At 72.5% G+C, this 56,708-nt stretch carries 49 protein-coding genes (1 of these 49 running past the window's edge); 23 read left to right on the forward strand and 26 right to left on the reverse strand.

Features of this window, described 5'->3' with window-relative positions; translation table 11 throughout:
* Positions 1–387: 387 nt before the first annotated feature.
* Entirely contained in the window at positions 388–1,395 is a 1,008-nt protein-coding gene (locus tag PV364_RS20645; protein WP_319661599.1) for a stage II sporulation protein M, read from the reverse strand.
* Between the two features lie 171 nt (positions 1,396–1,566).
* Between PV364_RS20645 and PV364_RS20650 the strand changes: the two genes are divergently transcribed.
* Positions 1,567–2,532: an RDD family protein gene (locus PV364_RS20650; protein WP_319661600.1), complete on the forward strand. Its 966-nt coding sequence runs from the start codon at positions 1,567–1,569 to the stop codon at positions 2,530–2,532.
* 4 nt (positions 2,533–2,536) lie between these two features.
* Here the strand turns inward: PV364_RS20650 and PV364_RS20655 are convergent, their stop codons facing one another.
* The 8 genes from PV364_RS20655 to PV364_RS20690 form a co-directional block, all read right to left on the reverse strand.
* Positions 2,537–3,160, reverse strand: a complete 624-nt coding sequence (locus PV364_RS20655; RefSeq protein WP_319661601.1) for a hypothetical protein — start codon at positions 3,158–3,160, stop codon at positions 2,537–2,539.
* A 120-nt stretch (positions 3,161–3,280) separates the two neighbouring features.
* Positions 3,281–4,732, reverse strand: a complete 1,452-nt coding sequence (gene ahcY, locus PV364_RS20660) for an adenosylhomocysteinase (protein ID WP_319661602.1) — start codon at positions 4,730–4,732, stop codon at positions 3,281–3,283.
* A 238-nt stretch (positions 4,733–4,970) separates the two neighbouring features.
* Positions 4,971–5,924 (reverse strand): cation diffusion facilitator family transporter, encoded by a 954-nt coding sequence (locus PV364_RS20665; protein WP_319661603.1) that lies wholly within the window; start codon positions 5,922–5,924, stop codon positions 4,971–4,973.
* 96 nt (positions 5,925–6,020) lie between these two features.
* The gene (gene manA, locus PV364_RS20670; protein WP_319661604.1) at positions 6,021–7,235 is read right to left on the reverse strand and encodes a mannose-6-phosphate isomerase, class I; all 1,215 of its coding nucleotides are present in this window, start codon (positions 7,233–7,235) and stop codon (positions 6,021–6,023) included.
* 4 nt (positions 7,236–7,239) lie between these two features.
* Entirely contained in the window at positions 7,240–8,391 is a 1,152-nt protein-coding gene (locus PV364_RS20675) for an SIS domain-containing protein (protein ID WP_319661605.1), read from the reverse strand.
* Between the two features lie 39 nt (positions 8,392–8,430).
* On the reverse strand, positions 8,431–8,610 hold the full coding sequence (locus tag PV364_RS20680; RefSeq protein ID WP_319661606.1) for a Trm112 family protein: 180 nt from the start codon (positions 8,608–8,610) through the stop codon (positions 8,431–8,433).
* A gap of 253 nt (positions 8,611–8,863) precedes the next feature.
* Entirely contained in the window at positions 8,864–10,222 is a 1,359-nt protein-coding gene (locus PV364_RS20685; protein ID WP_319661607.1) for a phosphomannomutase/phosphoglucomutase, read from the reverse strand.
* Positions 10,223–10,348: 126 nt separating this feature from the next.
* Positions 10,349–10,723, reverse strand: coding sequence for a DUF3499 domain-containing protein (locus PV364_RS20690; protein ID WP_319661608.1), 375 nt, complete (start codon positions 10,721–10,723; stop codon positions 10,349–10,351).
* 350 nt (positions 10,724–11,073) lie between these two features.
* On the opposite strand from PV364_RS20690, the gene PV364_RS20695 reads away from it, so the two are divergent.
* Complete coding sequence (locus PV364_RS20695; RefSeq protein ID WP_319661609.1) at positions 11,074–11,532, forward strand: metallopeptidase family protein; 459 nt, start codon at positions 11,074–11,076, stop codon at positions 11,530–11,532.
* Positions 11,533–11,628: 96 nt separating this feature from the next.
* Here PV364_RS20695 and PV364_RS20700 read toward each other — a convergent pair whose 3' ends face one another.
* From PV364_RS20700 to PV364_RS20710, 3 genes are all read right to left on the reverse strand, one after another.
* Entirely contained in the window at positions 11,629–13,110 is a 1,482-nt protein-coding gene (locus tag PV364_RS20700; RefSeq protein WP_319661611.1) for a DUF5719 family protein, read from the reverse strand.
* Positions 13,107–16,910 carry a glycosyltransferase family 2 protein gene (locus PV364_RS20705; protein ID WP_319661612.1) on the reverse strand — a complete coding sequence of 1,268 codons (3,804 nt, stop codon included), beginning with the start codon at positions 16,908–16,910 and terminating at the stop codon, positions 13,107–13,109. Before PV364_RS20705 ends, PV364_RS20700 begins: the two co-directional genes overlap by 4 nt.
* Before the next feature lie 140 nt (positions 16,911–17,050).
* Positions 17,051–17,314, reverse strand: a complete 264-nt coding sequence (locus PV364_RS20710) for a WhiB family transcriptional regulator (RefSeq protein WP_018559705.1) — start codon at positions 17,312–17,314, stop codon at positions 17,051–17,053.
* Positions 17,315–17,908: 594 nt separating this feature from the next.
* Between PV364_RS20710 and PV364_RS20715 the strand changes: the two genes are divergently transcribed.
* From PV364_RS20715 to PV364_RS20730, 4 genes are all read left to right on the forward strand, one after another.
* Positions 17,909–18,418, forward strand: coding sequence for a cysteine dioxygenase family protein (locus tag PV364_RS20715; protein ID WP_319661613.1), 510 nt, complete (start codon positions 17,909–17,911; stop codon positions 18,416–18,418).
* A gap of 25 nt (positions 18,419–18,443) precedes the next feature.
* The gene (cofD, locus tag PV364_RS20720) at positions 18,444–19,409 is read left to right on the forward strand and encodes a 2-phospho-L-lactate transferase (protein WP_319661614.1); all 966 of its coding nucleotides are present in this window, start codon (positions 18,444–18,446) and stop codon (positions 19,407–19,409) included.
* Entirely contained in the window at positions 19,406–20,716 is a 1,311-nt protein-coding gene (locus tag PV364_RS20725; RefSeq protein WP_319661615.1) for a coenzyme F420-0:L-glutamate ligase, read from the forward strand. Before cofD ends, PV364_RS20725 begins: the two co-directional genes overlap by 4 nt.
* A 444-nt stretch (positions 20,717–21,160) precedes the next feature.
* A complete protein-coding gene (locus tag PV364_RS20730; protein ID WP_319661616.1) occupies positions 21,161–21,817 on the forward strand; it encodes a GNAT family protein in 657 nt (218 codons plus the stop codon).
* A gap of 116 nt (positions 21,818–21,933) precedes the next feature.
* Here the strand turns inward: PV364_RS20730 and PV364_RS20735 are convergent, their stop codons facing one another.
* Positions 21,934–22,380, reverse strand: a complete 447-nt coding sequence (locus tag PV364_RS20735) for an ATP-binding protein (RefSeq protein ID WP_415924580.1) — start codon at positions 22,378–22,380, stop codon at positions 21,934–21,936.
* 114 nt (positions 22,381–22,494) lie between these two features.
* Here PV364_RS20735 and PV364_RS20740 point away from each other — a divergent pair, with 114 nt between their 5' ends.
* Both PV364_RS20740 and PV364_RS20745 read left to right on the forward strand, forming a co-directional pair.
* Complete coding sequence (locus tag PV364_RS20740; protein WP_319661617.1) at positions 22,495–23,361, forward strand: helix-turn-helix transcriptional regulator; 867 nt, start codon at positions 22,495–22,497, stop codon at positions 23,359–23,361.
* The gene (locus PV364_RS20745; RefSeq protein ID WP_319661618.1) at positions 23,358–23,543 is read left to right on the forward strand and encodes a DUF397 domain-containing protein; all 186 of its coding nucleotides are present in this window, start codon (positions 23,358–23,360) and stop codon (positions 23,541–23,543) included. The genes PV364_RS20740 and PV364_RS20745 overlap by 4 nt, the downstream gene beginning before the upstream one ends.
* 33 nt (positions 23,544–23,576) lie before the next feature.
* On the opposite strand, the gene PV364_RS20750 is transcribed toward PV364_RS20745, so the two are convergent.
* From PV364_RS20750 to PV364_RS20765, 4 genes are all read right to left on the reverse strand, one after another.
* The gene (locus PV364_RS20750; protein ID WP_319661619.1) at positions 23,577–24,203 is read right to left on the reverse strand and encodes a hypothetical protein; all 627 of its coding nucleotides are present in this window, start codon (positions 24,201–24,203) and stop codon (positions 23,577–23,579) included.
* Positions 24,204–24,262: 59 nt separating this feature from the next.
* Complete coding sequence (locus PV364_RS20755; protein WP_319661804.1) at positions 24,263–25,195, reverse strand: DNA-3-methyladenine glycosylase 2 family protein; 933 nt, start codon at positions 25,193–25,195, stop codon at positions 24,263–24,265.
* Between the two features lie 74 nt (positions 25,196–25,269).
* The gene (locus PV364_RS20760; RefSeq protein WP_319661620.1) at positions 25,270–26,352 is read right to left on the reverse strand and encodes an NDP-sugar synthase; all 1,083 of its coding nucleotides are present in this window, start codon (positions 26,350–26,352) and stop codon (positions 25,270–25,272) included.
* 75 nt (positions 26,353–26,427) lie between these two features.
* Complete coding sequence (locus tag PV364_RS20765) at positions 26,428–27,900, reverse strand: N-acetylmuramoyl-L-alanine amidase (protein WP_319661621.1); 1,473 nt, start codon at positions 27,898–27,900, stop codon at positions 26,428–26,430.
* 167 nt (positions 27,901–28,067) lie between these two features.
* Between PV364_RS20765 and PV364_RS20770 the strand changes: the two genes are divergently transcribed.
* From PV364_RS20770 to PV364_RS20790, 5 genes are all read left to right on the forward strand, one after another.
* Entirely contained in the window at positions 28,068–28,820 is a 753-nt protein-coding gene (locus tag PV364_RS20770; protein WP_319661622.1) for a TIGR03089 family protein, read from the forward strand.
* 160 nt (positions 28,821–28,980) lie between these two features.
* Positions 28,981–30,204, forward strand: coding sequence for an LCP family protein (locus PV364_RS20775; protein WP_319661624.1), 1,224 nt, complete (start codon positions 28,981–28,983; stop codon positions 30,202–30,204).
* A gap of 119 nt (positions 30,205–30,323) precedes the next feature.
* On the forward strand, positions 30,324–32,096 hold the full coding sequence (locus PV364_RS20780) for an LCP family protein (protein WP_319661625.1): 1,773 nt from the start codon (positions 30,324–30,326) through the stop codon (positions 32,094–32,096).
* A gap of 72 nt (positions 32,097–32,168) precedes the next feature.
* Entirely contained in the window at positions 32,169–33,806 is a 1,638-nt protein-coding gene (locus PV364_RS20785; protein WP_319661626.1) for an LCP family protein, read from the forward strand.
* Positions 33,807–34,030: 224 nt separating this feature from the next.
* On the forward strand, positions 34,031–35,890 hold the full coding sequence (locus PV364_RS20790) for an LCP family protein (protein ID WP_319661627.1): 1,860 nt from the start codon (positions 34,031–34,033) through the stop codon (positions 35,888–35,890).
* Positions 35,891–35,929: 39 nt separating this feature from the next.
* Here the strand turns inward: PV364_RS20790 and PV364_RS20795 are convergent, their stop codons facing one another.
* Positions 35,930–36,970: a glycosyltransferase family 2 protein gene (locus PV364_RS20795; RefSeq protein ID WP_319661628.1), complete on the reverse strand. Its 1,041-nt coding sequence runs from the start codon at positions 36,968–36,970 to the stop codon at positions 35,930–35,932.
* 92 nt (positions 36,971–37,062) lie between these two features.
* Between PV364_RS20795 and PV364_RS20800 the strand changes: the two genes are divergently transcribed.
* Complete coding sequence (locus PV364_RS20800; protein ID WP_319661629.1) at positions 37,063–38,502, forward strand: LCP family protein; 1,440 nt, start codon at positions 37,063–37,065, stop codon at positions 38,500–38,502.
* Positions 38,503–38,508: 6 nt separating this feature from the next.
* On the opposite strand, the gene PV364_RS20805 is transcribed toward PV364_RS20800, so the two are convergent.
* Entirely contained in the window at positions 38,509–39,051 is a 543-nt protein-coding gene (locus PV364_RS20805) for an acyl-CoA thioesterase (RefSeq protein ID WP_319661630.1), read from the reverse strand.
* A 136-nt stretch (positions 39,052–39,187) separates the two neighbouring features.
* Here PV364_RS20805 and PV364_RS20810 point away from each other — a divergent pair, with 136 nt between their 5' ends.
* Both PV364_RS20810 and PV364_RS20815 read left to right on the forward strand, forming a co-directional pair.
* Positions 39,188–39,451 (forward strand): DUF1876 domain-containing protein, encoded by a 264-nt coding sequence (locus PV364_RS20810; protein ID WP_319661631.1) that lies wholly within the window; start codon positions 39,188–39,190, stop codon positions 39,449–39,451.
* A gap of 118 nt (positions 39,452–39,569) precedes the next feature.
* The gene (locus tag PV364_RS20815; protein WP_319661632.1) at positions 39,570–40,817 is read left to right on the forward strand and encodes an LCP family protein; all 1,248 of its coding nucleotides are present in this window, start codon (positions 39,570–39,572) and stop codon (positions 40,815–40,817) included.
* A 46-nt stretch (positions 40,818–40,863) separates the two neighbouring features.
* Here the strand turns inward: PV364_RS20815 and PV364_RS20820 are convergent, their stop codons facing one another.
* Positions 40,864–41,916 carry an LCP family protein gene (locus PV364_RS20820; RefSeq protein WP_319661633.1) on the reverse strand — a complete coding sequence of 351 codons (1,053 nt, stop codon included), beginning with the start codon at positions 41,914–41,916 and terminating at the stop codon, positions 40,864–40,866.
* Between the two features lie 213 nt (positions 41,917–42,129).
* Between PV364_RS20820 and PV364_RS20825 the strand changes: the two genes are divergently transcribed.
* Positions 42,130–43,473, forward strand: coding sequence for a UDP-glucose/GDP-mannose dehydrogenase family protein (locus PV364_RS20825; RefSeq protein ID WP_319661634.1), 1,344 nt, complete (start codon positions 42,130–42,132; stop codon positions 43,471–43,473).
* Positions 43,474–43,873: 400 nt separating this feature from the next.
* Here the strand turns inward: PV364_RS20825 and PV364_RS20830 are convergent, their stop codons facing one another.
* Entirely contained in the window at positions 43,874–45,373 is a 1,500-nt protein-coding gene (locus PV364_RS20830) for an oligopeptide:H+ symporter (RefSeq protein WP_319661635.1), read from the reverse strand.
* A gap of 346 nt (positions 45,374–45,719) precedes the next feature.
* Here PV364_RS20830 and PV364_RS20835 point away from each other — a divergent pair, with 346 nt between their 5' ends.
* Positions 45,720–46,394, forward strand: coding sequence for a response regulator transcription factor (locus PV364_RS20835; protein ID WP_018559726.1), 675 nt, complete (start codon positions 45,720–45,722; stop codon positions 46,392–46,394).
* Between the two features lie 22 nt (positions 46,395–46,416).
* Entirely contained in the window at positions 46,417–47,658 is a 1,242-nt protein-coding gene (locus PV364_RS20840; protein WP_319661636.1) for an ATP-binding protein, read from the forward strand.
* Positions 47,659–47,673: 15 nt separating this feature from the next.
* Here PV364_RS20840 and PV364_RS20845 read toward each other — a convergent pair whose 3' ends face one another.
* A complete protein-coding gene (locus PV364_RS20845) occupies positions 47,674–48,225 on the reverse strand; it encodes a GtrA family protein (RefSeq protein ID WP_401978003.1) in 552 nt (183 codons plus the stop codon).
* Between the two features lie 107 nt (positions 48,226–48,332).
* Between PV364_RS20845 and PV364_RS20850 the strand changes: the two genes are divergently transcribed.
* Genes PV364_RS20850 through PV364_RS20860 form a run of 3 tightly spaced genes read left to right on the forward strand, consistent with a single transcriptional unit; the run spans position 48,333 to position 51,224 of the window.
* Positions 48,333–49,472, forward strand: a complete 1,140-nt coding sequence (locus PV364_RS20850) for a 5-(carboxyamino)imidazole ribonucleotide synthase (RefSeq protein ID WP_319661638.1) — start codon at positions 48,333–48,335, stop codon at positions 49,470–49,472.
* Positions 49,469–49,996 (forward strand): 5-(carboxyamino)imidazole ribonucleotide mutase, encoded by a 528-nt coding sequence (gene purE, locus PV364_RS20855; protein ID WP_319661639.1) that lies wholly within the window; start codon positions 49,469–49,471, stop codon positions 49,994–49,996. The genes PV364_RS20850 and purE overlap by 4 nt, the downstream gene beginning before the upstream one ends.
* 4 nt (positions 49,997–50,000) lie before the next feature.
* A complete protein-coding gene (locus PV364_RS20860; protein ID WP_319661640.1) occupies positions 50,001–51,224 on the forward strand; it encodes a dipeptidase in 1,224 nt (407 codons plus the stop codon).
* A gap of 81 nt (positions 51,225–51,305) precedes the next feature.
* On the opposite strand, the gene PV364_RS20865 is transcribed toward PV364_RS20860, so the two are convergent.
* Positions 51,306–51,794 carry an ATP-binding protein gene (locus PV364_RS20865; protein WP_319661641.1) on the reverse strand — a complete coding sequence of 163 codons (489 nt, stop codon included), beginning with the start codon at positions 51,792–51,794 and terminating at the stop codon, positions 51,306–51,308.
* Positions 51,795–51,936: 142 nt separating this feature from the next.
* Positions 51,937–52,305, reverse strand: a complete 369-nt coding sequence (locus PV364_RS20870; RefSeq protein ID WP_319661642.1) for an STAS domain-containing protein — start codon at positions 52,303–52,305, stop codon at positions 51,937–51,939.
* A gap of 207 nt (positions 52,306–52,512) precedes the next feature.
* Here PV364_RS20870 and PV364_RS20875 point away from each other — a divergent pair, with 207 nt between their 5' ends.
* Positions 52,513–53,397, forward strand: a complete 885-nt coding sequence (locus PV364_RS20875) for an RNA polymerase sigma factor SigF (protein WP_319661643.1) — start codon at positions 52,513–52,515, stop codon at positions 53,395–53,397.
* Between the two features lie 807 nt (positions 53,398–54,204).
* On the opposite strand, the gene hutI is transcribed toward PV364_RS20875, so the two are convergent.
* Positions 54,205–55,380, reverse strand: a complete 1,176-nt coding sequence (gene hutI / locus PV364_RS20880; protein WP_319661644.1) for an imidazolonepropionase — start codon at positions 55,378–55,380, stop codon at positions 54,205–54,207.
* A protein-coding gene (locus PV364_RS20885; protein WP_319661645.1) for a formimidoylglutamate deiminase crosses the window boundary here: on the reverse strand, positions 55,377–56,708 show its 3' portion. Its footprint extends 51 nt past the window's final position; only the last 1,332 of its 1,383 coding nucleotides appear in the window; its start codon lies beyond the right edge, outside the window; the stop codon is at positions 55,377–55,379. The genes hutI and PV364_RS20885 overlap by 4 nt, the downstream gene beginning before the upstream one ends.

The raw sequence follows: 56,708 nt of genomic DNA on the forward strand, positions 1-56,708 counted from the left end.
TATCTGGCGTTGACTTTTGGCACGCTGTTGAGTTCTCAAGGAACGGAAGCTTCCTTCGAGACCGTTTCACCGGCCCCTCCGGGCTTTCCCTTCGTTGTCACCAGCTTATCAGACTCTTTCGGGCCCGATTCCCGCCGGCGGGGGGATTTGCTTTTCGAATAACGACGCACGAAAAACACTCGGGATTTTCATCCTGGGAGATTTCGCTGCGATCGATAATCTTCGAAGCGGTCTAGATTCTAGCCGCTGGCCTCGAACCTGTCCAGTTCGTGGCAACTTCTCGAATCTACCTCCCCAGTCTACCCGTGTCAACAGGTTTCTTGGGGCGAAGAGGAGACTAGCAGGTCAGGAAGGCCGGATGCACATCCATGCCGTGCGCCATCCGGGTCATGCTGCCGTGGGGAGGACATCGCTGCGGTCGAGGCGCTCGAGATCACCGGTCTCACCGGCGCGGGCGGCACGGCGTCCTGGCACGTAGACGTAGGTGAGGAAAGCCAGCTCCGCGGCGACGCCGATGGCGATGCGGGCCCAGGTGGGGAGGCCGGAGGGGGTCACGAAGGCTTCGATCACGCCCGATACGAGGAGCACGACGGCCAGCCCGATGGCCATGCCGATGACGGCGCGTCCTTCTTCGGCGAGCGCGGTCCGACGGGGGCGCGGGCCGGGGTCGATGACGGTCCAACCGAGGCGCAGACCCGTGCCGGCGGCGACGAACACGGCGGTGAGTTCGAGGAGTCCGTGCGGGAGGAGCAGGCCGAGGAAGGTGTCGAGTCGGCCGGCGGAGCCCATGAGGCCCAGGCCGACACCCAGGTTGAGCACGTTCTGGAAGAGGACGTACAGCACGGGGAGCCCGAGGAACACTCCGAGGACCAGGCACCAGCCGGCGGCCATGGCGTTGTTCGTCCAGACCTGGGCCGCGAAGGAGGCGGCGGGGTGGCTGGAGTAGTAGGACTCGTACTCGCCGCCGGGCCGGGTGAGGGTCCGCAGTTCGTCGGGAGCCGCGATGGCGGCCTGGACGTGCGGGTGCGTGGCGACCCACCAGCCGATGAGCGCGGCAAGTGCCGTGGAGAGCAGGGCGGTGGGCACCCACCAGTGCCGCGATCGGTAGACGGCGGCGGGGAAGGCCGCCGTGAAGAAGTGGGCCGCGTCGCGCCAGCCGGGAGTGCGGGCGCCCGTGACGGCGCTGCGGGCCCGGGCGACGAGGGTCGTGAGGCGTCCGACGAGCGCGGGGTCGGGTGCGCTGGACTGGACGAGGGAGAGATGGGTGGCGGCCCGTTGGTAGAGGGTGACGAGTTCGTCGGCCTCTTCGCCGGTGAGGCGCCGGCCGCGGTGCAGCAGGGCGTCCAGCCGGTCCCACTCGTGGCGGTGGGCGGCTGCGAAGACGTCGAGGTCCATGGTCGCTGCTCCTGGCTGGCCGGGAGGTCCCAGCTTGGCAGACGGGGCAGACTGGTCGGGCCGGGTTCCGGGGTGGGGGTCGAGGAGGGTGCCCGTATGAGCGGTGCGATCGGTAGGAGCGGTGCGACGGGCGGCGACGCGCCTTACGAAGCGGGGGCTACCGGCCGCCTGGTGACAGGCGAGGCAGTGGAGTTGGGGCTGCAGCCGGCGCGGCTGCCGAGCCGGGCGCTGGCGGCGGCGCTGGATGCCGTCGTCTATTTCGGCGGGTACATGGTCGTCTCGCTGGGGCTGCTCGCGGCGACGTCGTCGCTGGACGATGCCGCGCTGGCCGCGGTGTACGTGGCGTCGCTGGTGCTCGTGCTGTTCGGGGTGCCGATCGCGGTGGAGACGCTGTCGCGTGGCCGTTCGCTGGGGAAGCTGGCGTGCGGGCTGCGGGTGGTCCGGGACGACGGCGGGCCGATCCGGTTCCGGCACGCGCTGGTGCGGGGGGCGGTGGGAGTGGTCGAGATCCAGGCGTTCCTCGGGGTGATCGCCTGTGTCGCCTCGCTGGTCTCGGCACGGGGGCGGCGGGTCGGGGACGTGTTCGCGGGGACGCTGGTGGTGCGGGAGCGGATCCCGGTGCCGCGGGCCCCGCAGGCGATGCCGCCCGCGCCGCCGTGGCTGGCGGATCGGGTGGCCGGTGCGGATCTCTCGGCGGTGCCCGAGGGGCTGTGGCTTGCGGTGCGGCAGTACCTGGCGCGGATGCACCAGTTGGATCCGCAGGTGGGGTGGTCGATGGCGGGGCGGCTGGCGGCGGACGTGGCGGCGTGCACGGGGACGCCGGTGCCGCAGGGGACGCCCGCGGTGGCGTATCTGGCGGCGGTGGTGGGCGAACGGCAGGCGCGGGAGGCGCGGAGGGTCTTCGGCGCGGCGGGGTTCGCGCACGCGGGTCCTCCGGCGCAGGGCTGGGGGGCGCCCGGGGAAGAAGTGGCGGCGGTGCCGTTGACGCCGGCGGCAGGTTCGCCGGGTTCCCCTGTCCGCCCTGTTCCTCCCTCCGCTCCCCCGGCCCCTGCCGCCTCTCCCGTTCCGCCCGCTCCGCCCGTTCTGCCGGTCCCACCGTCCACCGGGCAGTCGACCGGGTTCGCGCCGCCGGCCTGAACGGTCAGTCCGTCGCGGGGAATTGCGACGGGGGTGATGCGAGGTCCTCGAGTTCGATGCCGGGGGCCGCGAGGACGACGTCGCCGGCGATGTGCACGGTGTGCTGCTCGCCGGTGTCGAGGGCGCTGACCTGGTATTCGTCCACGGTCAGGGGTCCGTTGTCAGTGGGGTGTGCTTCGCTCTTCACCAAGGCCCACGACTGGTCGAGGGTACGGGGAGCGAGCACGGGGGGCTGGAATGCGACGAGTCGGACGCGGGTGGCCGGGGCGCCGGGACGCAGGCGCAGCAGGCGCGCCGTCGCGATGTAGAAGGCAGGGGATACGCCGCTGAAGGCGTGTGCCCGGACGTTTCCCTCCTGGGCGTGTTCGCCGGAGGGGTCGGTGCGTACCCAGGTGACGCCTTCGAGGGCGGCGCCGCGGACCTGCCAGCTCGCGGCGTTGAGTTCCAGGCGGATGGGGCGGCCGAGTTCGTCGACGGTGAGGTCGATGGAGCCCGCGTGGCTGCCGTCGGCGTGCGTGGTCTGCGCGGTGTAGCGCCAGCCGGAGGGGCCGGTGGCGCAGTGGAAGTGTTCTTCGCCGAGGGGGGTGTGGTCGTGCGTGTCGTGGAAGGAGTAGCGGCCTCGGGGCATGGATCGACCTTACGGGGGCGGTGCCGGTGGTACGGGGCAGGCCCCCGCCGGGGGCGGGGGCCTGCGGGCCGGCTGAGGTGGTGCCGGGGCGCCGCGGTGTTCGCGGCGTCGGCGGTGGCCTCAGTAGCGGTAGTGGTCCGGCTTGTACGGGCCCTCCACCGGGACGCCGATGTAGGAGGCCTGCTCGGGGCGCAGGGTGGTGAGCTTGACCCCGAGGGCGTCGAGGTGGAGCCGGGCGACCTTCTCGTCGAGCTGCTTGGGCAGGACGTAGACGCCGATCGGGTACTCCTCGGGCTTGGTGAACAGCTCGATCTGGGCCAGGGTCTGGTCCGAGAAGGAGTTGGACATCACGAACGAGGGGTGACCGGTGGCGTTGCCCAGGTTCAGCAGGCGGCCTTCGGACAGCACGATGAGGACCCGGCCGTCGGGGAAGGTCCAGGTGTGCACCTGCGGCTTGACCTCGTCCTTGACGATGCCGGGGATCTTGGCGAGGCCGGCCATGTCGATCTCGTTGTCGAAGTGGCCGATGTTGCCGACGATCGCCTGGTGCTTCATGCGCTGCATGTGCTCGGCGAGGATGATGTCGCGGTTGCCGGTGGTGGTGACGAAGATGTCGGCGGTCTCGACGACGTCCTCGAGCACGGTGACCTGGTAGCCGTCCATCGCGGCCTGGAGGGCGTTGATGGGGTCGATCTCGGTGACGATGACGCGGGCGCCCTGGCCGCGGAGGGACTCGGCGCAGCCCTTGCCGACGTCGCCGTAGCCGCAGACGACGGCCACCTTGCCGCCGATGAGGACGTCGGTGGCGCGGTTGATGCCGTCGATGAGGGAGTGGCGGCAGCCGTACTTGTTGTCGAACTTCGACTTGGTGACGGCGTCGTTGACGTTGATCGCCGGGAAGAGCAGGGTGCCGTCGCGCTGCATCTCGTACAGGCGGTGGACGCCGGTGGTGGTCTCCTCGGTGACACCGCGGATCTCGGAGGCGAGCTGGGTCCACTTCTGCGGGTTCTCGCCGAGGGTGCGGTTGAGCAGCGTGAGGATCTCGCGGTACTCGTCGCTGTCGGCGGTCGCGGGGTCCGGCGCCGCGCCGGCCTTCTCGAACTCGACGCCCTTGTGGACCAGGAGGGTGGCGTCGCCGCCGTCGTCCAGGATCATGTTCGGGCCGCCGGTGGGGGCGTCGGCCCAGGTGAGCGCCTGCTCGGTGCACCACCAGTACTCGGAGAGGGTCTCGCCCTTCCAGGCGAAGACCGGGATGCCCCGGGGGTTGTCGGGGGTGCCGTCGGGGCCGACGGCGATGGCCGCGGCGGCGTGGTCCTGCGTGGAGAAGATGTTGCAGGAGGCCCAGCGCACCTGCGCCCCGAGGGCGGCCAGGGTCTCGATGAGGACGGCGGTCTGCACGGTCATGTGCAGGGAGCCGGTGATGCGGGCGCCGGCGAGGGGCTGGGTGGCGGCGTACTCCGCGCGGATCGCCATCAGGCCGGGCATCTCGTGCTCGGCGAGGGTGATCTCCTTGCGGCCGAACTCGGCCAGCGAGAGGTCGGCGACCTTGAAGTCGTTGTTGACGGGGGACATGCAGTCTCCTCGTGGGGTGGTTCGAGAGCGGACATCGGCTTTTCCGCTGCGGGGCGTGGGAGGCATGCGGACATACGTCTCCCTCGACCGCAGCTCAGCCCGTCGGAGGCCCTCTCTCCCTCGGACGGTCCGGTGTGCGGACCGCCCGACCGCCATCAGCAGCGACGTCTGGCTACCCACGAATCTACACCGAGTGCCCGACCGGAACCGGGCCCTCGGTGGAGGTGGCGTGGAGGGATCAGGCCGTTTCCGGGGCGGCCGGCGCCTCGGGGGCCGCCTTCTGCTCACGGTAGATGTCGGGTTCCAGGTAGATCACCCGGGCGATGGGGACGGCCACGCGGATGCGGGCCTCGGCGGCGTCGATGGCGCGGGCGACCTCGGTGGCCGTGTCGTCGTGCTGGACGGCGATCTTGGCGGCGACGAGGAGTTCGTCGGGGCCGAGGTGGAGAGTGCGCATGTGGATCACGCCGGTGACGGTGTCGCCGTCGACGATGGCCTCGCGGATGCGGGTGACGGTCTCCGGGCCGGCGGATTCGCCGAGCAGCAGCGACTTGGTCTCCGAGGCGAGGACGAGGGCGATGACGACGAGTAGGGCGCCGATGCAGAGGGTGCCGACGCCGTCCCAGACGCCGTTGCCGGTGAGCAGGGACACGCCGACGCCCGCGAGGGCGAGCACGAGGCCGACGAGGGCGCCGAAGTCCTCCAGCAGGACGACGGGCAGTTCGGGGGCCTTGGCGGTGCGGATGAACTGAGCCCAGCTCTGCCGGCCGCGCAGTTCGTTGGACTCCTGGATGGCGGTGCGGAAGGAGAAGCCCTCGGCCACGATCGCGAAGAGGAGGACACCGATGGGCCAGTACCAGTGCTCGATCTCGTGCGGGTGCTGGACCTTCTCGTAGCCCTCGTACAGAGCGAAGACGCCACCGATGGTGAACAGGACGATGGAGACGAGGAATCCGTAGATGTACCGCTCACGCCCGTAGCCGAAGGGGTGTTCCTCGGTGGCGGCCTTCTTGGCCTTCTTGCCGCCCAGCAGGAGCAGCGCCTGGTTGCCCGAGTCGGCGACCGAGTGGACGCCTTCGGCGAGCATGGAGGACGAGCCGCTGAAGGCGAACGCCACGAACTTGCTCACCGCGATGGCAAGGTTGGCCCCCAATGCGGCGACGATCGCCTTGGTTCCGCCTGACGCGCTCATAGGTGCTGGGTATCCCTTCCGTCGGCCACCGGTCTTTGCCCGGTCTTTACGGCGCTACGGCGGGACATTCTTGCAGGCCGCGATTGCGTGGGTGCGTCAGGCCACCACGGTGGCACGGAAGACCGTTCCCTCGCCGAGGAGTTGGACCTGTTCGCCCGCGGGTACGTAGGCGGACTGGCCGGGGGCCAGGGCGAGTTCCCGCTGCGGCTCGCCGGCGGTGCCGGCGGCGCGGACGGTGGCCGTGCCTTCGGTGCAGAGCAGGATCTGCGCGGTGCTGTCGTCGAGCGCGCGCGGGGCGCCGCCGGCGGCGAGGGCGTAGCGGGAGAGCCGGAACTCCTCGATGGGGGTGGTGTAGAGCTCCTCGCCGTTCGGGGAGGCCTCGGGGCGCAGGACGCCGGGGTCGGCCGACTCGAAGCGGACGATGCGCAAAAGCTCGGGGACGTCGACGTGCTTGGGGGTGAGGCCGCAGCGCAGGACGTTGTCGGAGTTGGCCATGATCTCGACGCCGAGGCCGCTGAGGTAGGCGTGCGGGATGCCGGCGCCGAGGAAGAGGGCCTCGCCGGGCTGGAGGCGTATGTGGTTGAGCAGCATGGCGGCGATGACGCCGGGGTCGCCCGGGTAGGTGTGGGCGATGGACGCGTACGCGGCGTAGGCGTCAGCGTGCGGGCCGCCCTCGGCGGCGCGGCGGGCGGCTGCCTCGGCGGCCTCGTTGACGGTGCCGGCCATCGCGTGCCGCTCGGCGCCGAGCACGGCGGTGAGGACTTCGCGCAGGGCGGCGGCCTCGGGGTGCGCGTGCAGGATGTCGACGTAGGGCTTGAGGGAGTCGACGCCGAGTCCGGAGAGGAGGTCGGCGGTCTCCTGGGGGTGCCGGAAGCCGCACAGGCCCTCGAAGGGCGTGAGCGCGACGATCATCTCCGGCTTGTGGTTGGCGTCCTTGTAGTTGCGGTGCGGGGCGTCCACGGGGATGCCGCGGGCCTCCTCGTCGGCGAAGCCGGCGGCGGCCTGTGCGAGGTCGGGGTGGACCTGCAGGGACAGCGGCGAACCGGCGGCCAGCACCTTGAGCAGGAACGGCAGCCGGGGGCCGAAGCGCTCGACGGCCGCGGGGCCCAGTTCGGCGCGCGGGTCGGCGGCGATGACCTGGTCGAGCGGGACCGGACCGCCCCCGCGGTCGACGCGTGAGGGGGCGCCGGGGTGGGCGCCCATCCACATCTCGGCCTGCGGCTCGCCTGTGGGGCTGGTGCCCAGGAGCTCCGGGATGGCGGTCGTGGAGCCCCACGCGTACGGGCGAATGGTGTTGGTCAGCCGGTCCATGGGCTCATGATCTCCCAGCGGAGGTGACAGCAAGGTAAACGGAGGCGAAATCCGTGACGGCGAGGAGTTCGACGGCGGCTTCCAGCGGGGTGCTGTCGGGGGCGGCGGCGAGTTCGCTGAGCGGGGTGTCGTGGGTGGTGGTGAACTCCCGCGCCACGGCGGCGGAGCTGCTGGCGGGGGCCTGGTCGCCGTTGCCGGGGCGGTGCAGGAGGACGACGCGCAGGCGCAGGTCCTCGGGCTCCTCGACGCGGTCGCGGAAGAAGTCGTCGGGGTCCAGGGCGCCGGCGAGCGCGCCGGCGAGCAGCGCGCCGTGGGTGTCGACGGCCTCGGGGAGCTCGCCGTGCAGGGCGGGGCGTCCGGCGCGGGAGGCGATGGTCGCGGCGAAGCGCCGGGCGGCGACGGCGGACACGGGGCCCTCGCTCCACAGCACCGGCAGGGACTCGGCGAGTTCGGAGGCGAGTGCCTTGGCGGGGTTGCTGTAGGTGGCGATGGCGGGGCCGCAGCGGGCGGCGACCTCGTCGAGGCGGTCGGCGACGCTCTCGATGGCGTCGGCGGGTGCGGGCAGCAGCCCGATCCGGTCGCCGAGGGCGAGCAGCGGGGTGAGCAGGGCCCAGAAGGCGCCCAGGTCCTCGTCGGGGTCGGCGGCGTCGGACGCACCGGGCTCGGGGGCGGCGGCGTACGGGAGGACCAGGCCGCGTACTTGGGCGATGGCCTCGGCGATGGGCGACCCGTCGGGCACGACGGCGGCGGCGGTGCAGCCGCGGCGGTAGGCCTGCTCGATGAGGTCGGCCAGGCCGGCTTCGGTGCCCATGGGACTGGCGATGAGCAGCAGGTCGAGCGGTCCGGCCCAGCCGGGCAGGGTCCAGTGCAGGTCGTACGGGGCCGGGCCGGTGGGGCGCAGCGGCAGGACGGGGGCGCTGCCGCTGCCGAGGGCCGCCAGGAGTTCGGCGACGGTGGCGGCGGTGGCCGCGCCGGGGCCCGCGACGAGGACGCTGCGGGGGCGGCCGTCCGGCTTCAGTTCCCCTATGCCGGCCTCCTGCGCCAGCCGGGCGGCGGTGCGCACGCGGGCCCCGGCGGCGGCGACGCCCAGGAGCAGGCCCCGGGTGTCGGCGCGGGCGAGGCCCTCGGGGTCGTCGAGCAGCGTCTCGTCGAGCATTGTGGCGTGACCTCCCGGTCCTGGTGTGTCGGTGCGGGGTTACGCCGGGCGGCGGGCCTCGTCGACCAGCAGGACGGGGATGTCGTCGCGGACGGGGTAGGCCAGGCCGCAGTCGCCGGAGGTGCAGGCGAGTTCGCGGGCGTCGACGTCCTCGCGCAGGGGGGCGTGGCAGGCGGGGCAGGCGAGGATTTCCAGGAGGCTGGCTTCGACGAGCGGCATGGTGTCGCGACTTCCTTCGGGTCGGTGCCCGTGGTGTCCGGGCGGGCCGTGCGGGTGCAAAGCGATGCGGTGCGTTGCGATGCGGTGCAGTCCGTGCGGGCGCTTCCCGGCCGTCGGGCCGGTTGGCCGTTTCAGCGTATCGCCGGGGCGTTCGCGGCGTGGGGATCACGTCCCGCTCGGGGTGCGCGCATTCCCGGCCCCCGTCGGGGCGCCGGGAACGCGCGGACGCGCGGGGCGCCTGACGCCCGGCGCCTCAGGCGCGGACGATGGCCAGCACCTCGTCGCGGACCTCGGCGACGAGGTCGGCGGTGCGGGCCTCGACGTTGAGGCGCAGCAGCGGCTCGGTGTTGGACGGGCGGAGGTTGAACCACCAGTCGCCGGAGGTGACGGTGAGGCCGTCCAGTTCGTCGATCGTGACGCCCGGGCGGTCGGCGTAGGCCGCGCGGACGGCGGCGGTGCGGCCGGCCTGGTCGTCGACGGCGGTGTTGATCTCGCCGGAGGCGGCGTACCGGTCGTACTCGGCGACGAGCGCGGACAGCGTTCCGTCCTGGCCGCCGAGGGCGGCGAGGACGTGGAGGGCGGCGAGCATGCCCGTGTCGGCGTTCCAGAAGTCCCGGAAGTAGTAGTGCGCGGAGTGCTCGCCGCCGAACACGGCGCCGGTGCGGGCCATTTCCTGCTTGATGAAGGAGTGGCCGACGCGGGTCCGCACGGGGGTGCCGCCGTGCTCCTTGACGACCTCGGGCACGGACCACGAGGTGATCAGGTTGTGGATGACGGCGGAGCCGGGGTGCTTGGCCAGCTCGCGCGCGGCGACCAGGGCGGTGATCGCGGAGGGCGGGACGGGCTCGCCGCGCTCGTCCACGACGAAGCAGCGGTCGGCGTCGCCGTCGAAGGCGATGCCGATGTCGGCGCCGGTCTCCCGGACCTTCTCCTGCAGGTCGACGATGTTCTTCGGGTCGAGCGGGTTCGCCTCGTGGTTGGGGAAGGTGCCGTCGAGCTCGAAGTACATCGGGACGAGGTCGAGGGGCAGCCCGTCGAAGACGGTCGGGACGGTGTGGCCGCCCATGCCGTTGCCGGCGTCCACGACGACCTTCAGCGGCCGGATCGCGGTGAGGTCGACGAGGGTGCGCAGGTGCGTGGCGTAGTCGCTCAGCAGGTCCTGCTGGGTGATCCCGCCGGGGGTGGCGTCGCTCGCCGGCAGGCCGGTCTCGGACCACTGCTCGACGAGTTCGCGGATCTCGGCGAGACCGGTCTCCTGGCCGACCGGCGCGGCGCCCGCGCGGCACATCTTGATGCCGTTGTACCGGGCGGGGTTGTGGCTGGCGGTGAACATCGCGCCGGGCAGGCCGAGCTTGCCGCTGGCGAAGTAGAGCTGGTCGGTCGAGCAGAGCCCGATCTCGGTGACCGACGCGCCGCGGGAGGCGGCGCCGCGGGCGAAGGCCCGGGACAGGCCGGGCGAGGAGGGCCGCATGTCGTGGCCGGTGACGATCGCGTCGGCTCCGGTCACGGTGACGAAGGCCGCGCCGAAGAGTTCGGCGAGCGGCTCGCCCCATTGGTCGGGGACGACTCCACGGACGTCGTACGCCTTCACGAGCTGGGAGAGGTCGGTCACCGCATGTGCTCCACTCTGTCCGGTTGCCGGTCATGGACTGCGGACCAAACCTACCGGGCATACCTGAACATCCGGACGAGGAGTACCCATCACGGTGGATCCGCTCCCGGACGGGGGTGGACCGGGTCAGGAGTCGGGCGAGCGCAGGACGCGCAGGTGGCCGCGCCGGGCGATCTCCATCGGGTCGCCGCCCCGGCCGCCGGCCGGCTTGCCGCCGTCGCGCTCCGGGGGGCGGGCGGCCTCGCGCACGGCGTTGGCGAGCGCCTCGAGGTCGTCACCGCTGGGGCGGCTGGGGCCGGTGTCGGTGGCGAGGCGCACGACCTCCCAGCCGCGCGGGGCGGTGAGGCGCTCGGAGTGCTCGGAGCACAGGTCGTAGCAGTGGGGTTCGGCGTAGGTCGCGAGGGGGCCGAGTACCGCGGTCGAGTCCGCGTAGACGTACGTCAGCGTCGCGACGGCGGGACGGCCACACGCGGTGCGCGAACAGCGACGTACAGGGCTCACGACGTTGGACGGTACCGCACTCTTGAGCGGGCCGCGACGACTCCCCGGGACACCACTCCGTCGTGTCGTCCCGGTTCGCCGGGATGGCCCGACCTGCGACCCGCGCCCCTGACCTGCGAAGGGCCGGAAATGCGCGACCCGACCGACGATGACAGCCGTCACCAAACCTGCCAAATGGCGTCAATTGACGGCAGCCGAGCAGTCACGGTTGGGGAATTGTGAGGACGACACCAGCGCGCGACCGTACATTCTGCGACATCGCGCCGGATGTCCGGTCCTCGTACCCCGTGGTGATGGCACCGGTCACGGGCCCGCATACCCGGGGCTCCCGGCGGCTACTCTCAGAGGTGATGGACACCCCTTCGCCCGCACCCCGCCAGCGCCGCCGCGACCGACACGGACGTGGCATGCGCGGCCCCATCGCGCCACCGCAGGTGCCGCTGGCGCTCAGCCGCGCCGACGCCTTCGACGACCTCGTACGGGACGCGGCCGACCGTCTGGAGCGCAGGTGGCCCCAACTGTCGGAGGTGGAGTTCGCCGTGCAGGAGGTGCCGTGGCCGCCCGGCGGGGCCGACGACGAGGCGGCCGGCGGGGCCGGGGCGTCCGAGGACGGGGTGCCGCTCGGGCGGCTGCTCGGTGGGCGCAAGGGCACCCCGCACCGGATCGTGGTGTACCGGCGGCCGGTGGAGATCCGGGCCAAGACCCGCGAGGAGCGCGCGCTGCTGGTGCACGACGTGGTCGTGGAGCAGGTGGCCGAGCTGCTGGGGCTCTCCCCGGAGAACGTCGACCCCCGCTACGGCGAGGGATAGCGCGCGGGGCAGGCAGGTCCTCGGAGGGCTTCCCCGACGACGGCACGGGCCCGGGGCGCAGTCTGCGCCCCGGGCCCGAGTCATCGGCGGATGAGGTCAGTTGAGGATCGAGAGGTCTTCCCGTGACGCCGGCACCGCCACCAGGCCGCGGTCGTCCGGCATCGCCTGGACGGTGAACATCGGGACACCGTCCCGCGGCAGCTCCAGCGTGCGTGAGGCGTAGACCGGGCCGCCGGAGGACGGCTCGACCGTGACCGCGTAGGTGCCCTTGCCCGCCGACGGGTCGGGCGGGGAGAGCACGACGGTCGTCCCGGCCTTGACCGAGAGCGTCTTGCCGACCGGCTCGCCGCCCGCGGTGGAGGCCGAGGTCGTGACCTTGACCGTGGCGTCCGAGGTGAGCGCGGTGAGGGCGAGGGTGGAGCCCTTGGTGCGGTTGTCGGCGACGGTGGCGCGGTCGCCGACGGGCGCGGTGGCGGGCAGGAACGCGGTCTCCTGGTCGGCGCCCTTGCCGCGGGCGATCCGCAGCGCCGCGACGACCGGCGCCGAGCCCGTGGTGCCGCTCGGGGTCAGGACGAGCGAGCCCGCCTCGCCCTTGGTGACGTCACCGAGGTCGACGGTGGTGGTCATGCCGCTCTTGACGTGGACGGTCTCGTGGCCGGCCGGGGTGATGTCGCCCGCGGAGGCCGCCAGCCGCAGCTTGAGGTCGGCGTCGTCCTCCCCGGTCGCGAAGACCACCAGCTGCACCGAGGTCGCGTCGGCCGGGATGCCCGGCATGACGAGGGTGTCGGAGGGGTCGGCGGACGCGGCGAGCCAGTCTCCGCCGGCCTTGCTGTCGATGGCCTCGACGGTGGCGCCGACCCGGCCGCTGCGGGCGCTGACGTGGAGGGTGAGGCCGCCGGTCTTCTCGGGGGTCAGGGTCGACAGCAGCACCGGGACGGAGGCGCCGGGCGGCACGGTGATGCCGTCGCCGGTGTCGGTCTTGATCTGGCCCTTGGGGCCGTAGAGCTCCAGGTCGACGACGGCCGCGTTGTCGTCGGGGTTGGTCAGGTGGACGTAGTCCTGACGGGTCGCGGCCGTGCTGACGGCCGGGAACCAGAACTCGCTGTCCGGCACCGCGCAGGAGGTGCCGAGCACGGCGCGGGCCGGTCCGGCGTCGATGACGGTGGTCTGCTGCACGGTCCAGCCGGGCGCCAGGGCGCCGTCGGCGGTGCCGATGAGGGCGGGGGCGCTGGTGCTCCCGGTGGTCGCGGTGACGGGTTTGCCCGCCTCCTTGAGGGGGGCGACCGGCTTGGGCTTGCCCTTGGGCGCCTTGCCGTCCTGGCCGGCGGCGGGCAGCAGGGCGGCGCTTCCGGCGCCGCCCGCCGCGCCGCCCTTCGGCGTGAACGACGTGTACGTCGTCGTCGCGAAGTCCGAGTCGGACGGGGCGGGGCAGGTCAGCGTCGACCGTTCGACGGGCAGCCGGGCCGCACTGGCGGCGGGCGCGGCTTCCGGGGTGCCCGCGCCGGTCAGGGTGGCGATGCCGGTGACGGCGGCGAGGGCGGCGGTGACGCCGATCAGGGAGAGGGCGCTGCGGTTCACTGCTGGTTGCTCCCGTCGCGGCGGTAGCCGTCCGAGTCGTACGCCGTCGGGTCGTAGGGCGTGTAGGACGGGTCGTAGGGCTGCTGCTCGTAACCCTGCTGGTCGTAGCCCTGCTGCTGCCCGTAGCCCGGCTGCTCCTCGTAGCCCTGCTGCTGCTCGTAGCCCGGCTGCGGATAGCCCTGCTGGGGCTGCTGCTCGCCGTAGCCGTAGGGGTCGTAGACCGGCTGCTGGTCCTGCTCCTGGGGCTGCTGGGCGGGCTGCTCGTAGCCGTAGGTGCTCTGGTAGTCGGCGGCCCACTGCTCCTGGCCGTACGGGTCGTTCTGCTGGGGCCCGGCGGCGTAGGGGTCGTACTCCGGGTACTCGGTGTACTCCGCGGCCTGCTCCTCGGGAGCGTCCTCCGGGTGCTCCGGTCCGTCCGGGTCGGCGTCGTCCGGCTCCGCCTCGGCGGCGGCGCGCAGCCTGCGGGCGCGGCGGCCGTCGCCGGTCGCCTGGGCCGGGATGTCGGCGGCCGCGGCTGCGGCGCCGGCCGGAACGGGCTCGGTCTCCGGCAGGTCGTCGTCGATCTCGCGGCGCCGCCCGGGCAGGGCCATGACGATCAGGACCAGGCCGAGGAAGCCCTGGACCCACACCCACACGATGTGGGTGAAGGGGTCGTCGTAGGTGAGGTCCAGGCGGCCTCCGCCGGCGGGCAGTTCGAAGCCCTGGGCCCAGCCGTCGACGGTGGTCGGGGTGAGCGCCCGGCCGTCGAGGGTGGCGTTCCAGCCGGGGGCGACGCTGTCCGCGAGGCGCAGCACGCGTCCCTCGGGACCGGCCGGGATCGTGGTGTGCGCCTCGACCTTGCCGGAGGCGACCATGACCGGCTGGGTGCTCGCACTGCCAGGGGCGGCGGTGTCACCGGAAGCGGCGGGCTTGGGGACGATCGTGAGCCGGGCGACGTCGTTGTCGACCCGCCACAGCGCACTGCCGTCGGCCTGGCTGAGCCGGGACAGGCCCGGGGTGCTGTCCAGGGTGCGGCCCACCTCGCGGGGGGCGCCCTGCTGGACGAGGACGTAGCGCACGGCGTAGCCGCCGAGCTGGGTTGCCTGGTCGGCGCCGGAACCGGCGACGAGGTTGGCGACGATCTTGTCCAGCCGGGTGTCGCCGCCCGCGGAGGCCGCGATCTCGGCGTCGCCGAGGCGCGCTCCGGCGCCGCGCACGAGGGCGTACGAGACACGGGCGGGCGTGCCCGACAGCACCAGGGTGCGGGCCTGGTCGCGGGTGGAGCCCTCCTCGGCGACGAAGGCCGGGACCTGCGTCGGGTCGCGTCGCTCCAAGGGGCCGTCGGCGCCGCCGGCCATCCAGCCGACCGCGGCGGACAGCGGGGCGAGGACGGCGGCCAGGGCGACGAGGGCGGCGGCGGGCTGGCGCCAGCCGAAGCCGGAGGCGGCGAGCCGTTCCTGTGCGTTCTCGGCGCCGACCGCGGCGGCGGCGAGCAGGGCGAGGCCGTACACGAGGGTGGCGGGCCCGGCCCACGCGGTGGTGTTGGCGGCGACCGCGAAGAGCAGGCCGGTCAGGGCGGCCACCCAGGCGCTGATGATGCTCAGCCGGCGCCCGGCGCGCAGCAGGGCGGCGAGCGCGGCCAGCACGATGCCGGCGAGCAGCCACCCGCCGGCCGCGCCGGGGCCGCCGGGGTTGACCAGGACGAGGTCGGTGGCGGATGCGGCGCGCGGGCCGTAGGGCAGGCCGGCCTCGTACAGGAAGCGCTTGGGCTGGGTGAGCAGGTCCAGCGACCAGGGCGCGAGCACCACCATGGGGGCGCCGAGGATCGCGACGGCCCGCATCGCCAGGGGCACGACGAGGTGTCCCTGGCCGCGCACGAGGCGCAGCGCGACCGAGACGACGACGAGCACCAGTGCGATGGGCCAGGTGACCGGGGTGAAGGCGGTGGTGAGCGTCAGCAGCAGCGCGAAGGCCCAGGCGGCACGCCAGCCGGGGCGCACGCCGCGGTCGACGGCGTCGCGGGACAGCCGCAGCCCCGCGGCGGAGACGGCGGCACGCGCCATCAGCGGCAGCACGATGGCCAGGACCGCGGTGCCGAGCCGGCCACCCGCCAGGGCGCCGGTCGCGGCGGGCAGGAAGGCGTACGCGACGGCCGCCCAGGCACGCAGCAGCCGGGACTCGACCAGCGGCCGGGAGGCGAAGTACGCGCTCAGCCCGGCGAGCGGGACGGAGGCCACCAGGAGCACGGTCAGGGCGAGGCCGGTGCTGCCGAACAGCACGTTCGACATGGTCGCCACGATCGCCAGGTACGGCGGCGCGCTCGCGGTGTTGCCGGTGCCGAGGGCGTGCCAGGCGCCGAGGTAGGAGCCCCACAGGTCGCCCGCCCGGTCCGGGGCGGGCAGCAGCGCGCCGCCGGACAGGGCGCCGCCGCCGAGGAGCTGGCGGCAGGCGATGAGGGAGAACAGCAGCAGGACCGCGAAGAGCATCGGCGCGGGCTGCCGGGCGATCCGCTTGAGCAGGGCGAACTGCTCGATCTCCAGGTACTCGCCGTCGTCGTCCCCGCCGCTGGGGCCGGAGTCGATGCCGCCGCCGTGGCGGCCGGCGGAGGTGGCGTCGGCCGCGGCGCGGCCGGAGATGTTGCTGACGACCTGTTCGACCGTCGCGCGCACGGTCGCACCGGGCGGCGGGAAGAGCGACCTCAGTTCGGACGCCTCGACGGCGGGCCGGGAGCGCTGCCTGCGGGCACTGAGGACGCGGCCGGGCCGCAGCAGCACCGACAGCAGGCCGGTGATCTCGTCGACGGCCTGCTTGGGGACCTTGCCGACGAGGTAGGCCAGCGTGCGCAGCACGGTGCCGAGCACCAGGCGCGCGAAGACGTAGGGCAGCAGGGCGCCGCGGGTGTTGGCCAGCAGGGTGTAGACGGCGCCGGCCTTGTCGACGCGGTGCGGGTCGACCGCGGAGCGGCCGGCGCAGTCGACGGGGCGGCGTTCGCGGGAGGCGGCCTCGGCGTGCCGCAGGACGGCGTCGGGCGCGATGAGGACGGTGTGGCCGGCGGACTGGGCGCGCCAGCAGAAGTCGACGTCGTCACGCATGAGGGGCAGCCGGCGGTCGAAGCCGCCGAGCTCCTCCCACACGTCGCGGCGCACGAGCATCCCGGCGCTGGACACCGAGAGCACCTGGCGCACCTGGTCGTGCTGGCCCTGGTCCTGCTCGCGGCGCTCCAGCCCGGTCCAGCGGCGGCCGCTGCGGGCGATGGAGACGCCGACCTCCAGGAGCTGGCGGCGGTCGTACCAGCTGCGCAGCTTGGGGCCGATGACACCGGCGGAGGGTGCGGAGTCGGCGACCTTCAGCAGGCTCCGCAGGGCGTCGGGGGCGGGCTCGCAGTCGTCGTGGAGCAGCCAGAGCCAGTGCACCGGCTCGCCGTGGGGCTGCTCGGGCTCGTCGTAGGCGTTGTCGTCCCAGGTGCGGGCGACCGGGTCCCAGCCGCTGCGGCGCTGCAGGTACGGCAGCTGCTCGGCGGTCATCGGCGGAGCGGCGCGGACGCACTCCTCGACGGCGGCGCCGAAGCCGCTGCGCCGGGCGAGGTGCAGGACGCGGTGGTCGCCGAGGGACTCGGCGAGCAGCCGGGCGGAGTCGTCGGCACTGCCGGTGTCGGCGGCGACGACGTCCTGGACCGGGCGGTCCTGGGAGACCAGGCCCGCGAGCGCGTTGGGCAACCACCGGGCACCGTCGTGGGCTACCAGCACGGCGGTGACGACGTGGCGCGGGAACTCCGGAGCCTGGGCGGCGTATTGAGTCCCGGCTGAACTGTTCACGGACATCGAGGTTCGGGCCCCGGTTCGCTGGACTTCGGACGACGCCTCAGGCGTCTCGGACGGGCCCCCACACTAACGGTTGCGGGAGGCCGCCCCTCCGGGTCCGGAGCACATATACGCACGAACGCGACGTGCCGGGCGTGGGCTCAGACGACGCCCTTCTTCAGGCGGCGCCGCTCGCGCTCGGACAGGCCGCCCCAGATGCCGAAGCGCTCGTCGTTGGCGAGGGCGTAGTCCAGGCAGTCGGAGCGGACCTCGCAGGCGAGGCAGACCTTCTTGGCCTCGCGGGTGGAACCGCCCTTCTCGGGGAAGAAGGACTCGGGATCGGTCTGCGCGCACAGCGCGCGCTCCTGCCACCCGAGCTCTTCGTCGGCCTCTTCGGCCAGCAACAGCTGGAACAGCTCGGTCATGCGCGCCCCTCGTCTGTTTTCGCTTCCCCGTGATGTTGCCGTTACCTGTGACGGTCGAACGACACGAGTGAAATTACAAGTGTGCCGATACGGGCCAGTCAAGCCGAGATCTGCTATTGGGCCCGTTATTCACCCTGCGGAACCAAGGACTGACGGAAAGTGTTCAAATCAGTCCAAACGTCCGCATACGTCAATCGTGATCGACGCCCCTGCGGAGCCGGCGATCACGATGAGATCACGAAAACACAACGACGTTTCCTGGGGAGACGTTCCTGCGTAGCCGTGTGGTTGCGTCCGCACCTTCCCGGGGCGGCCCCGCACAAACCTTTCACCTGGTCGAATAGCCGGATCAGGTGAAAGATTCGCGACAAACCGGATGTCAAGTTGACAGAGACCCGGAAGAGCCGGTGTGCTGGGGCGCATGCCAGTGACCCACGCGCCCTCCCGGATCCGCCGCCTCGGCGACTTCCGTCGTGCCGTGGAAGCTCACTGTCGCTGTTCCAGCTGTTGCCGCTGACGATCTTCATTCCCGGCCCGCACAGCCTCATGCGCCCTGCCTGACGCTCCTCACTTCCCGTAGGAACTCCCGCACCCATGAACAGCGACGTCTCGATCGCCGGCGACCCGCTCGCCGTCCCGCACCTGCTGCCGCCCGTCCCCGCCCATCCCGCCACGGTGGCGGAGTTCGCCGGGCTGGCCCGCCGTATCGCCGAGGACCGCGCCCACTGGGCGCCACGCGTGCGCTACGACGCCACCTCGCGCTGGTACGACCGGCTGCGCACCGGCCCCGGCTACGAGATCTGGCTGCTGAGCTGGGTCCCCGGCCAGGGCAGCGGGCTGCACGACCACGGCCGCTCCAGCGGCGTGCTGACCGTCCTGGAGGGCACGCTGACCGAGCGGGCGCTCGGCGGCAACGGCGAGGTGCGCCGTTCACTCTCCGAGGGCCACCAGCGCGTGTTCGCCCCCGGGTACGTCCACGAGGTCGTCAACGACTCCCTGGAACCGGCGGTCAGCCTGCACGTCTACTTCCCGGGTCTGACCGAGATGACGCCGTACGCCTGCACCTCCGGGGCCCCGGCCGTCGAGGGGACGTTCGCAGGCTGACAGGCGCGGCTGCCAGACTGTCCACATGCGAATCGTGGTACTGGCCGGTGGCATCGGGGGCGCCCGCTTCCTGCGCGGTCTCAAGGAAGCGGCGCCGGACGCGGACATCACCGTGATCGGCAACACCGGCGACGACATCCACCTGTTCGGGCTGAAGGTCTGCCCCGACCTCGACACCGTCATGTACACCCTGGGCGGCGGCATCCACGAAGGCCAGGGCTGGGGGCGCGCGGACGAGACCTTCGCCGTGAAGGAGGAACTCGCCGCGTACGGGGTCGGCCCCGAGTGGTTCGGTCTCGGCGACCGCGATTTCGCCACCCACATCGTGCGCACCCAGATGATCGGCGCCGGCTATCCGCTGAGCGCGGTCACCGAGGCGCTGTGCGCGCGGTGGAAGCCGGGCGTACGGCTCATCCCGATGACCGACGACCGCATCGAGACGCACGTCGTGATCGACGACCCGGACGGCGGGGGCGGCCGCAAGGCCGTGCACTTCCAGGAGTACTGGGTGCGGCTGCGGGCCTCCACCGAGGCCTACGCGGTGCTGCCGGTCGGCGCGGAGGGCGCGAAGCCGGCGCCCGGCGTGCTGGAGGCGATCGCCGAGGCGGACGTCGTCCTCTTCCCGCCGTCGAACCCGGTGGTGTCGGTCGGCACGATCCTGGCCGTGCCCGGCATCCGCGAGGCCATCGCCGAGGCGGGCGTGCCGGTCGTGGGCCTCTCCCCCATCGTCGGCGACGCCCCGGTGCGGGGCATGGCCGACAAGGTCCTGGCCGCCGTCGGCGTCGAGTCCACCGCCGCGGCGGTCGCCGCGCACTACGGCTCCGGTCTGCTGGACGGCTGGCTCGTCGACACCGTCGACGCGGGCACGGTGGACGAGGTCGAGGCGGCGGGCATCCGCTGCCGGGCCGTGCCGCTGATGATGACGGATCTCGAGGCCACCGCCGCGATGGCGCGCGAGGCGCTGACGCTGGCAGAGGAGGTCCGGGCGTGAGCAGTCCCGTGTCCTACCGGGTGTGGGCGGTCGGCGGGCTGCCGGAGATCACGGCCGGCGACGACCTGGCGAAGCTCGTCGCCACGGCCGCCGGCTACCTGGAGGACGGCGACGTCCTCGTCGTCACCTCGAAGATCGTCAGCAAGGCGGAGGGGCGCGTCGTCCACGCCGACGACCGCGAGGCCGCCATCGACGCGGAGACGGTCCGGCTGGTCGCCCGGCGCGGTCCGACGCGGATCGTGGAGACCCGGCACGGCTTCGTCATGGCGGCGGCGGGCGTCGACGCCTCCAACACGGCGCCGGGCACGGTGCTGCTGCTGCCCGAGGACCCGGACGCCTCCGCGCGGACCATCCGCGCGGGGGTGCGCGAGGCCCTCGGCGTCAACGTCGGCGTCGTCGTCACCGACACCTTCGGGCGCCCCTGGCGCCAGGGCCTCACCGACGTCGCCATCGGCGCGGCCGGGATCCGGGTCGTGGACGACCTGCGGGGCGCGACCGACTCCCACGGCAACGAACTCGCGGTCACCGTCACGGCGTTGGGCGACGAGCTGGCCGGGGCCGGCGACCTCGTCAAGGGCAAGGCGGGCGGCACCCCGGTGGCCGTGGTGCGCGGGCTGGAAAGTCTGGTGCTCCCGGCCGAGGAGAACGGCGACGGCGCCCGGGCGCTGCTGCGGCCGGCCGCCGAGGACATGTTCCGGCTGGGCACGTCGGAGGCGGTGCGCGAGGCCGTCTCCCTGCGCCGCACGATCCGCGACTTCTCCGACGCCCCCGTCGACGGGGACGCGGTGCGGCGGGCCGTGGCACTCGCCGTCACCGCCCCGGCCCCGCACCACACGACGCCGTGGCGGTTCGTGCTCCTGGAGACCGAGGCCGCCCGGGTGCGCCTCCTGGACGCGATGCGCGACGCCTGGATCGCCGACCTGCGCCGCGACGGCCGCAGCGAGGAGTCCGTCGCCAAGCGCGTACGGCGCGGCGACGTCCTGCGCCGGGCGCCCTACCTGGTCGTCCCGTGCCTGGTCGCCGACGGGGCGCACGACTACCCCGACCCCCGGCGGTCGGCGGCCGAACGCGAGATGTTCGTGGTCGCGATGGGCGCCGCGGTGGAGAACTTCCTGGTCGCCCTCGCCGGCGAGCAACTCGGCTCCGCCTGGGTGTCGTCCACGATGTTCTGCCGTGACGTGGTGCGCGGGGTGCTGGACCTGCCCGGCGACTGGGACCCGATGGGCGCGGTCGCCATCGGCCGCCCCGCCGCCGGCCCCAAGGAACGGCCCGCGCGGAGCGTGGAGGCGTTCATCGCGGTGCGCTAGGCGTCGCTCGTGACGCCGTCACCGGGGTGGCCGGTCCTGCCGAGGACGCCGGTGGCGCCGTCCCCGCGGCCCGCGGCAGTGGTGCTCCCGGCCGTGGATCGGGACGTGCACGGGGCACGGGTTCGGGGCGGGGCACGGCAGCGATTCCGGACGCGCGGGCAGACCGGCCCGGTTGAGCCGCCCGACCCCTACCGCCGGTGCGTCCAGCATGCCTTCACCGATGCGCCGGAAGCACTGGTGCCGTTGCCGTTCGCTCGTCGGGCGGCGTCGTCAACGGGTCCATGACCTCGGCTGCGTCCTGGGCGATCACGACGACGTGGGCGAATCTGCTCACCGGCGCAGTGTGCCGGGCGCGCGCGGCACCTCCGCAAGGGGTTTTCGCGGAGGCCGGCCGCGCGGGAAATCCGGTCGACGGACGGACGGGCGCGAGGGCAGGCTCCGGGCATGGAAGAACAGGTGTGGCCGCTGTACGCGCTCCGGATCACCACTCCACGACTGGAGTTGGGCCTGCCCGGGCTGGCGGGGCTCGCGGAACTGGCGGGCGTCGCCGCGGGCGGTGTCCACGACGAGGCCCGCATGCCCTTCACCGTCCCGTGGACCGACGCCAGTCCGCGCGAACGCGAGCAGGCCACGTTCCAGCACGTACTGGGGACGGTCGCGGAATGGCGGCCGGAGCACTGGACGCTGAGCCTGGCCGTGCGGTGCGAGGGAGAGGTCGTCGGGCGGCAGGACCTGTGCGCGGACGACTTCGCCGTCACCCGCGAGGCCCGGACGGGCTCGTGGCTGGGGCTGTCCCACCAGGGCAAGGGCATCGGCACGGAAATGCGGGCGGCGGTGCTGCACCTGGCTTTCGAAGGGCTCGGCGCACACTGCGTCACATCGGCGGCGATGACGGACAACGCGGCTTCCCGCCGGGTCTCCGACAAGCTCGGGTACCGGTTCGACGGCGTCCACGTGGCGGCCGTACGGGGCTCCGCCCGGACCCTGCACCGGCTCCGCCTGGACCGCGCGGACTGGGAGGCGCACCGGTCCGTGCCCGTCGGGATCCACGGGCTGGAGCGGTGCCGGGATCTCTTCGGGGCCGGGGACGGCGGCCGCTGAGGAGGCGGCCGCCCCCGCGCCTCCTTCCGCGTCCGGGACGACACGGCGCCCGGACCGGTCCTCGCGGACCGCACGGTACTCAGGGTGTCGTACCACTCGCATACCTCCGATTCGCGTCACCGCAGGTGGCTCGCGTCGCAAGGAGTGAGCAGCACGTCGGCCCGGACCGTCTTGCCCGGAGACCTGTCCACGACGTCCCACCCGTCCGCCAGTGCCTCCACCAGCAGCAGGCCGCGCCCTCCTTCCGACTCCGGGTCCGGGGCGGCGGCAGTCCGGCGCGGTATCCGTTCGTCGCGGGTGTCGCTGACCTCGACCCGCAGCCGCCGCGCGGTGAGGATCAGGCGGAGCTCGAAGCCGCGGCCCCGCACGCGGCCGTGGGTGACGGCGTTGGCCGCCAGTTCGGCGACGATCGCCGCGGCCCGGTCGGAGACGTCGCTGCCGCGGGGGATGCCCCACGCGTCGAGCCTGCGCAGCGTCAGACGGCGGGCGAGACGGGCCCCTGCGCGGGTGCCGTTGATCAGCTGCCGGAACTCGGCGGCGGGAGTGATGATTTCGGCGTTCACGTCACCGAGCGTGGCCGCCGCGCCCTACCCTGGCCAGCAACGGCGCCAGTACAGATCGTGCCTGTACGGATACGGTGCGTAGCCGGTACGGATACCCGGGGGAACGGGGTGCGCGTGGACGATGTCGTACGGGAGGAGCGCCCGCCGCCCGCGGAGGACGGGGACGCGGCGGCCGATCTGTTCCGGGCGCTCGGCAAGCAGGTGAAGCTCCTGCGCGAGCGGGCCGGGCTCACGCAGCGGGAACTGGACGAACGCCTGGGGTACGGGGAGGAGCAGATCTCCTCGCTGGAGCGCGGGCGCCGGGTCCCGCAGCCGGAGTTCCTGGCCGCGGCGGACGAACTCCTCGGCGCGGGCGGGCTGCTGCGGACCGCGACCGAGGACGTCGTCCGGGCCAGGGCGAAGACCCGCGTGCGGCACCCGGCGTGGTTCCGGGACTATGCGCGCCTGGAGGCGGAGGCGGTGGAGCTGCACTTCTACAGCAACCAGATCGTCCCGGGGTTGTTGCAGGCGGAGGAGTACGCGCGGGCCGTGTTCTCCATGCGCCGGCCGTTGCTGGACGAGGAGACGATCGAACGGCGGGTCACCGACCGCCTGTCACGGCAAACGGTCTTCGAGCGCTGGCCCGGTCCGGTCACGAGCTTCGTGATGGAGGAGGTCGTCCTTCAACGTCCCCTCGGCGGGCGGACCGTCCGGGCGGCACAGCTCGAACAGCTTCTGCGCATCGGCCGCCTGCGGACCGTGGAACTTCAGGTGATGCCGACCGACCGGGAGGAACACCCCAGCAACGACGGGGCTTTCACCTTGCTGAACCCGAAGGAGCGGCCGCAGGTGGCGTACACGGAAGTCCAGGGGTACAGCCGCCTCATCGTCGAACCCGAAGAGGTCCGGCTCATGGCCTCGCGATATGGCATCCTCCGGGCACGGGCTCTCACGCCAGGGGAGTCGCTGGCCCTGATCGAGAAGATGCTGGGAGAGCTATGAACGCGGAGACACTCGCCTGGTTCAAGAGCAGTCACAGTGGCGGCGAGGGCGGCGAATGCGTCGAGGTCGCCGTCGCGCCGGGGACCGTGCACGTCCGTGACTCCAAGGACCCGGACGGGCCCGCGCTGCACTTCACGTCCGCGGAATGGGCCGCCTTCGTCGGCTTCGCCGCCGGCTTCTAGACGGCGAAAACCTTCCGTCCGGGCGCGCGTTCCCTATCGCCCGGCCATCGGAAGGGCGTCACGTCCGCTCCGCTCCGGGTCGACGGGCGCGGGGAAGCCGAGCCGGTCCAGGAGGACGGCGAAGAGCTCCTCGGCGAACGTCTCCTTCGACCGCAGGACCTCCTCGACGGCCTCGGCCGTCACACCTTCCCCGAACCCGGCGGACCGGGCCCAGGCCAGGACCGCCCGGGCGGCGTCCGGGACGTCTGCCTCCAACTCGGCACGCGTCAGGGCCACCGCCGCCTCGAACTCCGCTGTGACGCAGTACTCACTGGTGTCGTCGACGTCGTCGGGGACGTGCGTCAGCAGGGCGGCCGCCGTCTTCAGGTTCAGCCAGACCTCCCAGCGTTCGGCGCCGGGTGCCAGCCCGATCACCCATGCCACATCGCTGTCGGAGACCGAGGCGACGCAGGCGGGTGCCCCGGTCCAGTGGACGACCTCGCGCAGGACTTCGTCCGGGTCGTCCAGCACCTCGGCATGGAACTCGGCCGTCTGCCAGCCTCCGGGCCGCGGCCGGAGGGCGACCGCGGAGTCGCGGTCGTCCCGCACCGCGTCGAACAGCGGTGTGTCCAGCAGCGGTCGCTCACTGCGAGCGACGATCAGATCGCGCGTGTACCCCATCGCGGCTCCCCTCGAAGTCCCTGTCCCGGCACACTACGACTGGCCACTGACAACGGCCGTCAGAGCGGAACGATGTTCCCCGGGGCCATGCGGGGGGCGCGGCGCGGGGGGCGACGGCCGGTCAGGAGGATGAGCCGGGCGGCGCGGTGGCGCTGGCCCGCGTAGGGCTCCAGGAGTTCCAGCATGGTGGCGTCGTCGGTGCGGTGGGCGCCGGTCAGGGCATAGCCGACGGTGTTCGGCAGGTGGAGGTCGCCGACCGTGACCGCGTCGGGATCGCCGTTGCTGCGCTGCAGGGTCTCGGCGGCGGTCCAGGGGCCGATGCCCGGGATCGCCTGCAGGCGCGCGAACGCCTCGGCGGGGCCGAGGCCTGTGGCCTGCTCCATGCGGGCGGCCGCGCGGGCGGCGCGCACGGCGGCGGCCGAGCGCTTGCCGTCGACGTTGGCGCGGTGCCACTCCCAGGAGGGGATCATGGCCCAGCCGCGGGCGTCCGGCATGACGCGCATGCGCAGTTCCTCGCCGGGGCCGGGGGCGGGCTCGCCGAAGCGCCACAGCAGGACGCGCCAGGAGCGGTAGGCCTCGTCGGAGGTGACCTTCTGCTCCAGGATCGCGGGCATCAGCGATTCCAGGACCAGGCCGGTACGGGTCAGGCGGAGCCCGGGGTTGCGGCGGTGGGCCTCGTGGACGACGCGGTGGCGGGCGGCGAACGCGCCGGGCTCGTCGGCGTCGCCGAGCAGTTCCGGCAGGCGGTCGAGCAGCCAGTCGGCGCCCGCGCCCCACGCCTGGGCCTCGACCTCGCCGCCGGCGGGGCGGGCGATGCGGAGGGTGCCCGGGCCCTCGGGGGTGCGCGACGCGCGGTAGACCGCGCCGTCGGAGCCCACCCGGAAGGCGGGATCGCCGGGCCCGCGGCGCAGGGGCCCGAGGGTCAGGCCCAGGTCCAGCGGGCCGCCCGGGGTCCACCGGCGGATCCGGCCCGGGGTGCGCGGGCCGGGCACGCGTGGCGTCGCGCCGCGGAGGAGTCGGGTCTGCTCGGGATGCACCCTCCGAGGGTACGCGCCGGGGCCGCGCGCTACTGGTCGGACGAGAAGCGCAGCGCCCCGTCCGGGATGACCGCTCCGCACCAGACCCGCGCGCCGTACCGCAGTTCGTTGTCCGCGCCGATGTGGGCCGCGTCGCCGATGACCGCGGTGTCCAGGACGGTGCGTTCGCCGATGACCGCGCCCGCGCCGATGAGGGAGTCGGTGATGATCGCGCCGGGCCGGACGACGGCGCCGGCGAGGACGGTACTGCCCTCCACGACCGCGCCGGAGCCGATCACCGCGCCGGCGGACACCGCGGTGCCGGCGGTGAGCTTGGCGTCGTCGGCGACGCGGGCGCCCTCCAGGACGAGGCGTTCGCCGCAGCGCCCCGGCACGGCCGGGGACGGGGCGCGGCCGAGGACGAGGTCGGCGGAGCCGCGCACGAAGGCGTGCGGGGTGCCGAGGTCGAGCCAGTACGTGGAGTCGACCATGCCCTGCAGGTGCGCGCCGGCGGCGAGCAGTCCGGGGAAGGTCTCCCGTTCGACGGAGACCGGGCGCCCGGCGGGGATGGAGTCGATGACGGAGCGGTTGAAGACGTAGGCGCCCGCGTTGATCTGGTCGGTGACGATCTCCTCGGGGGTCTCCGGCTTCTCCAGGAAGGCGGTGACGCGGCCGTCGGCGTCGGTCGGCACCAGCCCGTAGGCGCGCGGGTCGTCGACCCGGGTGAGGTGGAGGGAGACGTCGGCGCCGCTGCGGCGGTGGGTGGCGACCAATCCGGCGATGTCGAGGCCGGTGAGGATGTCGCCGTTGAAGATCAGGACGGGGTCGCCGGGCGCGGAGTCGAGGCGGTCCGCGACGTTGCGGATGGCGCCTCCGGTGCCCAGGGGCTCGTCCTCGGTGACGTACTCCAGGCGCAGTCCGAGGTCCGACCCGTTGCCGAACCAGGGCTCGAAGACCTCGGCGAGGTAGGAGGTGGCGAGAACGATGTGCTCCACGCCCGCGGCGCGGGCCCTGGCCAGTTGGTGGGTGAGGAAGGGGACGCCTGCCGCGGGGACCATCGGCTTGGGGGTGTGCACCGTCAGCGGCCGCAGCCGCGTGCCCTTGCCGCCGACCAAGAGGATCGCTTCAGTCACCTGTGTTGTCTCCGCTTCCTGGCGGGGCCGAACGTACGAGCGGCCAATCCTATGCGGGTCTCGTCGCGGCTCCCATCAGCGACCCTGGAGGGCCGCCGCCTTGCGGCGGATGTAGCCGAGATCGTCGTACAGCACCGTTCCTGGACATTCGGTCGCGAACCCGTCGCGGTGCCCGGAGATGGAGTTGAAGCTGACCCGGACACCCTTCCTGTACTTGTTGCTCCCTCCTGACAAGAGATATGCCGTACCGGCCGGATTGTGTCCGTAGATGCCGAGTTTCCAGGCGGCGAGCCGGGCGACCGCGTCCAGTGCCTCCTCGGAGGGCTCCGCGTCGCTGAACGTGCCGAGCACGGCGACGCCCATGCTGTCCGCGTTGAAGCCGAGGGTGTGCGCGCCGAACACGGCCTTGGCGACCCCGCCGCCCCGGCCCTCGTAGATGGTTCCGCACTTGTCGACGAGGAAGTTGTAGCCGATGTCGCGCCATCCGCTGCTGTTGATGTGGTAGCGGTAGATACTGCGGATGAGCGACGGCGCGTCAGAGCAGTCGTAGTCGTTGCCGGTGGCGCTGTGGTGCACGAACATCGCGTCGACCTGGTCGGTGAAGAGGAAGTCCTCGGTGCGCAGCGACTCGTCGGCGTGCCAGCCGGCCCGGGTGACGATGCGGGGGCGGGGGCCGATGTACGTGCGACCGGTGAGGGCCTCGGTCTCGGCCCGGGTGAGGGCGGGGACGACGGGGAGTTCGTCCTCGGTGCCCGAGGTGTCGGTCGGGTCGGTCGTCACGGGGGTCCCGGGCTCGTCGCCGGTGTCGCCCGTGTCCCCTGTACCCCCTGTGTCGCCGGGACGGCCCGTGGTGCCGCTGTCCGTCGGATCACCGGCGCCGCCCGGGGACCCGGTGTCCCCGGGCCGGTCCTGACTCCCCGGGCGCGCGGGGTCGTTGGCCGGTTCGTCCGTCGGATCGGGGGGCGTGACCGCGGGTACGGGGTCGGCGCCGGACGGCGGCGCGCCCGCGGTGGACGGCGCCGCCGAGGGCGCCCCCGGCGGATCGTCCCCCGGGTCGACCATGTCCAGCCGCAGCCCCTTGGGCAGTGCCGGCAGCGTGCCGCGCACGCCACCCGTCCGCTTGGGCACGACGCGCACCTCGACCCCGTCGCAGCGGCCGACCCACAGCGGGGCGGTGGCGCCGCGCACGCCCGACTCGGTCGCCTCCGGGGAACCCGCGTCGGGGGCGTCCTCGGAGTGCGACTCGATGTCCCGCCAGGCCGACCACGCACCGGTGCCGACGGCGCGGGTGCGCACCTGGACCGTGCCCTCCAGGTCGGTGCGGGCGTCTTCCCACGTGACGCCGAGCAGGGAGAAGGGCTTGACCGACCGCTCGGTGAGCCCTTCGGCCAGGGGCGAGCCGAGGGCGCGGCCGGAAGTCGCGAGCGGGGCCAGCATCAGGGTGTGGGTACTTCCCGACGGGGCGTCGGGAGCGGCGGCCCGGTACGGGGTGTGGATCGTCGCGGTGGCGCCGGAGGGCAGCGCGAGCGGGACGGCGAGAGCTGCCATGCACGCGCAGCCGACGGAAGTGGCAATAAAGGCACGCATGAGAAAAACACTTACATAAGCCCCAAAAACCCGCAGCCGGGATCTGACGGACGTTCCGATCCCGGCCGGCGGCCTGCCGCTCCCTCAGCAACGCCCGTGCGCAGGGCTCCTGACGTAGCCTGGGCCGCGTGACATCGACTGCCCGTACGCCCGCCGACCTGCTGCGTTCCGCGCTCGCGGCGGACCCCGCCCGCCCCCTGGTCACCTTCTACGACGACGCCACCGGCGAGCGCGTGGAACTGTCCGTCGCCACCTTCGGCAACTGGGTGGCGAAGACCGCCAACCTCATCCAGGACGAGCTCGGCGCCCAGCCGGGTGACCGGGCCGCGCTGCTGCTGCCCGCCCACTGGCAGACGGCGGTGTGGCTGCTCGCCTGCTTCTCCACCGGCGTGGTGGCGGTGCCCGGCGGGGATCCGGCCGGCGCCGACTTCGTGGTCTCCGGTCCCGAAACCCTGGAGGCGGCCCTGGCCTGCCCCGGCGAGCGGGTGGCGCTGGCGCTGCGCCCGCTGGGCGCGCGGTTCCCGCAGCCTCCGGCCGGGTTCGCGGACTACGCGGTGGAGGTGCCGACGCAGGGCGACCGCTTCACCCCCTACGCGCCCGTGGACCCCGGCGCCCCGGCGCTGGAGCTGCCCGGCGGCGAGGAGCTGACCGGCACCGGCGTGGTGGAGCGGGCGGCCGCCTCGGCGGCGTCGCTCGGCCTGACCGCCGGTTCCCGCCTGCTGTCGGGACGGCCCTACGGCGACTGGGACGGGCTCGCGGCCGGGCTGCTGGCGCCGCTGACGGCGGGCGGCTCGGTGGTGCTCTGCCGCCACCTGGACCAGCTGGCCGCCTCTGACCTGGACAAACGCCGGGAGAGCGAGCGCGTCACCCACATGGCGTAAGCAGGGGCCGGGGCCGCCGCTCCCGGGAGGCGGCCCCGCGGGATCCGCGAGATGCTGGACGGTCGAACGCACAAGTGAACAACTCCGCACAACCGAGTGCGGAATTGAACTGTCTGTACGGGTGAGAAGAAAGCCACACCATCCGAAGGACGGGACGTACGTGACCACGCCTGCCGATTCGCCGGAGTCGAAGGACACCTCTCCCGGCGCGGCGCCGCCGACCCGTCAGCGCCGCCGCCGGTGGCCGCGCGTCCTGGCCGGGGTGACCGCGCTGGCGGTGCTGTCCGGCGCGGGTGTCGCCTGGCACCTGTACCGGCAGCTTGACGGGAACATCCACACGGACACCGACACCTCGCGCGAGCTGCTGCGCGTCCAGTCCGAGCGGCCCAGCGCGCTGCCGCAGGCGACCTCCGCCGAGAACATCCTGCTGCTCGGCTCCGACAACCGGGGCGACGGCAACGGCAAGTACGGACAGGACACCGGCACCCAGCGCTCGGACACCGCCATCCTGCTGCACCTGGCCGCGGACCGGAAGACGGCGACGGCGGTCAGCCTGCCGCGCGACCTGATGGTGGACATCCCCTCCTGCCGGCGGCCCGACGGCAGCATGTCCAGGGCCCAGTTCGCCCAGTTCAACTGGGCGTTCGAGTTCGGCGGGGCGGCGTGCACGATCCGTACCGTCGAGAAGCTGACCGGGATCCGGGTCGACCACCATCTCGTCGTGGACTTCAGCGGGTTCAAGAAGATGGTCGACGCGGTCGGCGGCGTCGAGGTCTGCGTCCCGCACAAGGTGCACGACGAGGACGCGCACCTGGACCTGAAGGCCGGCCGCCAGGTGCTGCACGGCGAGGACGCCCTCGGCTACGTCCGCGCCCGCCACGGCATCGGCGACGGCAGCGACACCCAGCGCATCGACCGGCAGCAGGAGTTCCTGGCCTCGCTGGTGAAGAAGGTCGACAGCACCGGAGTGCTGCTCAACCCCACCAAGCTCTACCCGCTGCTGGACGCGGCGACCTCCTCCCTCACCGCCGACCCCGGGCTGGACTCGCTGCGCGAGCTGTACGACCTCACCCAGACCCTGCGCCGGACGCCCGCCGGGCAGGTGCGCTTCCTGACCGTGCCGCGCCGCCCCTGGGTCCAGGACCCGAACCGGGACGAACTCGTGCAGCCGGAGGCCAAGAAGCTCTTCACCACGCTGCGCGAGGACGGCACCGTGGCGGTGCAGGACGACGGCGCGAGCCCCCGGGCGAGCAACAGCCCCACGCCCGGCGGAACCACGTCCACCGCTTCCGCATCTCCCTCTGCGACCGGGGCCGCGACGGACGCCCCCTCCTACCGCGGAACGACCGCGGACCGCGATGTCTGCGGCGGCAGTGGGGATTGAACAGTTTGTCCAGTTGTAGGGACCGGAATTTGTCAGCTGCGCTCCTGGACGCTGAACTGTGGGGTTAGTGTGGGCGATCCGGCCTGACGCAGCGGCCGAGACGGAGGACTCGATCGACCGTGGACACGCAAGGCCGTAGGCAGCACGTCGACCCGGCGGACCAGTGGGTGTTCGATCCTGAGACGGGCAGCTACCAGCTGCGGCTGGACCCGGGAGTGCCCGCGGACCGCGCCGTTCCGTCCCAGGGCGGCCGTCGTCCCCAGCGCGACCCCCAGCAGGGCCGGCCCCGTCAGCAGGGGCCCGCCGGTCAGGGCGCCCAGCCCGGACGGGGCGGCCGGGAACAGCCTCCCGGGCCGCGCCGCCAGGCCCAGCGCGCGGGTCAGGGCGGACGGAGGGCCGCCGTCCCGGAGACCGCGGGCGGCCGCGCGGCGACCCGCGCCGGCCGGCGCAAGGCGCAGTCGCGCAAGTCGGGCCGGAAGAAGGCGCTGATCTGGACGGCCGGCACGCTCGGCCTGGTCGTGGTGGCCGCGAGCGTCGGCGTCTACGTCCTGTACCAGCAGCTCAACGGCAACATCAACACGGTGGACACCGGCATCGGCTCCAACGCCCCCACCAGCGACGGCCCGGTCAACATCCTCGTGATCGGCACCGACAGCCGGCAGGGCCTGAAGGGCAAGTACGGCGACTCGGCGAACATCGGCCACGCGGACACCACGATCCTCTTCCACGTGTCCAAGGACCGCTCCAACGCGACCGCGTTGAGCATCCCGCGCGACATCATCACCGACATCCCGGACTGCCCGACGAAGCAGGCGGACGGCTCCACGAAGCTCATCCCGGGCGAGGAGGGGGTCCGCTTCAACACCAGCCTGGGGCAGTACGGACGCGACCCGGGCTGCACGATGCGCACGGTCAAGGCGCTGACCGGGATCATGCCGGACCATTTCATGATGGCCAACTTCGACGCCGTCAAGGACCTCTCCACCGCGGTGGGCGGCGTCGAGGTGTGCCTGGCCAAGGACATCGACGACCCGGACTCGCACCTCAAGCTGCCGAAGGGCAGGCACAAGGTGCAGGGCGAGCAGGCGCTGGCGTTCGTCCGCACCCGCCACAGCGTCGGCTTCGGCGGCGACCTGAGCCGTATCCAGCTGCAGCAGCAGTTCCTGGGTTCGATGATGCGGGAGATGAAGTCGGGCGACACGCTCACCAGTCCTACGAAGCTGCTGAAGCTGGCGAACACCGCGACCAAGGCGCTCACCGTGGACACCGGCATCGGCAGCGTGACGAAGCTCGCCGACCTGGCCAAGGACCTGAGCCGGGTGAACACCAAGAACATCACTTTCGCCACCGTCCCGGTCATAGACAACCCGGCGGAGAAGGTGCACACGACCGTCGTCCTGGACAAGACCAGGGCGCCGCAGCTGTTCACCATGGTGCGCCAGGACATCTCGCTCACCGAGGTGAAGAAGAAGGAGAAGGACGCGGCCGCGGGCAAGCTCAAGGGCTTGAAGGCCGACGCGATCAACGTGCGGGTCGAGGTCTACAACGGCAGCGGGATCTTCGGCGCGGCCCAGGACACCGTCAGCTGGCTGCAGAACGCGCAGGGCGTCACCCGTTCCACCAACGGCGGCAACGCACCCGCCGACGCGCAGAAGACGACGCTGAAGTACGCCCCGAACCAGGCCGACCAGGCACGGCGGCTGGCCGACATGATGGGACTGCCCGCGTCCGCGCTGATCCCGGGCACACAGGACGCGGCACCGCGCGCGAACATGACGCTCACCCTCGGCAAGGACTTCACCGCCGCGGGGACGCCGATCACGGCGCCCACCAAGGCGCCCGAGGGCATCCAGAAGGTCGAGGCCGACGACAAGAGCGTCTGTGCCAAGTAGCCGGCACCGGCCCGCGAACGGCTGGAACACAACTACGGGGATTCGACGGGGCTTCAGGGGTGGGGACCAGACATGACCGACCGTGGCGTGCGCGATCTCGGGTGGGACGACAGCCTGTACGAGACTCGTCCGCAGCATGAGGCGGACGCGGCGCGCACGGGGCCCCCGGCGCCCGGTGCGCCGGACGGCGGCCGTGCGCAGCGCGCGGCGGGGACCCGCCGGCGGCGCGGGCGGCGCGCACTGCGCTGGACCGCGGTCGTCCTGGCCCTGCTGATACTCGGTACGGCGGGGGCCGGTTACGCGTACTACCAGCACTTGAGCCACAACATCCGCAAGGGCAAGCGCAACAGCGGCGCCAGCAACGTGCACAAGGCGCCCACCAACGCGCTCAACATCCTTCTGCTGGGCTCCGACAGCCGCAACACGGACGCCAACCTGAAGCTGGGCGGCGCCAAGTACACCCGCGGGGACAAACCGCGCGCCGACGTGATCATGCTTGTGCACGTCTCCGCCGACCGCAGCAACATGTCGGTGGTGAGCATCCCGCGCGACACCCGGGTGCCGATCCCGAAGTGCACCGACCCCAAGACCGGCGAGACGTTTCCCGCCACCACGCACGCGATCATCAACGAGAGCCTCACGCACGGCGGTCCGGGCTGCACGCTGGCCACCGTCCAGAACCTCACCGGGGTCTACATCGACCACTGGATGATGATCGACTTCGCGGGCGTGGTGAAGATGGCCGACGCCGTGGGCGGTGTGGAGGTGTGCGTGCGGCAGAACGTGTGGGACCACCCCACGCCGGACCAGCCCGGCGGCTCCGGCCTGAAGCTCAAGGCCGGCCGGCAGAAGATCTACGGCAAGACCGCGCTGCAGTGGCTGCGCACCCGGCACGCCTTCGAGAGCGACCTGGGCCGGGCCGAGGCCCAGCACATGTACATGAACTCGATGGTGCGGGAGCTGCGCTCGCAGAACGTCTTCACCGACAGCGGCCGGCTCCGGAACCTGGCGGAGGCGGCGACCAAGGCGCTGCAGGTCTCCGAGGAGATCGGCACCCCGAAGAAGCTGTACGACCTCGGCATGGAGCTCAAGAGCGTCCCGTCGAAGCGGATCACGATGCTCACGATGCCGCCGGCCACGGACCCGGAGAACGACCAGCACTACATCCCGGACGCGGTGAACGCGCCCAGGGTGTGGGCGAAGCTCGTGCACGACGTGCCGTTCGACGACAACGGCGCCAAGAAGCCCCCGAAGAAGCCCGCCGAGTCGGGACCGCCGGCACGTCCGGCCGCCGATATCCCAGTGGCCGTGGTCAACGGCACCGCCGGCGACAGCACGGGCACCCCCGTGAACGGCCGTGCGGGCGTCGTGGCGGGCCTCCTGGCCGGCCAGGGCTTCACGGGGGCCGTGAAGGCCGCCGAGGCGCAGCCGTCGGCCACCACCGCGATCGCCTACCCCGCCGCCCAGGGGGCCCAGGCCCGCTCGGACGCGCTCGCCGTGGCGAAGGCCCTCAAGCTGCCGGCCGGCCTTGTGAAGGAATCCTCACACGTTGCCTCCGTCACACTGGTCGTCGGCGCGGACTGGCGCGAGGGGACGGCCTACGCGGGCGGCGCCGATCCCGACGCGAAGCTCCCCGACAGCGCCGGCGCCCTTAACGGCTCGGACAAATCCACATGTATGCCGGTGTATGCGCCGTATCGGTGGCAGTAGGGAACGCCCCCTTCAGGGCAGGGGGCAATCGTTTTACATGACTGATAAGAATCGAAGGCCTGGACAGTTGCCGACGTTATGTATCGTGACCTCCAACCATCCGCGAGCATTTCTGTCGGACCCCACAGGGCTTTGACAGTCGCGCAGCTGGGAATCACCAACGGTCCGCGGGCGCCACGGCGCCGGAGCCGACCATGGTGACCAGCGCGCCATGGGAGGCCTGAATGCGCCACGGCAGCGCCCCTGGGGGGCTCAACGCCCCTTACGAACCTCATGAACCCGGGTGGGGCAACGCTCCGTACAGGGGCGGTGACGGGGCGCCGTACGTTCCGCAGCAGCCCTCGTACGGCGGCGGCTACCAACCGCAGCCACAACCCCAGCCGCAGGGGCAGGGGCAGCAGTACGCCCCCTACGACACGACGGCCTACCAGCCCTCGGCCTTCGACAACGAGGCGTACGAGCCGGACCCGTACGCCCCCGAGGAGGAGTACGAGGACGACGCCCCCGACACCGACTCGCGGACCGGCGGGCCGGGCGACGGTGGCGGCGACGGCACAGGGGGGCCCAACGGTCCGGGCCGGCGCGGCAACCGCCGTCGCAAAAAGGGCAAACGGCGCGCTCTGCGCTGGGTGGCGATCGTCACATCGCTCGCGATAGTCGGGTCGGCCGGCGCCGCCTGGGCCTACTACGAGCACCTGAACGCGAACATCCGCAAGGACGCTCTCAACCTCGGCGACAGCAAGGTCGACAAGAGCAAGGCCAACGCGGCCGGCCAGACCCCGCTGAACATCCTGCTGCTGGGCTCGGACAGCCGGGCCTCCAAGGAGAACCAGAAGCTCGGCGGCGCCAAGGCCGACGCGACGCGCAAGCCGCTGGCCGACGTCCAGATGCTGCTGCACGTCTCGGCCGACCGCAGCAACATGACCGTGGTCAGCATCCCGCGCGACACCCGCGTCACCATCCCCAAGTGCACCGACCCGGACGACGGCACCGTCTACCCCGAGACCAGCTCGGAGACGATCAACGCCAGCCTCGGGCACGGCGGTCCGGGCTGCACCGTGGCCACCTGGGAGAACCTGACCGGTATATCCATCGACCACTTCATGATGATCGACTTCGCCGGCGTGGTCTCCATGGCCGACGCGGTCGGCGGCGTCCCGGTCTGCGTCAAGAGCAACGTGTGGGACAAGAAGTCCGGGCTGAAGCTCACCGCCGGCGACCACGTCATCAAGGGCAAGCAGGCGCTGCAGTGGCTGCGCACCCGCCACGGCTTCGAGGACGGCAGCGACATCGGCCGCACCCACGCCCAGCACATGTACATGAACGCGATGGTGCGGCAGCTCAAGTCCGGTACGAAGCTCACCGACCCGGGAGCGCTGACCGGCCTCGCGGAGAGCGCCACGAAGGCGCTGACGGTCGACACCGGCCTCGGCACGGTCAAGAAGCTGTACGACATGGGCAACGACCTCAAGCGCGTCCCGACCGGCCGAATCACCATGACCACCATGCCGTGGGGTGCCGACCCGGAGAACCCGACCGCTCACGTGGTGCCGACACCGGCGGCCACCAAGCTCTTCACGCTGCTCCGCAACGACCAGGCGGTCGACGGCAAGGCGAGCAAGAAGAAGCCCCCGGCGAAGCCCGCCTCGACGGCCAGGCCCGACGCCAAGGCGGACATCCCCGTCACCGTCGAGAACGGCACCGGCACGGCCTCCCAGGCCGCCGTCCCCGGGCGGGCCAAGGCGATCTCCGAGCGGCTCGTCGCTCTCGGCTACACCCAGGCCGAGTCCGACAGCACGCCCCAGTCGCAGTCCGGCACCACGGTCACGTACCCGTCCGACGACCAGCAGGCGAACGCGAACGCCCTGGCGGTCGCGAAGTCGCTGGGCCTGCCGACGAGCGCGGTGAAGAAGTCCGCGTCGGCCTCCGGGATCACGCTGGTGGTCGGCGCCGACTGGACCACCGGCACGAGCTACCCGAAGGAGAGCTCGTCCGACACCAAGGAAGTGCTGGACAGCGCGAACGCGCTCAACGCCTCCGACAAGTCGGCGTGCATGAAGGTCAACCCGTACTACAACTGGTAGGACGCACGGGCCGGGCCCCGCGGGGCCCGGCCGCCGGCGCTACGCGTCGGAGTCGGCGGTCGCCCGCACCGCCGGGCGGCGGCTGGCGATGACCCTGCGGGCGAGCGAGCGCGGGCTGGTCAGGAAACCGAAGCCCCACGACATGTGCATGGTGGCCAGCGCCACCGGGACCTGGGCCCGCGCCGCGAGGGACAGCCCCTTGCCGGCGGGCAGCGAACCCAGCGCGATGGCGGCCAGGTAGCCACCGGGGACCACGAAGCCCAGCGGGGTGACGGCCACGCCGACGACGACGCCCGCCGCGATCGCCAGGACCGCGCCCGGGGCGGCCAGGTACCGCAGATTGACCGAGCCCTGGTGGTAGCGGGTGACGACGCGGCGCCACCGGCCGTAGTCCTTGTACTGCTTGGCCAGCGCCCGCACGCTCGGCCGCGGCCGGTAGGAGACGCGCAGTTCGGGCGAGAACCAGATCAGGCCGCCGGCCTCGCGGATGCGGTAGTTCAGCTCCCAGTCCTGGGCGCGGATGAACTCCTCGTTGTAGCCGCCCTGCTGCTCCAGCACCTCGCGGCGGAAGACGCCCAGGTAGACGGTGTCCGCGGGGGCCGCCTGGCCGCCGGTGTGGAAGGCCGCGTTGCCCACGCCGATCCGGGACGTCATGGCGGCGGCGACGGCGCGCTCCCAGTCGTTCTCGCCCTCGGCGTGCATGATGCCGCCGACGTTCGCGGCGCCGGTCTCCTCCAGCAGCCGCACGGCGGTCTCGATGTAGTCCGGGGAGAGCATGCCGTGCCCGTCGACGCGGACCACGACAGGATGCCGGGAGGCCTTGATGGCGGCGTTCAGGGCGGCGGGGGTGCGGCCCGTGGGGTTGGGCACGGTGTGCACCCTGGGGTCCTCGCGCACGAGCTCGGCGGCGATCTCGTCGGTGCGGTCCGTCGAGGGGCCGAGGGCGATGACGACCTCCAGCTCACCCGCGTAGTCCTGCTCCAGGATGTGCCGGACGGAAGCGCGCAGATGGCGCTCCTCGTCGAGCACGGGCATGATCACGGAGACGGCGGGCGGCAGGTGGGGGGTCGCAGCGTTCACAGCCGCACACGTTACCGCGAACGGATGACAGCGGTGTGCAGGCCCGGGCGAGGCTCATACCGTAGGACGGTATGACTGCTTAACGTGCCTTTATGACCGCCGCTCGCCGCCGCCAGCCGGCGCCCGCCGTCCGCCGGACCCCGGTGCGCCGCGGGATGCGCGTCCTCGGCGCGCTCTCGCTGGGCATCCTGACCGCCAGCGGGATCGGGCACGCCGTCGTCGCCCACATGGACAGCCGCCTCGCGCACGTGGACGCCCTCGGGGGCCCCAGGGAGCGCGCCGCCTCCACCAAGGGCACCAACTTCCTGATCGTCGGCACCGACCTGCGCCGCGGCCTGACCGCGGCCCAGCGCACCCGCTGGCATCTGGGGGGCCGGCCCTGCAACTGCGCGGACACGATGATGCTCGCGCACGTCTCCCGGGACGGCCGCAGGATCAGCGTGGTCGGCCTGCCGCGCGACACCTACGCCGAGCTCCCCCGCCCCGGCAGGCTGAAGTGGGCGTACGGCGACGGCGGCCCCGCGCTGACCGTCAGCGCCGTCGAGAAGCTGACCGGGCTGCCGGTCCACCACTACGCCGAGATCGACTTCGGGCGCTTCATGAAGGCGGTCGACCTGGTCGGCGGCGTCGACGTGTGCACCACCCGTCCGCTGAAGGACGGCTGGACCGGACTCTCGCTGCCCGCCGGCACCGTCCGCATGAACGGCGGGGCCGCGCTGCAGTACGTCCGCTCCGGCTACGGTCAGGACGCCATGGACCTGACGCGCATGGGCCGGCAGCAGCGCTTCCTGGCGGCCCTGGTGCGCCGGGTGACCGAGACCGGTCTGCTGCGCAACCCGGTCAAGCTCGAACAGGTCGCCGGGGCCGCGCTCGGCTCCGTGCGCACCGACCGGCAGACCACGCCGGACGATCTGATCTCTCTGCTCACCGGGCTGCGCGGCGGCTTCGGGGTGGGGTCGCTGGAGTTCGCGACCGTACCGGTGGAACCGACGCCCTTCCGGGTCCAGGGGGTCGGCACGACCGTGCGCTGGTCCGCCAAGGGCGCCGAGCGGCTCTTCGACGCCCTCCGCGAGGACCGGTCGCTCATCGGCCCGGCCGTCACCCCCGCGAGCGGCACGCCGGCGCCCTCGCGCAGCCCCGAGCAGGTCGACGTGCCGCCCGGCTCGATCCGCGTCCAGGTCAACAACGGCACGTCCGTGACCGGCCTCGGCGCCCGCGTCGACAAGGACCTGCGGGGTGCCGGTTTCCGGACCACGGGGATGCCCGGCAACACCACGCGGCACGACGCGGAGTACACGGTGATCCACTACGACCCCGGCTGGGACCGCTCCGCGGCCGCCCTCGGCACCGCGCTCCCCTACGCGGGCCTGCGGGCCGTGCCCGGGCTCGGGCCGGTGCTGCGGGTGATCGTGGGCGCCGACTACCGCGGCGTCACCCCGGTGCGGGCCGGGGAGCCCGCCCCGGCGCCCCAGCCGCAGCCGCAGCCGGTGGACATCAAGCCGGTGCGGGGCGACCGCATGCTGTGCGACTGACCGCGGTCAGTCGTCCAGGCCCTCGGCGGCCCGCTTCTCGCGCAGTTCCATGATCGCGCGGCGGCGGGCCAGCCGGTGCGTGCGCCGGATCTGGGCCTCCTGGTTGCGGCGGCGGTCGCGGTCGGTCTCCAGGAGCAGCTGCGGCACCGAGCGCGGCTTGCCCTCGGCGTCGACGGCGACGAAGACCAGGTAGGCGCTGGCCACCTGGGTGCCCGGCCCGGACTCGTTCCAGCGCTCGGCGACCACCCGCACGCCGACCTCCATGGAGGACCGGCCGGTCCAGTTGACCTGCGCCTGCACCTTGAGCAGGTCACCGACCCGCACCGGCTCCAGGAAGGCCATCTCGTCCATGGCGCCGGTCACCGCCGGGCCCTCGGAGTGGCGGCCGGCGACGGCCCCCGCCGCGTCGTCCACGAGCTTCATGACCACACCGCCGTGCACGGTGCCCAGGAGATTGGTGTCGTGGTGGGTCATGATGTGCGCCAGCGTGATCCGCGAGGCGGACGTCGGCTTGGCCGCGACGGGGTGCGGAGCGGGCTCTTCGAACATGGGCTCCACCCTAAGCACTGCCGCACGGCGCTCACCGCCCGGCACACCTTGCCCGGGACCAGGGCCGGGCGGATGCTGGCAAAGGGGGGTGTTCCTGCGAAATCCGCGATCCGAGCGTGACCCAGAGGTGAGCGCCATGGAGAAGACCTGGACGATCAAGCTGACCCTGGAGGAGGACGGCAACCGCACCGCCTGCACCGCGTCGCTGGCCGGCGACGGCGCCCCGGGAGTCGTGGGGCACGGGTACTCGCGCCGCAATCCGAGCGACGAGCCGGACCTGCGCATCGGCGAGGACGTGGCCGCGTCCCGGGCCTGTTCCAACCTGGCGCACGAACTGCTGGAGCAGGCCGCCGGGATGATCGAGACGCGTACCGACCTGCCCACCCACCTCACGGGATGAGGCGGCGCGGGCGCGTTGGGTCACGGAGAAGCGGCAGTCCTGTGACCTTTGCATCAGCTCTGCTGCAGAAGCGGAACCGACCTCCTGCTGGGCCCGCCGAACGGGCACACTGCCGTACATGAACGCATGGCCCGACGGCTGGTCCGACAACAACAGGAACCAGCGGCAGCAGCAGACGCCCGAGCCCCCGCTGCCCCCCGAGCTCTCCCCGCGCCGCGCGGCGACGGGCTCCGGCAGCGTTCCGCGCCAGCAGGGCTACGGCAGCCCGGCTCCCGCGCCCGCTCACGGGGGCGGCGGTTACGGCGGCGGATACGGGAACGGCGGTGACGGGGGCTCCTACGGGCCGCCCACGACCACCGGCCGGCCCCCGCGGCCGGGCAGCCGGGCGCGCCGGGTCAAGGTGACCCTGCTGGCGCTGGTGGTCGTCGTGCTGGCCTGGTCGATCGGCACCTACATATGGGCCGACGGCAAGGTGCGCCGCGAGGTCGACCTCGGCACGGTGATCGACCGCCCCGAGACCGGCAAGGGCACCAACTACCTGATCGTGGGCTCCGACAGCCGCGAGGGCCTGTCCGGCGACCAGAAGAAGCAGCTGCACACCGGCTCCGCCGCGGGCAAGCGCACGGACTCCATGATGATCCTGCACGTCGGCGACAACGGGAACTCGCTGATCTCGCTCCCCCGTGACTCCTACGTCACGATCCCGAGCTTCAAGGGCTCCGAGTCGGGCAAGACGTTCAAGTCCCCCGGCCAGAACAAGCTGAACGCCGCCTACTCGATCGACGGCCCGACACTGCTGGTGCGCACCGTCGAGTACAACACCGGCCTGCACATCGACCACTACGCGGAGATCGGCTTCGCCGGCTTCGCGAACATCGTGGACGCGGTCGGCGGCGTCGACCTGGACATCCCGCGCAACATCGACGACAAGAACTCCGGTCTGCACATCAAGAAGGGCCCCCAGACCCTCAACGGCGACGAGGCGCTCGCCTTCGTCCGCCAGCGCTACCAGGAGGCGGAGGGCGACCTCGGCCGGACCAAGAACCAGCAGAAGTTCCTGGCCGCCCTCGCGTCCCAGACCGCGACGCCGGGCACGGTGCTCAACCCCTTCAAGCTCTACCCGGTGATGGGCGCGGGCCTGGACACCCTGGTCGTCGACAAGGACATGAGCCTGTGGAACCTGGTCTCGATGTTCTGGGCGATGAAGGGCGTCAACGGCGGTGACGGCCTGTCGATGAACATGCCGACCGCCGGCTCGATCAACACCAGCGCGGGCAGCTCGCTCAAGTGGGACATGCCGAAGGTGAAGCAGCTGATCTCCGAGCTGAAGAACGACGAGAAGGTCACCGTCACCCCCGACTCGTGAGCCGGGGGTGACGGCAAAGGGCCGGGAAGCGGACGCTTCCCGGCCCTCACGGCGTACTGGCGCCGAGCCGGTCCAGGGAGTTGTTCGCGACGTAGTCGGCCATCGTGTCGTTGCGCATGGCCTCCCACAGCTGGGAGGTGCCGCTCTCGTCGAGCAGGACGACCGACTGGCCCTTGATCATGTCGAGCCCGCCGACCGGCGCGTTCATGAAGACCATGTCGGCCGCCCGGACCCCGCGCATGCTCCACATCAGGTCGCGCAGGTCACCGCCGGAGAGCCGGTCGTCGACGCTGACCACCCCGGTGACCTGGTCCAGCAGCTCCTTGGCCTTGAGCGGATTGCTCATCGTGGACCGGGTGAGCGTCTTGGCGATCACCGCGCGCAGGAACGCCTGCTGGCGGTGGGTGCGGTCCAGGTCGCCGCGGGGCAGGTGGTAACGCTCGCGCACGTAGGTCAGGGCCTGGTCGCCGTTCATGTGCCGGCCCGCGAGGTCGACGCCGCCGATGGCGTCGGTCAGGGTGCGGAAGCCGCTCCAGTCGATGACGGCGAGGTGGTCGACCTTGACGTCGGTCAGCCGCTGCACGGTGTCGATCAGCAGCGGCGGCCCTCCCCAGGAGAAGGCGGCGTTGAGCTTGGCCTTGCCGTTGCCGGGGACGGTGACCCAGCTGTCGCGGGGCAGCGAGACCACGTACGCGTGCCGGTGGTCGGCGGGCAGGTGGACCAGCATCATCGTGTCGCTGCGCTGGGCGCCGCGCTTCCACTCGGGCGCCTGCGCGTTCTCGCCGGTGGTGGGCAGGTCGGAGCGGGCGTCGACGCCCACCAGGAGGAACGTTTCACCGCCCTTGGCGGGGGCCGGCTGCTCGCTCTCGGGCACATTGGTCGGGAAGGCGTTCGGAATCCGGCTCACCTTGCCGGTGTAGTGGTCCACCGCCCACCACAGCGTCCCCGCCACCGCGAGCACGCCCGCCACCAGCAGCGTCAGCGCCCCCAGCAGCACCCGGCGGGCGCGCCGCCGCCGCTTGCGCCGGCGCGCGGCCTCGTCCCCCGGCGTTTCCTCAGCGGTCGTGTCCTTGTGACCGACCTGATCCGTCGTCGTCACGCCCCACCCCCACACTGTGCACCCGCTCCCCACGCGTGCGTAGGGGGCATTGTGGCGCGCGAAGGCCGTCCATGGCCATGCCCACGGCGTCCGTCCCGTCACACGGACACCACGGAGCGGCCCGATCCACCGCACCGGGCGGACGGGATGACGTCATCCCCCGCGGTTATGCTCGGCAGCACAGACCGGCCACCACCAGGGGAGGGAGCCTCCATGGCCCTCAAGCTCACCGTGATCGGCACCGGCTACCTGGGCGCCACGCACGCCGCCGCGATGGCGGAGCTGGGCTTCGAGGTGCTGGGGCTGGACATCGACCCCGCCAAGATCGAGATGCTGTCGACGGGCCGGGTCCCCATGTACGAGCCCGGTCTGGAGGAGCTCCTCGGCCGCCATGTCGCGGGTCTGCCCGGCGCCAGCGGCCGGCTGCGCTTCACCACCTCCTGGGAGGAGGTCGCCGCCTTCGGCGACGTCCACTTCGTCTGCGTCAACACCCCGCAGAAGCACGGCGAGTACGCCTGCGACATGAGCCACGTCGACTCCGCCTTCGACCTGCTCGCCCCGCACCTGACCCGGCCCGCCCTGGTCGTCGGCAAGTCCACGGTGCCGGTCGGCAGCGCGGCGCGGCTGGCCGGGAGGCTCGCCGAGCTCGCCCCGGCGGGCGACCAGGCGGAGCTGGCCTGGAACCCGGAGTTCCTGCGCGAGGGCTTCGCCGTCGAGGACACCCTGCACCCCGACCGGATCGTGGTCGGCGTCGCCTCCGAGCACGCCGAGAAGCTGCTGCGCGAGATCTACGCGACCCCGGTCTCCGAGGGCACGCCGTTCGTCGTCGCGGACTACCCGACCGCCGAGCTGGTGAAGACGGCGGCCAACGCCTTCCTCGCCACCAAGATCTCCTTCATCAACGCCATGGCCGAGGTCAGCGAGGCCGCCGGTGGCGACGTCATGAAGCTCGCGGAGGCCATCGGCCACGACGACCGGATCGGCAAGAAGTTCCTCCGGGCCGGCATCGGCTTCGGCGGCGGCTGCCTGCCCAAGGACATCCGGGCCTTCATGGCCCGCGCCGGCGAACTCGGCGCCGACCAGGCCCTGACGTTCCTGCGCGAAGTCGACTCGATCAACATGCGGCGCCGGTCCCACATGGTCGAACTGGCCCGCGAGGCCTGCGGCAGCGGCGGCTTCCTCGGCAAGCGCGTGGCGGTGCTCGGCGCGGCCTTCAAACCGGACTCCGACGACGTGCGGGACTCCCCCGCGCTCAACGTCGCCGGCCAGATCCACCTCCAGGGCGGCCAGGTCACCGTCTACGACCCCAAGGCGATGGACAACGCCCGCAGGCTCTTCCCCACGCTCGGCTACGCCTCCAGCGCCCTGGAGGCCGTACGCGGCGCCCAGGTCGTGCTGCACCTGACGGAGTGGCGGGAGTTCCGCGAGCTCGACACGGCGGCCCTGGGGGCCGTGGCGGGGCAGCGGCACATCATCGACGGCCGCAATGCGCTGCGCGCGGCGGTGTGGCGGGACGCGGGGTGGACGTTCCGGGCGATGGGGCGCCCCAACGCGTAGCCCTGCGAGCGGCACGCCGGTGCGGGGGTTGCTGTGCGGGCAGGTTTTCTCCCCGCCCGCCCTCCCCCCAGCCTTCGGCCGGGGTGCCCCCAACCCGGCGCGGTAAGTACGGGCGCTGCGTGCGTGTGGGGGTCGGTGCCGGGGCCGGGGTACGCCCCCAGCTACCGCCGGGAGGTGCCCTCAGCGGGGCACCCCGCCACACCCCCTCCCGGGCCGGCTGCGCGCCCTGACGGCCGGTGGGGGTTTCGGCCAGGCAACCGGGGTCACCCCGGACCGCCATCTCACCCCCCACCGGGGATCAGGCGCGACAACCTACCGAGGGGGCGGGGGAGGTGGGGGCACCCCCGGCCGAAGGTTGGGGGAGGGAGGGCGGGCGGGGAAAGACCCGCGCACACAAGCGTCAGTGGACGTCGCCCATGAGGGCGACGACCCGCTTGCGGTACGCGACGAACGCCGCCCCCGCCGCCAGCGCGACACCGCCCTGGATCGCGAACGACGTCTCCGACAGGAACGCGTCCCCGATGACCAGCTGCAGGATCGCCGCCACGCAGTCGCCCGCCGTCACGGCGAGGAACCACAGGCCCATCATCTGGCTGGCGTACTTGACCGGCGCCAGCTTGGTCGTGACCGACAGGCCCACCGGGGACAGGCAGAGCTCGGCGGCGGTCTGGATGAGGTAGACCACGGCCAGCCACAGCGGGGTGACCCTGACGTCGCCCGAGGCGGCGGCCTGGGCCAGCATCATCACGACGAACGAGGCGCCGATGCCGACGAGGCCGAGCGCGAACTTCACGGTCGTGCTGGGGTTCTTCCGGCCCAGCTTCACCCACAGCAGGGCGAAGACCGGCGCCAGGGCCATCACGAACAGCGGGTTCAGGGACTGGAACCAGCTCTCGGGGAAGTGGAAGCCCCACAGCTTCGACGAGGTGTGGTCGGAGGCGAAGACGGTCAGCGTCGAGCCGGACTGGTCGTAGATCATCCAGAACAGGGCGGCCACGACGAAGAACCAGATGTAGCCGGTCACCTTGGTCTTCTCGTCCGAGGTGAGCTCCTGGTCGCGGCGGATGCGCGTGAAGTAGTACGTCGGCAGCGCCAGGCCCAGCAGGGAGAGCGGCCACAGCACCCAGTTGATGGTGAAGTGGCCGGTGAAGGTGACCACGCCGTAGAAGACGACCGCGGCGGCCAGCCACAGCAGCGCCTTCTTCATCATCCCGGCGCGCTCGGCGGCGTCCAGCGGCGTGGGGACCACGCTGGAGACCGGCGCGAGGTGCTTGGTGCCCAGGAGGAACTGGGCGAGGCCGAGACCCATGCCGACGCCGGCGAGGGCGAAGCCCAGGTGCCAGTCGACGTTCTGGCCGACGGTGCCGATGACCAGCGGCGCGAGGAAGGCACCGAGGTTAATGCCGATGTAGAAGATCGTGAAGCCGCCGTCGCGGCGCGGGTCGTTCCGGTCCGGGTAGAGCTGGCCCACCATCGTGGAGATGTTGGACTTCAGCAGGCCGGAGCCGACCGCGATGAAGACCAGGCCGACGAAGAACGAGGCCGGGACCGGTACCGCCAGCAGGAAGTGGCCGATCATGATGATCGTGCCGCCGATGGCGACCGTGCGGCGCGGGCCCCACAGGCGGTCGGCGAACCAGCCGCCGGGCATGGCCAGCAGGTACACGGTGGCGGTGTAGACGCTGTAGATGGCGCCGGCGGTGGCGGCCTTCAGGCCGAGGCCGCCGTCCGCGACCGAGGCCGTCAGGTAGAGGACGAGCAATGCCCTCATGCCGTAGTAGCTGAAGCGCTCCCACGTCTCGGTCATGAAAAGTGTGGCCAGACCTCGAGGGTGGCCGAGGAAATTGCCGCCGGATCCGTGGTTCCGCGCGGCGAGGCCCTCAGTCAGGCTGGACGCCATGGTCTTTCCTTGCTGCTCGGGACGCGCTGCGCGAGCGGAGCGCGCCCGGTGGGGGGGTGACCGGCACCGGCGCGCGCGAACGCGCGCCGGGATCCACGGCCGCCGCCTTCACAGGCGCCGGCCCCGGCCGACAGGTCATTGACTGATGCTGGTGGGGACCAGCCCCGTCACAGAAGGGCCCCATGGCGCCGAAGTGAACACCAAAGGTCTCTTAGGGGAACTGTTACGGGCTTTTCGTTACTTTATGCCAGCCTCACATGTGTTATATGGGCCGACTTGAGACGCTCCTCACAGCACGTGCGGCCCGCCCGGCGTGCGGTTTCTCCGGGCGGACTACCATCAGCGCATGACCCGCGTACTGCTCGCCGAGGACGACGCATCCATCTCGGAACCGCTCGCACGCGCGCTGCGCCGCGAAGGGTACGAGGTCGAGGTGCGTGAGGACGGACCGGCGGCGCTCGAAGCCGCCCTGCTCGGCTCCTTCGATCTGTTGGTGCTCGACCTGGGACTGCCCGGAATGGACGGGCTCGAGGTGTGCAGGAGGCTGCGCACCGAAGGCCACGGATTCCCGGTGCTGGTGCTGACCGCCCGGGCCGACGAGGTGGACACGGTGGTCGGCCTCGACGCCGGCGCCGACGACTATGTGACCAAGCCCTTCCGGCTGGCCGAGCTGCTGGCCCGGGTGCGGGCCCTGCTGCGGCGCGGCACGGCCGAGGCCCAGCATCCCTCGACCCAGGGGGTGCGGATCGACGTCGAGTCGCACCGCGCCTGGATGGGCGACGAGGAATTGCAGCTCACGGCGAAGGAGTTCGACCTCCTGCGCGTACTGGTGCGGGACGCCGGGCGGGTGGTCACCCGTGAGCAGCTGATGCGCGAGGTGTGGGACACCACGTGGTGGTCCTCCACCAAGACGCTCGACATGCACATCTCGTGGCTGCGCAAGAAGCTCGGCGACGACGCGGCCGCCCCGCGGTACATCTCCACGGTCCGCGGCGTGGGCTTCCGGTTCGAGAAGAACTGACAAGAGCTGAGACGCTTCCACCATGCGCCGCCGTCTCATCCAGTCCACGCTCGCCGTGGTGCTCGTCGTCATCGCCGTCTTCGGCGTCTCCCTGGTGATCGTGGAGACCCGGACGATCGAGAACAGCGCCAGGGAGAGCGTGGACTCCGAGGCGGTCCGGCTGATCGGCATCGTCGAGAGCCGGATCATCGGCGACGAGCGGATCAGCCGCGAGGTGCTGTCCCAGCAGATCACGCCGGACCGCTACGCGCTGGTCAGGATCCCGGGCGAGTCCCCGATCGCCATCGGCACGCCACCGACGGGCAAGGTGATCTCCTCGCAGCAGAAGGGCGAGCACGGCGAGACCGTGGTCGTCCAGGAGTCGCGCAGCAAGGTCAGCCGGGAGATCGGCCGCACGCTGCTGATCATCCTCGCGGTGGCGCTGCTGGCGGTGCTGGCCGCGGTGGTGCTGGCGGTGCGGCAGGCGCGCCGGCTCGGCAGTCCGCTGACCGACCTGGCCGAGACCGCGGAACGGCTCGGCTCGGGCGATCCGCGGCCCCGGCACCGCCGCTACGGGGTGCCGGAGCTGGATCGGGTCGCCGACGTGCTGGACCGCAGCGCCGAGCGGATCGCCCGCATGCTGACCGCCGAGCGGCGACTGGCCGCGGACGCCTCCCACCAGCTGCGCACCCCGCTGACCGCGCTGTCGATGCGGCTGGAGGAGATCATCGCCACCGCGGACGACCAGGAGACGGTCAAGGAGGAGGCGACGATCGCGCTCGGCCAGGTCGAGCGGCTCACCGACGTCGTGCAGCGGCTGCTCACCAACGCGCGGGACCCGCGGACCGGTTCCGCGGTGGTCTTCGACATCGACGACGTGATCAAGCAGCAGGTGGAGGAGTGGCGCCCGGCCTACCGCAGCGCGGGGCGGGTCATCACCTCGGGTTCCGACCGGATGCGCGCGGTGGGCACACCGGGCGCGGTCGCGCAGGTGCTGGCCACCCTGCTGGAGAACGGGCTGATGCACGGCGCGGGCACGGTGGCCATCTCCACCCGCGTCACCGGCAACCAGGTGGTGGTCGAGGTGACGGACGAGGGCCAGGGCGTGCCGCCGGAACTGGGGGCCCGGGTCTTCGAGCGGACCGTCAGCGGGCGCAACTCCACGGGCATCGGTCTCGCGGTCGCACGGGACCTGGCCGAGGCGGACGGCGGCCGTCTGGAACTGCTGCAGCAGCGCCCGCCGGTCTTCGCGCTGTTCCTGGCCCGCCAGGAACCGCCGGTGTGACGTCCGGGCCGGCCGCTACCCGGCGCGGCCCAGCGGGGCGCCGGGGACCTCGTCGGCGGCCTCGTTCTCCGCACTGACCAGGAACGATGCCGCCTGCCGCACGGACCCGTGGCTCGGCAGCGCCTTGAAGACCCAGCTGCGGTAGGACCAGAACCGGAAGAGGGTCGCGACCCCGATGCCGAGGAACTTGAAGACGTTGCTCTGCAGCGGGCTGTCCCAGCCGAAGCCGTACGTCGCCATGTAGAGCAGGCCGTTCTCGATCACCAGGCCGATCGCGCTGAAGAGCAGGAACAGCCCCAGCTCGCGGGTGCGGCCGCTCTTGTCCCGGTCGCGGTAGGTGAAGTAGCGGAAGCCGACGTAGTTGAAGACGATGGCCACGACGGTCGCGATGACGCTGGCGCGCACCACCTGGAGGTCCGTGAGGTGCCGGACGAGGTTGAAGACGCCGATGTTGACCAGCACGCCCGCGGCACCGACGGCGCCGAACTTCGCGACCTCCCGCGCTATCCCGCGCAGGCGGTCGGTGAGCACCGCCGGCCGGGCGCTGTGCCCCGTCACTTCGCCCATGAGATCGCCCGGGTCCCGTCTGTCTTCGGTCAGAGGCCTTCATGCTAGCCGGGGGGCCACCGGGACAGGGGTCGGGGCGTCATTCGCACCCGGATATCCTGGTGACTGTGACATTCCCGGTAGTCGGCATGATCGGCGGCGGCCAGCTCGCCCGTATGACCCACGAGGCGGGCATCCCGCTCGGCATCAGATTCAAGCTCCTCAGTGACACGCCTGTGGACTCCGCGGCCCTGGTGGCGGGGGAGGTCGTGGTGGGCGACTACCGCGACCTCGAGACGCTGCGCGCGTTCGCGGCCGGCTGCGACGTGATCACCTTCGACCACGAGCACGTGCCCACCGAGCACCTGCGGGTCCTGGAGGCCGACGGCATCGCCGTCCGCCCCGGGCCGGAGGCCCTGGTGCACGCCCAGGACAAGGGCGTCATGCGGGCGAGGCTGGACGCCATCGGCGTGCCGTGCCCGCGGCACCGCATCGTGGCCGACCCGGCCGATGTGACGCGCTTCGCCGAGGAGGGCTCCGGTTACCCGGTGGTCCTCAAGACCGTGCGCGGCGGCTACGACGGCAAGGGTGTGTGGGTGGTCCGGGACGAGGCGGGGGCCGCCGAGCCGTTCCGGGCCGGTGTGCAGGTGCTCGCGGAGGAGAAGGTCGACTTCGCGCGGGAGCTGGCGGCCAATGTCGTACGGTCCCCGCACGGGCAGGCGGTCGCCTACCCGGTGGTGGAGTCGATCCAGGTCGACGGCGTGTGCGACACCGTGATCGCGCCCGCGCCCGACCTGCCCGAGCCGCTGTCGGCGCAGGCCCAGCAGCTGGCGCTGACCATCGCCAAGGAGCTGGGCGTCGTCGGTCACCTGGCCGTGGAGCTGTTCGAGACCCGGGACGGCCGGATCCTCGTCAACGAGCTGGCCATGCGCCCGCACAACAGCGGCCACTGGACCCAGGACGGCGCCGTGACCTCGCAGTTCGCCAACCACCTGCGGGCGGTGCTGGACCTGCCGCTCGGCGATCCGCGCCCGCGGCAGCCGTGGACGGTGATGGCCAACGTCCTCGGCGGCGACTACCCCGACATGTACCAGGGCTATCTGCACTGCATGGCCCGGGACCCGCAGCTGAAGATCCACATGTACGGCAAGGACGTGAAGCCCGGCCGCAAGGTCGGCCACGTCAACACCTACGGCGCCGACCTGGCCGACGTGCGCGAGCGCGCCCGGCACGCCGCCGACTACCTGCGAGGGACGATCACCGAATGAGCAGCCCCTTGATCGGCATCGTGATGGGTTCCGACTCCGACTGGCCGGTCATGGAGGCCGCGGCCCAGGCGCTGGACGAGTTCGAGGTCCGGTACGAGGTCGACGTCGTCTCCGCGCACCGCATGCCGCGCGAGATGGTCGCGTACGGCGAGCAGGCCGCCGGGCGCGGCCTCAAGGCGATCATCGCGGGCGCCGGGGGCGCCGCGCACCTGCCGGGGATGCTGGCCTCGGTGACGCCGCTGCCGGTGATCGGTGTGCCGGTGCCGCTGAAGTACCTGGACGGCATGGACTCGCTGCTGTCCATCGTGCAGATGCCGGCCGGCGTGCCGGTGGCCACGGTCTCGGTGGCCGGCGCGCGCAACGCGGGCCTGCTGGCGGTGCGGATGCTCGCCGCGCACGACGGTGAACTGCTGGAGCGGATGCGGCACTTCCAGGAGGAGCTGAACCAGCAGGCGACCGAGAAGGGCAAGCGTCTGCGTGCCAAGGTGGAGGGGTCGGCCGGCTTCGGTTTCGGAGGTAAGTAGTCATATGAGCCACATGGGTCACGCGGACGCCGAACTGCTCGCGCGGGCGCGGGAACTGCTCACCGCCCATCCGGTCGTGGACGGGCACAACGACCTCCCCTGGCGTCTGCGCGAGCAGGTGCGCTACGACCTCGACCGGCGGGACATCGCCGCCGACCAGTCGGCGCACCTGCACACCGACATCCCCCGGCTGCGGGCCGGGCGGGTCGGCGCCCAGTTCTGGTCGGTGTACGTGCGCAGCAGCCTCACCGGCGGGGACGCCGTCGCCGCCGTGCTGGAACAGGTCGACTGCGTACGCCGCCTGATCGAGCGCCACCCCGGCGACCTGCGGGCCGCGTTCACCGCCGACGACATGGAGTCCGCCCGCGCCGAAGGACGCATCGCCTCGCTGATGGGCGCCGAGGGCGGGCACTCCATCGCCAACTCCCTCGGTGTGCTGCGGACGTTGTACGCGCTGGGCGTGCGCTACATGACGCTGACCCACAACGACACCATCGACTGGGCGGACTCGGCCACCGACGAGCCCCGGCACGGCGGCCTGACCCGCTTCGGCGAGGAGGTGGTCCGCGAGATGAACCGCCTGGGCATGCTCGTCGACCTCTCGCACGTCTCGCCCGGCACCATGCGCGCGGCGCTGCGGGTCTCCGAGGCCCCGGTGCTGTTCTCGCACTCCTCCGCACGGGCGGTCTGCGACCACGTGCGCAACATCCCCGACGACGTCCTGGAGCGCCTGCCGGTCAACGGCGGGGTCGCCATGGCGACCTTCGTGCCCCAGTTCATCCTGCCCGCCGCGGCCGAGTGGATCGTCGGGGTCAACGCCGAGATGCGGGCGCACGGCCTGCATCCGCTGGACCAGACGCCCGAGGCGCTGGCGGTCCAGCGGGCCTACGAGGACGCCCACCCCCGGCCCGTCGCGACCATCGGCACCGTCGCCGACCACCTGGACCACATGCGCGAGGTCGCCGGCGTCGACCACATCGGCCTCGGCGGCGACTACGACGGGGTCTCCTTCCTCCCCGAAGGCCTCGGCGACGTGTCCGGCTACCCCCGGCTCGCCGCCGAACTGCTGCACCGCGGCTGGTCGGACGAGGACCTGGCGAAACTCGCGTGGCGCAACGCGGTACGCGTCCTGCGGGACGCGGAGTCGGTGGCGGCGGACCTGCGGGGCAAGCGGGGCCCGTCCAGCGCCTTGATCGACGAGCTGGACGGTGCCCCGGCCGCGGGCTGACGGCCGGACAAGCACGGCTCAGCGAAACGGGCGCGTCAGCGCGCCCGTGGATGGGGAAGGGGGAACGGCGCCGCGGCCGGGCTAAGCGGGAGCCGCCACCTCGGCCCAGACGGTCTTGCCCGGCTGTCCGTCGGTGTTGCGCAGCACGCCCCAGTCGAGGCACAGCCGCTGCACGATGAACATGCCGTGCCCGCCCGGCCGCCCGGCGCGGTGCGGGGTCCGCGGCGCGGGGTCGCCCACGCCTCCGTCGGCGACCTCCATGCGGAGCGACTTGGGCTGCCAGTGCAGCCGCAGTTCCTCGGGGCCGCCCGCGTGCAGGCAGGCGTTCGTCACCAGCTCGGAGACGACCAGCAGCACGTCCTCGGCCGCGGCTCTGCGATCGGCGGAGTCGGCCGGGAGCCAGCCCCAGTCGTGCAGGGCCTGCCGGGTGAAGTCACGTGCCAAGGGCACGACGCCCGGCATCCCCGACAGATGGAGTCTGCGCACCTGGGCCTCCCCCGGTCCGGTGGGCAGCGCGTCCGCGCCACCCGAGTCGCGGTCGTCCGCCGCAGGGGGCCGCGTGGTGCTCATCAGCGCCTCCACTCACCGATGTCCGCCAGTGTCAGAAGTGATCCCCAGGAAGTCTCCTGCCCGGCCCTCTCGGCGGAACACATACGGGTTGCCGGGCGAACGGGGCGTACCGTCACGGCCCCGCGGGGGACCGGCCCGACGATCACTCCTTGAGCGCGTCGTCCAACGTGGCATGCACGGTGAAGACGGCCTCGGCGCCGGTGATCGAGAAAACCTTGGCAACAGCCGGCCGCATCCCCGCCAGGTGCACGGAGCCCCCGGCCGCCTCGGCCTTCAGACGTGCGCCGAGCAGGACGTTCAATCCCGTGGAGTCGCAGAACTCCAGGCCGGTGCAGTCCACGACGAGCCTGCTGTAGCCGTCATCGACGAGCTGGTCCAGCGGCTCGCGCAGCAGGTCGGCCGTGTGGTGATCGAGCTCACCAGCAGGCGCGACGACCGCACTCGTGCCCGACCGGCTCACAGCGACACGCAGCCGGTCACGGCCGGTCGTACCGACCATCTCGCGGTCCATGCGCACTCCTCCCGGATGAATAGGCCCAGCGCATCTCGCACCCTACGCGCTTTCCTGACCTCGGTGGTAGTCACGACGGGAGACAGCGGCCCCCGCACAGAACCGATCGATCCAGTTTGCAATAACCGCGCCGAACGGGGTAGGCGTGGAGTGTGGGCTGAATTCCTGGTTCCGCATGCCCCCGTCACCGCACCGAGGGAGGAGAGCATGGCATCCCGGCTCGACGCGCGCGACGCGTCGGCGACAACGGAGACCACCGTTCACAAGGAGTACGGGACCCCGGAGGGCCTGGAGGACCTGCCGGAGATCCCGCCCTACGACGAGGTCGGTCCGGTGGACGCTCGGGCCCTGTCCAAGACGCTCTTCCAGCGACTGGAGACGCTGGAGGAGGGCACGCACGAGTACAGCTACGTGCGCAACACCCTGGTCGAGCTCAACCTCGCCCTGGTGAAGTTCGCGGCGTCCCGGTTCCGCTCCCGCAGCGAGCCGGTCGAGGACATCGTCCAGGTCGGCACGATCGGGCTGATCAAGGCCATCGACCGCTTCGAGATGAGCCGCGGCGTCGAGTTCCCGACCTTCGCGATGCCGACGATCATCGGCGAGATCAAACGTTTCTTCCGTGACACCTCCTGGTCCGTGCGCGTCCCGCGCCGGCTGCAGGAGCTGCGCCTGGACCTGGCCAAGGCCGGTGACGAGCTGGCCCAGAAGCTGGACCGGGCGCCGACCGTCGCGGAACTCGCCGAGCGGCTGCAGATCAGCGAGACCGAGGTCGTCGAGGGCATGAGCGCCAGCAACGCGTACACCGCGAGCTCGCTGGACGCCCAGCCCGAGGAGGACGACTCCGAGGGCGCGCTCGCCGACCGGATCGGCTACGAGGACCACGGTCTGGAGGGGATCGAGTACGTGGAGTCCCTCAAGCCGCTGATCGCCGAGCTGCCCGCCCGCGACCGGCAGATCCTCTCGCTGCGCTTCGTGGGCAACATGACGCAGTCGGAGATCGGCCAGGAGCTGGGCATCTCGCAGATGCACGTCTCCCGGCTGCTGACCCGTACGCTCGGGCGCCTCCGGCGCGGGCTGCTCGTGGAGGAGTGACCTTTCGCGCCGCGCGCTCTTCCCCTCCGGGGACGGCCCCCGCGCCTCGCACCAGGTGCGGGGGCCGTCCCTGTTGCGGGGGGTTGCTGTGCGAGCAGGTTTTTCCCCCGCCCGCCCGCCCGGGTGCCCCGTGAAGTCACGCGCCCCGGCGCGCGTGTGGAGTGGGCCGGGTGCGGGGCCTCCGGGGCTGCACGTCCTGGACTGGGATATTTACGCGCGTTTCCAGCACTTGCTCATCCCGTCCCTGCCCGGATGGTGCGCACAAATATCCCGCAGCGTCCAGAACATCCACCCTCCCCCAGCCTCCGGCCGGGGGTGCCCCCAACTCCCCCGCCCCCTCCGTCTCGTATCGCGCCTGATCCCCGGTGGGGGTATGGGGGCGGTCCGGGTGACCCCGGTTGCCTGAATCCCCCCGGTGTGTGGGCGGTGACGGCTGCGCCCTCGGACGGCGCCGCGCCAACGGTGGCCCGAGCACGGTGCCGCCTCTACTCCCCCCACCGGGGATCAGGCGCATGACGAAACGGAGGGGGCGGGGGAGTTGGGGGCACCCCCGGCCGGAGGCTGGGGGAGGGTGGGCGTTCTGGACTGTGGAGCATATTTGGGTGCACAACCCGGGGTGATCAGTTGAGAGCGCCCGAGGCACCGAAATGTGCTGTCCAGAATGCCCAGCCCCGGAGGCCCCGCACCCGGCCCCCACGAAACGCGCGCCGGGGTCACTGACTTCACAGGGCCGGGGGCACCCCCGGCCGAAGGTTGGGGGAGGGCGGGAGGGCGGGGAAAAAACCTACCCGGACCGCCAGCGCAGCGTCACGCGGCCGACACCCGCACCCCCCGCCGCCACACGGCGGAAACCAGCGGCACCCCCGGCCGGTACGCAAGATGAACATGCGAAGGCGCATCCAGCAGCACCAGATCCGCCCGCGCCCCCGGCGCCAGGTGCCCGACGTCCTCGCGCCGCAGGGCCCGCGCCCCGCCCCACGTGGCCGCCCGCACCGCCTCGTCCGGGGTCATCCCCATGTCACGCACGGCCACGGCCACGCAGAACGGCATCGAGCTGGTGAAGGAGGAGCCGGGGTTGCAGTCCGTGGACAGCGCGACCGTGACCCCCGCGTCGAGCAGCCGGCGGGCATCGGGGTAGACCGCGCGGGTGGAGAACTCGGCGCCGGGCAGCAGGGTGGCCACCGTGCGGCCGCTCGCGAGGGCGTCGACGTCGGCGTCGGTGAGGTGCGTGCAGTGGTCGGCCGAGGCCGCGTCCAGTTCCACGGCGAGCCGCACACCGGGGCCGTGACCGAGCTGGTTGGCGTGGACGCGCGGGACCAGGCCGCGGGCGGCGCCCGCGGTCAGGATCGCGCGGGCCTGGTCGCCGTCGAACGCGCCGCGCTCGCAGAAGACGTCGACCCAACGCGCGTACGGGGCACAGGCGTCGAGCATCGGGCCGGTGACGAGGTCGACGTACCCGGCCGGGTCGTCGGCGTACTCGGGGGCGACGATGTGCGCGCCCAGGTACGTGACCTCGTCGGCGTGGTCGCCGGCGATGCGCAGCGCGCGGGCCTCGTCGTGCGGGGTGAGGCCGTAGCCGGACTTGGTCTCGATGGTCGTGGTGCCCTGGCGCAGCGCCTCGGCGACGTAGCGGGCGACGTTGGCGTGCAGTTCCTCGTCGCTCGCGGCGCGGGTGGCGGCGACGGTGGTGCGGATACCGCCCGCGGTGTACGCCTGGCCGGACATGCGGGCGTTGAACTCGCGGGTGCGGTCGCCGGCGAAGACCAGGTGCGAGTGGGAGTCGACGAAGCCGGGGAGCACGGCCCGTCCGGCCGCGTCGTACGCCTCGTCGGCGGCGGGCGCCTGCGCGCTGGGGCCGACCCAGGCGACGTGCTCCCCGTCGATGACGACGGCGGCGTCCTCCAGCAGCCCGAGCGGCCCCTCGCCGAGCGCCGGGTCGTTGGTGACCAGGCTTCCGATGCCGGTGATGACGCTGCTGCTCATGACGGGTTTCCTTCATCGGCGAGTTCGGCGGTGCCGGCGGAGAGGTCCGCGATCGCGGCGCGGAGCGCGCCGCCCACGTCGCGCACGAACTGGTGCGAACCGTCGCGGACGATGTGGCGGCCGCCGACCACGGTGTGCCGGACGTCGGCGTTGGTGGCGGCGAAGACCGCCGTCTCCGCGCCGAGCCCGGGCGGCGGGCCCGCGGTGCGGGCGGAGTCCAGGGCGACGGTGGTGAAGTCCGCGAGCGCGCCCGGCTCCAGCCGGCCGCCGTCCGGCCAGCCGAGGCAGGCGTGACCGTCGGCGGTGGCCGCGCCCAGGAGCGCGGCGGCCGTCCAGTGGCCGCGGGTGCGGGTGCGCAGGCGCTCGTCGAGCTCCATCGCGCGCGCCTCCTCGAACAGGTCGATCACCGCGTGGCTGTCGCTGCCGAGGCTGAGCGGGCTGCCCGCCTCCTGCAGCGCCCGGGCGGGGCCGATGCCGTCGGCGAGATCGCGTTCGGTGGTGGGGCACATGCAGATCGTCGTGCCGGAGCCGCCGAGCAGCGCGATGTCCTCGGCGGTGAGATGCGTGGCGTGCACGGCCGAGGTGCGCGGGCCGAGCACGCCGTGGTCGGCGAGCAGCCGGGTGGGGGTGACACCGTGCGCGGCCTGGCACGCCTCGTTCTCCGCGGGCTGCTCCGACAGGTGCACGTGCAGTGGGGCCTCCCGCTCCCGCGCCCAGCGCGCGACGGTGCCCAACTCCCCCGCGGGGACCGCCCGCACCGAGTGCACGGCGGCACCGATCCGGACGTGCGGGCCGTCGCTCAGGGCGGACGCGCGCTCGGCCCAGGCTTCCGCGTCGCCGTCGCTGAAGCGCAGTTGGTGCGGCTCGGGGGCGGCGCCGAAGCCCGAGGACAGGTAGACGGTGTCCAGGAGCGTGATGCGGATGCCGGCCTCGTGGGCGGCGGCGATCAGCGCCTCCCCCATCGCGTTGGGGTCGGCGTAGGGCGCGCCCCCGGGCCGGTGGTGGACGTAGTGGAACTCGCCGACGCAGGTGATGCCGGCCAGTGCCATCTCCGCGTACACCGCCTTGGCGAGGGCGAAGTAGTTCTCCGGCGTGAGCCGCCCGGCGACCGCGTACATCACCTCCCGCCAGGTCCAGAACGTGCCCGCGCCCGCCTGCACGGTGCCGCGCAGCGCCCGGTGGAAGGCGTGGCTGTGGGCGTTGGCCAGGCCCGGCAGGGTCAGCCCGGGCAGCGTGATCGCGCCCACCGGTGGAGCCGGGACGTCGGTGCGCACCGCGCCGATCCGGCCCTCGGCGGTGGTCTCCACGACCACGCCCGGGGTCACCCG

This window comes from Streptomyces sp. MI02-7b, from assembly GCF_033793585.1.
Lineage (GTDB): Bacteria > Actinomycetota > Actinomycetes > Streptomycetales > Streptomycetaceae > Actinacidiphila.

What these genes read in the sequence shown, in the direction of transcription:
- PV364_RS20860 (WP_319661640.1), top strand. Translation starts at nt 50,001, where the DNA reads ATGAGCCACATGGGTCACGCGGACGCCGAACTGCTCGCGCGGGCGCGG.
- cofD (WP_319661614.1), top strand. Translation starts at nt 18,444, where the DNA reads ATGCGAATCGTGGTACTGGCCGGTGGCATCGGGGGCGCCCGCTTCCTG.
- PV364_RS20745 (WP_319661618.1), top strand. Translation starts at nt 23,358, where the DNA reads ATGAACGCGGAGACACTCGCCTGGTTCAAGAGCAGTCACAGTGGCGGC.
- PV364_RS20680 (WP_319661606.1), bottom strand. Translation starts at nt 8,610, where the DNA reads ATGCCGCTCGTCGAAGCCAGCCTCCTGGAAATCCTCGCCTGCCCCGCC.
- PV364_RS20805 (WP_319661630.1), bottom strand. Translation starts at nt 39,051, where the DNA reads ATGTTCGAAGAGCCCGCTCCGCACCCCGTCGCGGCCAAGCCGACGTCC.
- PV364_RS20800 (WP_319661629.1), top strand. Translation starts at nt 37,063, where the DNA reads ATGACCGCCGCTCGCCGCCGCCAGCCGGCGCCCGCCGTCCGCCGGACC.
- PV364_RS20655 (WP_319661601.1), bottom strand. Translation starts at nt 3,160, where the DNA reads ATGCCCCGAGGCCGCTACTCCTTCCACGACACGCACGACCACACCCCC.
- hutI (WP_319661644.1), bottom strand. Translation starts at nt 55,380, where the DNA reads ATGAGCAGCAGCGTCATCACCGGCATCGGAAGCCTGGTCACCAACGAC.
- PV364_RS20785 (WP_319661626.1), top strand. Translation starts at nt 32,169, where the DNA reads ATGACCGACCGTGGCGTGCGCGATCTCGGGTGGGACGACAGCCTGTAC.
- PV364_RS20845 (WP_401978003.1), bottom strand. Translation starts at nt 48,225, where the DNA reads ATGGGCGAAGTGACGGGGCACAGCGCCCGGCCGGCGGTGCTCACCGAC.
- PV364_RS20645 (WP_319661599.1), bottom strand. Translation starts at nt 1,395, where the DNA reads ATGGACCTCGACGTCTTCGCAGCCGCCCACCGCCACGAGTGGGACCGG.
- PV364_RS20865 (WP_319661641.1), bottom strand. Translation starts at nt 51,794, where the DNA reads ATGAGCACCACGCGGCCCCCTGCGGCGGACGACCGCGACTCGGGTGGC.
- PV364_RS20665 (WP_319661603.1), bottom strand. Translation starts at nt 5,924, where the DNA reads ATGAGCGCGTCAGGCGGAACCAAGGCGATCGTCGCCGCATTGGGGGCC.
- PV364_RS20790 (WP_319661627.1), top strand. Translation starts at nt 34,031, where the DNA reads ATGCGCCACGGCAGCGCCCCTGGGGGGCTCAACGCCCCTTACGAACCT.
- PV364_RS20730 (WP_319661616.1), top strand. Translation starts at nt 21,161, where the DNA reads ATGGAAGAACAGGTGTGGCCGCTGTACGCGCTCCGGATCACCACTCCA.
- PV364_RS20815 (WP_319661632.1), top strand. Translation starts at nt 39,570, where the DNA reads ATGAACGCATGGCCCGACGGCTGGTCCGACAACAACAGGAACCAGCGG.
- PV364_RS20675 (WP_319661605.1), bottom strand. Translation starts at nt 8,391, where the DNA reads ATGCTCGACGAGACGCTGCTCGACGACCCCGAGGGCCTCGCCCGCGCC.
- PV364_RS20715 (WP_319661613.1), top strand. Translation starts at nt 17,909, where the DNA reads ATGAACAGCGACGTCTCGATCGCCGGCGACCCGCTCGCCGTCCCGCAC.
- PV364_RS20710 (WP_018559705.1), bottom strand. Translation starts at nt 17,314, where the DNA reads ATGACCGAGCTGTTCCAGCTGTTGCTGGCCGAAGAGGCCGACGAAGAG.
- purE (WP_319661639.1), top strand. Translation starts at nt 49,469, where the DNA reads ATGAGCAGCCCCTTGATCGGCATCGTGATGGGTTCCGACTCCGACTGG.
- ahcY (WP_319661602.1), bottom strand. Translation starts at nt 4,732, where the DNA reads ATGTCCCCCGTCAACAACGACTTCAAGGTCGCCGACCTCTCGCTGGCC.
- PV364_RS20695 (WP_319661609.1), top strand. Translation starts at nt 11,074, where the DNA reads ATGGACACCCCTTCGCCCGCACCCCGCCAGCGCCGCCGCGACCGACAC.
- PV364_RS20840 (WP_319661636.1), top strand. Translation starts at nt 46,417, where the DNA reads ATGCGCCGCCGTCTCATCCAGTCCACGCTCGCCGTGGTGCTCGTCGTC.
- manA (WP_319661604.1), bottom strand. Translation starts at nt 7,235, where the DNA reads ATGGACCGGCTGACCAACACCATTCGCCCGTACGCGTGGGGCTCCACG.
- PV364_RS20835 (WP_018559726.1), top strand. Translation starts at nt 45,720, where the DNA reads ATGACCCGCGTACTGCTCGCCGAGGACGACGCATCCATCTCGGAACCG.
- PV364_RS20825 (WP_319661634.1), top strand. Translation starts at nt 42,130, where the DNA reads ATGGCCCTCAAGCTCACCGTGATCGGCACCGGCTACCTGGGCGCCACG.
- PV364_RS20830 (WP_319661635.1), bottom strand. Translation starts at nt 45,373, where the DNA reads ATGGCGTCCAGCCTGACTGAGGGCCTCGCCGCGCGGAACCACGGATCC.
- PV364_RS20750 (WP_319661619.1), bottom strand. Translation starts at nt 24,203, where the DNA reads ATGGGGTACACGCGCGATCTGATCGTCGCTCGCAGTGAGCGACCGCTG.
- PV364_RS20870 (WP_319661642.1), bottom strand. Translation starts at nt 52,305, where the DNA reads ATGGACCGCGAGATGGTCGGTACGACCGGCCGTGACCGGCTGCGTGTC.
- PV364_RS20810 (WP_319661631.1), top strand. Translation starts at nt 39,188, where the DNA reads ATGGAGAAGACCTGGACGATCAAGCTGACCCTGGAGGAGGACGGCAAC.
- PV364_RS20875 (WP_319661643.1), top strand. Translation starts at nt 52,513, where the DNA reads ATGGCATCCCGGCTCGACGCGCGCGACGCGTCGGCGACAACGGAGACC.
- PV364_RS20765 (WP_319661621.1), bottom strand. Translation starts at nt 27,900, where the DNA reads ATGGCAGCTCTCGCCGTCCCGCTCGCGCTGCCCTCCGGCGCCACCGCG.
- PV364_RS20705 (WP_319661612.1), bottom strand. Translation starts at nt 16,910, where the DNA reads ATGTCCGTGAACAGTTCAGCCGGGACTCAATACGCCGCCCAGGCTCCG.